This window comes from Salinifilum aidingensis, assembly GCF_054782015.1.
Window position 1 is genome coordinate 1 of sequence record NZ_BAAGTH010000018.1, and the last position, 55,792, is coordinate 55,792.

Genomic DNA, 55,792 nt, shown 5'->3' on the forward strand with positions numbered 1-55,792 from the left:
TGCATCAACCGGCTCAAACGCCACCGCGCCGTGGCCACCCGATACGACAAACTCGCCGTCCGCTACGAAGCCACCGTGACCATCGCCGCCATCAACGAATGGCTCTAACTTATGAAACAGACCCTAGACGTGGATGGACGGGCAGTTCCGGTCGATCGCCGCGCTCGACCCGGCTTCGGGGGCGATCGAGCACGCCGAGCAGCGGACCGGCGACCGGAACTACCTGCTGGTCGGCTCGGACACCCGCCTGGGCGCGAGCCCCTCGGACGGGTGAGCAGCACCGCGGACCAGCCGGGGGCGCGCTCCGACTCGATGACGATCGCGCACGTCCCCGCCGACCGCAGCCGCGCCGTGGTCATCTCGCTGCCGCGCGACCTGCGGGTCGACCTGCCCTCGTGCCGGCGCCGGGACCCGCGGGCGGGCAGCTGCACCGGCGAGCGGCTCGAGCCGCGGGAGCAGAAGGTGCAGGAGTTGTTCGACGCGCTCCGCCAGGACGTGCCGCTCGATCCGGGGACGGGGAACCGGTCGCGCCGCCCTCGGGGACCCCGCAGCACCTCGCTACGGACGGTGATCAACCACACCCGCTCGGGTAACTACCGTTCGAATCATGTGGATCCGGGACGACCGGTTTGGGACACTTCACGAGCAGGGACCGTTCACTCGCGGTTCACTGCGGTGCACCCGTCCGATTCCACGGCACAGTAAGCTGGACATATGCGTGAGGCCTACCAGGAACAACTCGACAAGCTCGCCGACGAACTCGCCACCATGTCGGGCATGGTCGGCACCGCGATGGAACGCGCCACGAGAGCGCTCCTGGAGACGGATCTCAGCCTGGCCGAGCAGGTCATCGAGGACGACGCGAAGGTCGACGAGGCCCGGGCCCGCGCCGAGGAGCACGCCTTCGGGCTGCTCGCCCTCCAGGCACCGGTGGCCAGCGACCTGCGCACCGTGATCTCCACGATCCACGTCGCGGAGGACCTGGAACGCATGGGGGATCTCGCGCTCCACGTGGCCAAGGCCGCGCGCCGCCGCCACCCGAACGAGGTGCTTCCGGAGGACGTGCGCCCGTACTTCTCCGACATGGGGCGCATCGCGGTGAAGCTCGCCGAACGCGTGAACAGCGTGCTGCAGACCCGGGACGTGGACGCCGCCCAGGGCATGGAAACCGATGACGACGAGATGGACGATCTCCACCGGCACCTGTTCACCATGATGATGGGCTCCGAGTGGTCGCACGGCGTCGCCACCGCGGTGGACGTGACGCTGCTGGGGCGCTTCTACGAGCGCTTCGCCGACCACGCCGTGTCCGTGGCGCGGCGCGTCGTGTTCATCGTCACCGGGAAGATGCCCACGGGCTGATCACCTCCGACCGGGCTCGCCGGTCAGAGCTCGCCGGGCTCCTCGGCCGCGGCGCGGCCTCCCGACCGGCGAGCCCGGCGGTGCCCACCGGGGCGGTTCGCGTTGAGCGACCGCGCGGACCGGTGACCGCCTGCACGGCCGCTCCGCGCGGTCCGCGAGGCCGGTCGAGCCGCGGGCTCGGCGATAATACTCAGTCACATCGCTCGCACCCGGGTTCGAACTGTGCGATCCTGCCGTCCCGTGAGCACCCGCCAAGCAGCCACCCGGTGCGGAGGATCGTCACGTGGGTAGCAGTCCGACCGTCCAGCGCCGCCGCCTCGGCAACGAGCTGCGACGCCTCCGGGAAGCGGCGGGCCGCACCCACCGGGAAGTCGCAGGCCAGCTGGACTGCTCGCAGGGCAAGATCAGCCAGATCGAGCTCGGCCGCGTGCCCGTGCGCACCTCCGACGTGCGCCTCATGGCCGAGTTCTACGGCGTGGCGGGCGAGCAGCTGGACGCGCTCACCGAGCTCGCCCAGGGCTCGAAGGAGCGCGGCTGGTGGCAGGACTACCCCAGCACCGCGCTGCGGCCGGGGATGCAGACCTACCTCGGCCTCGAGACGGCGGCCAGCGCGGTGAGCTGCTTCGGCAGCGCCCCGCTGCCGGAGCTGCTGCGCACCACCGAGTACAGCCGCGCGCTGCTGGCCGCCGACCGGGAACGGCTCGACGAGCAGGCCGTCGCCGAACGCCTGGAGGTCGCGGCGAAGCGGCAGCAGCGGCTCGTCGGCGAGAACCCCCTCGAGCTGTGGGCGGTGCTCGACGAGTCGGCGCTGCACCGCACCATCGGCGGCGGCTCGGTGATGCGCCAGCAGCTGGAGCACCTCGTGCTGCTCGGCTACCGCCGGAACGTGACGATCCAGGTGCTGCCGTTCCGCGCGGGAGCGCACCCGCTGCTGGCCGACCGGATCTCGGTGTTCTCCTTCCCCGACCCGGACGACGCGCAGGTGGTGCACCTCGGCGACTCGGTCAACGCACGGTTCCTGGACCAGGGAACCGGGGAGTACCTGCGCGCGTTCGAGCGGGTGTGCGCAGCGGCGCTGTCGCCGAAGGACTCCAGCTCCCACATCTCCGCACTCGCCGACCGGATGTAGGCACCGGGCCGGGCGGACCGGGCCGGTGGGGCGGCCCGGTCCGCCCGGCGGTGCTGCCGGCGCCCTGCGGGTGCGGTCAGCCGAAGCGGCCGGAGATGTAGTCCTCGGTGGCCTTCTGCGAGGGGTTCGAGAAGATCGTGCCGGTCTCGTCCATCTCCACGAGCTGGCCCGGCTCGCCCACGGCGGGCAGGTTGAAGAACGCGGTCTGGTCGCTGACGCGCGCCGCCTGCTGCATGTTGTGCGTGACGATGACGATCGTGTAGTCCTGCTTCAGCCGCGCGATCAGGTCCTCGATCGCCAGCGTGGAGATCGGGTCGAGCGCGGAGCACGGCTCGTCCATGAGCAGCACGTCGGGCTGCACGGCGATCGCCCGCGCGATGCACAGCCGCTGCTGCTGCCCGCCGGAGAGGCTCCCGCCCGGCTTGTTCAGCCTGTCCTTGACCTCCTCCCACAGGTTCGCGCCGCGCAGCGCGCGCTCGGCGATCTCGTCGAGCTTGCGCTTGTTCTTGTCGCCGACGAGCTTCAGCCCGGCGACCACGTTGTCCCGGATGGACATGGTGGGGAACGGGTTCGCCCGCTGGAACACCATGCCGATCGTGCGGCGCACCTGCACCGGGTCGATGCTCGGGCCGTAGATGTCCTCGCCGTCGAGCTCCACCTTGCCCTCGACGCGCCCGGCGGGCACCACTTCGTGCATCCGGTTGAGCGCACGCAGCACGGTCGACTTGCCGCACCCCGAGGGGCCGATGAAGGCGGTGACGCTGTGCGCCGGGACCTGGAGGGTCACGTCCTGCACCGCGTGGAACTTCCCGTAGTGCAGGTTCAGGTCTTTGATGTCGATACGTTTGGCCATGGCTGTAGAACCGTCCTATTTGGTGCGCACCGCGAGCAGCTTCGACAGCAGCGTCGCGACGAGGTTGATCAGCATGATGACCAGCACCAGGGTCAGCGCAGCACCCCACATCCGGGAGTCGCCGGCGGCGGTGGCGGTGGTGCGTTCCATGTAGATGGTCAGCGGCAGCGAGGCCATCTCCCCGCTGAACAGGTTGAAGTTGATCGCCCTGGAGTAGCCGACGAGGATGAGCAGCGGCGCGGTCTCGCCCAGCACGCGCGCCAGGCCGAGCATCACGCCGGTGAGGATCCCGGACATCGCGGTCGGCAGCACGATCCGCAGGATCGTCTTCCACTTGGGCACGCCGAGCGCGTAGGCGGCCTCGCGCAGCTCGTCGGGGACGATGCGCAGCATGCTCTCGGTGGTGCGCACGACGAGGGGGAGCATCAGCAGCATCAGCGACATCGCCACGGCGATGCCGCTGCGCTCGAAGCCCAGCGTCGTGATCCACAGCGCGTAGATGAACAGGCCGGCCACGATGGACGGCAGTCCGCTGAGCACGTCCACCATGAACGTGGTGGCCCGGGCCAGCCGCGCGTTGCCCCCGTACTCGACGAGGTAGACCGCCACCATGATCCCCAGCGGGATGGTGACGACCGCGGTCACCGCGCCCTGCAGGAGCGTGCCCATCAGGGCGTGGTAGATGCCGCCGCCGAAGTCGGTGGGCAGCAGCCCGTTGAAGGAGTGGTTCCACCAGGTGGGGCTGAGCATCGGCTGCAGCCCGCGCTCCAGCAGGGTGTACAGCACCCACAGCAGCGGGACGACGGCGACGGCGAAGGCCGCGACGAACACCGCCGTGGCCGTGTGGTTCTTCAGCTTCCGCGCCACGCTGATCCGCTGGAACGCCGGCGGCGCGGCGGGCTGTTCGACGTCCGCGGTGTCGGTCCTCATTCGTTCCCCCCTGAGTTGCCGCCCTCGATCCAGCGGGCGAGCGCGTTGACCACGAACGTGATCACGAACAGCACCAGTCCTGCCGAGATGTAGGCGCCGACCTGGAGGTCGTTGAGGAACTCGGCCGATCCGAGCGCGATCTTCGAGGCGAAGGTGGCACCGCCGTCGAAGACGCTGTAGCCCGGCGGTTCGAACGTGAAGCTGAGGATGATGGTCAGGGCGACGGTTTCACCGAGCGCGCGGCCGAGGCCGAGCATCGAACCGCCGATGAAGCCGTTCTTGCCGAACGGCCACACCGTGGTGCGCACGACTTCCCACTTGGTGGCGCCCAGCGCCAGCGCCCCCTCGATCTGCTGCGAGGGGGTGCGCTGGAACACCTCGCGGGTCACGCCGGTGATGATCGGAAGGATCATCACCGCGAGCACGATTCCGGCGGTGAACACGTTCTTGCCGCTGCCCGCGGGGATGTTGCCGTCGGCGAAGATCGGGATCCAGCCGAGGTTGTTGTTCAACCACGCGGCCGCGGGGCTGATCACCGGTGCGAGCACCATGACGCCCCACAGCCCGTAGATCACCGAGGGCACCGCGGCCAGCAGGTCCACGATGTACGCGAACGGGCGCGCCAGGCTGCGCGGGGCGTACATCGTCAGGAACAGGGCGATGCAGAAGGCCAGCGGCATCGCGATCACCAGGGCGAGCAGCGAGCTCGCCACGGTGACCCACAGCAGGTCGATGATGCCGAAGCGCAGGTTGCTCGGGTCCGAGGTGTCCCACTCCCGGCTGAACAGGAAGTTGACCTCGTTCGCCTGCAGCGACGGGATCGCCCGGATGAGCAGGAAGAGCGCGATCGCGGCGATGAGGGCCACCACGAACGCACCGGAAGTGCGTGCCAGCGCGGAGAAGATGCGGTCGCCGGGCTTGACGACCGCTCTGTCCGCGGATGCGCCAGGAGAGGGAATGGGGTCCTCCGGTCCGGAACTGCGCGCCGAGGCGCCCCCGGCGCCGGAATCCGGCGGCTGGGGGCGCCTCTCGGCTGTCGTCGAGTCGGTCACTGCTGTCGCGAGCCTCTCATCTCGTGCGTTCGACGCTGTGTCCACCCTGGACTCGGTACGTCCGCGGCGTCAGGCGTTGATCGAGTTGATCGAGTCCATGACCTTCTTCTTGAACTGCTCCGGCAGCGCGACGTAACCGGCGTCCCTGAGCTGCTGCGGGTCGGAGTTCGCCCCCACCGTCAGCGCGGCCTTGACCGCCTTGGCCGTCTGCGGGTCGTAGCCCTTCGAGCAGACGATCTCGTAGGTGGTCAGCGTCAGCGGGTACACGCCCGGATCGGAGTTGCCGTAGAGGGACTCGAGGTTGACCCGCAGGTCCTTGCCCTGGCCCTCCAGCTCGGCCTCGTCGATGGCCTTGCCGACCGTCTCCGGGGTGAGCTCGACCGGCCCGGCGCCGCTGTCGATCTTGGCGATGTCCAGTCCGAGGTTCTTCGGGTAGGACCACTCGGAGTAGGTCAGCGCGCCCTTCGTGCTCTTCACGGCCTGGGTGACCTGGTCGCTGCCGTCGCGGCCCTGGCCGACGCCCGGTCCGGGGCGGAACTGCTTGTCGGTGGCCTGCCACGCACCGCCGGTCGCCGTCTTGAGGTACTTCTGGAAGTTCTGCGAGGTGCCCGACTCGTCCGAGCGGAAGAAGGGCTTGATCTTCAGGTCCGGAAGCTGCGCGTTCGGGTTGAGCTGCTTGATCGCCGGGTCGTTCCAGTTGGTGATCTCGCCCTGGTAGATCTTGGCGATGACGTCGGCGTTGAGGGTCAGGTCCTGCACGCCGGGAACGTTGTAGGTGACCGCGACCGGCCCGAAGACCATCGGGATGTTCAGCGGCTGGTTGCCGTTGCAGCGCTGGGCGGCCTGCTGGGACTCCTCGGGGGTCAGCGGCGAGTCGGAGCCGCCGAAGTCGACCTGCCCGCCGATGAAGGCGGAGATCCCCTTGCCGGACCCGGAACTGGTGTAGTTGAGCTGCTCGCCCTCGCACTTGGCGCTGTAGTCGCGGGCGACGATGTCCATGGCGTTCTTCTGCGCCGAGGAACCCTCCGCCGAAACGGTCTGCTCACCGCACTCGACCTGGATGTTCTGCAGGGCCGGGTTCGTTCCCCCCTGCGAGGTGTTCTGGTCGGTGCCGCAGGATGAGAGGGCCAGGGCGCCGGCGGCGGCGAATGCGAACGCCGGGACGAACCGCTTGGTCTTCACGTATTTCCTCCACTCGGACACTTCGGCAGCGCGCCGCGTGCACGACTTCGACGCATCTTCCGGGTGCGGTCACCGGAAGAATAGGCAGCCGGAGTAGCGCCTTCCCGCCATCCAGGTGAACGATGAGTGAACAGGCACGCTCAGTAAGCAGCGCCACACCACCACCGGGCCACCCGAACCACCCAGTTCCGATTTTCCTGCCCAAAACGGGTCCGTCTACGCACGTACCGTAGGTGCCCGATCGGCACCGGAGCCCCACCCGACGCGGTCGCCGCCCGTCAGCGCCCGAACTGCACGTCCGTGTCCCAGCGCTCGAAGCCGAGCCGCTCGTACACCCGCACGGCAGCGGCGTTGTCCCCCTCGACGTACAGCATGACCTGCCGGCACCCGGTGTCGCGCAGGTGGCGCAACCCGGCGATGGTCAGCGCCTTGCCCAGACCGCTGCCCTGCCCCTGCGGGTCGACGCCGAGCACGTAGACCTCACCGGTGCCGTCCGGGTGCACCTTCGTCCAGTGGAATCCGAGCAACGTGCCCGCGGAGTCCTCGGCGAGCAGGAGGCCGGCCGGGTCGAACCAGGACTCCTGCTGCTTGGCGCGCAGCTCCTCGGCGTCCATCCCACCCTGCTCAGGGTGCCAGCGGAACGCGCGGTGGTTCACCCGCAGCAGCTCGGACTCGTCCGAACCGATGCGGAACCCGCGCACGGTCACCCCCGCCGGCAGCGGCACCTCGGGCAGCGCGCCGTCGTCGAGGTCCCGGCCCATCCGCCACAGCTCGCGCACGCGGCTGAAGCCGTAGTGCTCGGCGAGTCGCAGCGCACCCGGGAGCTGGCCGTGCGACCACACCCGCAGCCGACCGGAGTCGCCCTCCGACTCCTCCGGCTCGACGAGCAGCTCCGCCCGGCTCAGCAGCGCCTCGACCAGGCGCGTCCCCACCCCGGCACGCCGGTGCCGGGGATGCGTCGCGAGCTCCGCGACCAGCTCGCCCGCGTCGGACTCGTGCTCGGTGTCCAGGTGGGCGTACCCCGCGAGCACCCCGTCCTGGTGCACCAGGAAGTGCTCCGACCGCACGTCGCCCTGCACCGGTTCCACCTGGCTGGTCACGTCCCGGTGCGCCTTCAGCCGCAGCAGGACGTGCTCCCCGGCGGGGGCGACGCCGTCGTGCTCCTCGGTCTCCTCGAGCAACCGCATGACCGCGGTCGCCTCGTTGCTGTCCAGTCCATTCCGCCACGTCAGCTGCACGCCTCTGACAGTACCCAGAGCCGTCCGACCGCGGCGCGGACCCGCGGCGGCCCGTGCGCGTGTCGGGTGGCGCGGCCGGGATTCCCGTTTCGGCCGGTATTCCTGTTTCGCCAGGATTCCTGTTTCACCGGGATTCCCGTTTCGCCGGACCCCGCGCCGCTACCGGGTGCCGGCCGCCCGCGACCCGGTGCCCTCGTCGAGCACCCCGGCGGGCGCGGCCGCCTGCCGGTCCGGCAGCTCCGCGGCGGGGGCGCGCTCCGGCGACGCGGCCGCACCGGCCTCCTCGGCGCCGATGACCCCGTCCGCGCGCCTGCCGCGCTCAGTCCCCCTGCCGCGCTGCGGGGTGACGAACTTGTAGCCGACGCTGCGGACCGTGCCGATCATGCTGTCGTGCTCGGGGCCGAGCTTCGCGCGCAGGCGCCGCACGTGCACGTCGACCGTGCGGGTGCCGCCGAAGAAGTCGTAGCCCCACACCTCCTGCAGCAGCTGCGCCCGGCTGAACACCCGCCCGGGGTGCTGCGCGAAGAACTTCAGCAGCTCGAACTCCTTGTAGGTGAGCTCCAGCGCACGACCCTTCAGCCGGGCGGTGTAGGTGGCCTCCTCGATGACGAGGTCGCCGACCGCGAGCGCGTCGTCCTCGCGGGCGGCCGTCTCGCGGCGCGCGGCGAGCAGCCGCAGCCGGGCGTCGACCTCCGCCGGGCCGGCCGCCGGCAGCAGGATGTCGTCGACGCCCCACTCGCCGTTCACGGCGACGAGACCGCCCTCGGAGACGACGGCGAGCACCGGGGCGCTGCCGGCCGACAGCAGGCGGCACAGCTCGCGGGCCCCGGCCATGTCCTTGCGCGCGTCGACGACGACCACGTCGTGCGCTCCCGGCGAGAGCACGGCCTGCGGGTCCGGCGGGGACACCCGCGACCGGTGCGGGAGCAGGCCCAGGCCGGGCAGCACGTCGGCCGCGCTCGCTTCGCGGGTGAGACACAACAATTCCGGGCTCATGGGAACCTCCCTGCCGCGGGCTGGACGGCCGCCACCTGGACCAGCGGCCTCGGTCCCGGCCCCGTTGCCGGCGGGTTGCTCGAAGAATAGCGGACGCGGCCCGGGCGGACCCACGTCTCGCAGCAGGAGTCACAGTTGCGGGCTCCGCGGTGAACACCGGGATTGCGCGAGCGCACCCGCTGCGATGTGGAGCACGCCCCGGTGCGGGGGCCGCGACCAGCGGATTCTCCCCGGGTGAAGAGCCTCACCGCCCCGCCGGGGACCGGTCGGGGCCGGTGCCACCGCGGCAGGTCCTACAGTGGGACGACCCGAGCGCGGCCGCCCTGACCAGGGAGGGGACATTCCCCGCTTTCGGCTCGGAGCGGGTGCGGCTGCACCCCCGACCGCGTTCGCACAGCCCGACCCGACGGAACGGACCGATACGCGTGAAGAAGCTCGCGATCTCCCTCGTGGTACTGCTCGCGGTGCTCGTGGCCGCCGACTTCGGCGCCGCGGCCTTCGCCGAGCGCAAGGTCTCGCAGCAGCTGCGCGGCCAGCTGGAGCTGCAGCACAACCCGGAGGTGCGCATCCACGGGTTCCCGTTCCTCGCGCAGGTCGTCGCCGGGGACTACCGCAACGTCGAGGTCTCCGCGGAGGGCGTGCGGGCCGAGCCGCTGCAGCAGCTGGGCATCTCCGCCAACCTGCACCACGCGCGGGTGGACACGCGGAAGCTGGTCAACGGCAACGCCGAGCAGCTGACCGTCGACGACGTGGACGGGCGGGTGCGCCTGCTGGCCGGCGACGTCGGCCGGCTGATCGACGTCCCGGACCTGGCGATCAACCCGGTCTCCGACGACAAGCTCGCCGAAGCCAGCGGGAAGAACGGCGACCGGGGCGAGTCCGCCCAGGGCGAATCCGACCAGGACGTGACAGGTGTCCGCCTGGACGGCACGATCGACATCGCGGGCCAGAAGACGCAGGTGCACGTGATCGCCGCGCTCTCGCTGGAGAACGGCAAGATCCGCGTCGAACCCCGTGACCTGGGCCTGAAGAACGACGTCGTGCCGGACCTGCAGCTGCCGGGCGTGTTCAAGAACCTGCTGCGGCAGCAGTTCACCACCACCATCGACCCGGGACGCCAGATGCCGTTCGACGTCACCCCGACCGGGCTGCGGGTCGAGCACGGCGCCCTGGTGATGGAGGGCAAGGCCCGGGACGTGACCGTCGACATGCAGGGCAGCGCCGCGGGGTGAGCAGGTGGCCACGTGGGTCCTCGCGGTCGGCGCGCTGCTGGCCGCACTGGTGATCACGGGTGCCTGCGGGTTGACGTGGCGGCTGCGCAGCGGTCGCGTGCGGCCCGCCCGCACCCGCTCGAACGGGGAGGAGACCTTGCTGGAGGCGCTGCCCGCCGATCTGCGGCGCGTGCTGACCGAACGCTCCGACGCCGACGCCCCGGTGACGCTGCTGCAGCTGTCCACCGCGTTCTGCGCGCCGTGCCGGCACGCGCGCGTGCTGCTGGAGCGGTTCGCCGGCAGCACCCGGGGCGTGCGGCACGTGGAGGTCGACCTGACCCACCACCCGGACTGGGCGACACCGCTGCGGGTGCACACCACGCCGATGACGCTCGTGCTCGACGGCGCCGGGGCGGAGCTGTTCCGCGTTCCGGGAGTTCCCCGGCGCGCCGATCTGGCCGAGGCGCTGCGCCCGCACCTGCCGTGAGCGGCGCCGCCGTGCGCTGCTCCACCGCGGTCCGCTCCCCGACGGCGCGCCCACCGGCGGGCGCGCCGTCCCACCAGGTGAACAACCTTCCGAGCGATCGACTCGGTCGGTAGTCTGCGAACCATGCGAGTACTGCTGACCCGCCGACGCGCGGTGGACCACTGCCGCACGGCCAGCAGTCTGTGTCGCGGATCGGCGGAACGCCCGTCCGGGGCGCGCCGTCCGCGTTCGCTCCGCGCCGCGGCGCCCGCGGTCGTTCCTCGCGGTGGCGGACGCTGAACCCGGTGCAGCCGATGCGCGGCCCGACCGGGTGCCCGGTTCTCCGGCGCGGCCCCCGGTTGCCCGGTGCAGCCCGATCACCCGGTGCAGCCCGATCGCCCGGCGCAGCTCTGTTCTGACAGGCCGAACTCCGGTTGCCGCCCAGGAGGCCCCATGCCCGCTCCGTCCCAGGAGATGCTCGATCCCCGAGGTGTGCGGTTCAGCGCAGGGGTCACGAGCGCGATCCTGGCGTTCGGGCTGGTGACCACGAGCTGGCGCGTCCTCGCCGCGCAGACGGTGCTGTTCGCGATGTGCGCGGTCATCGGGCTGCGGGCGAACCCGTGGGGGCAGGTCTACCGCTCAGCGGTGCGGCCGCGCCTGGGGGACCTGGACGGCGACGAGCGGGAAGCGCCGGGGCCGGTCCGGTTCGCCCAGGGGGTCGGGTTCGCGTTCGCCCTGGCGGCCACGGCCGGGTACGCGGCGGGGTGGGTCGCCTTCGGCGTGGTCGCGAACGTGTTCGCGCTCATCGCCGCACTGCTCAACGCGGTCTTCGGCTACTGCCTCGGCTGCCACGCGTACCTGCTGTCGCGCAGGTTCCTGCCGATCAGAAACGTTCCCTGAGCAGAAACGTTCCCTGACAACACTCACCGATCCGAACGAAAGAGGAGTCACCCGATGAGCCGTGCAGAGGTCCTGGTCTCCGCGGACTGGGCCGAACAGAACCTGAACACGCCCGGTGTCGTGTTCGCCGAGGTCGACGAGGACACCACCGCCTACGACGGCGGCCACATCCCGGGCGCCGTCAAGCTGGACTGGAAGAACGAGCTCCAGGACCACGTGCGGCGCGACTTCGTCAACCGCGAGGACTTCAGCAAGCTGCTGTCGGCCAAGGGCATCGGCAACGACGACACGGTCGTCCTCTACGGCGGCAACAACAACTGGTTCGCCGCCTACGCGTACTGGTACTTCAAGCTCTACGGCCACGACGAGGTCAAGCTGCTCGACGGCGGCCGCAAGAAGTGGGAGCTGGACGGCCGCCAGCTGACCAAGGAGGAGCCGGACCGCGCGGCCACGAACTACCAGGCCGAGGACCCGGACACCTCCATCCGCGCGTTCCGCGACGAGGTCGTCGACGCGATCGGCGACAAGAACCTGGTGGACGTGCGCTCGCCCGACGAGTTCGCCGGCAAGCTCGTCGCGCCGGCCCACCTGCCGCAGGAGTCGGCCCAGCGCGCCGGCCACATCCCCTCGGCCATCAACGTGCCGTGGAGCAAGGCGGCCAACGAGGACGGCACCTTCAAGTCCGACGAGGAGCTGCAGAAGCTCTACACCGAGGCCGGCCTGGACACCTCGAAGGACACGATCGCCTACTGCCGCATCGGCGAGCGGTCCTCGCACACGTGGTTCGTGCTGCACGAGCTGCTGGGCCTGAGCAACGTGAAGAACTACGACGGTTCGTGGACCGAGTACGGCTCGCTCGTCGGCGTGCCGGTCGAGAACCCCAGCGAGCAGGGAGCCTGAACATGAGTGGATGCGGAGCACCGCAGCAGGGCGGCGCGCAGGTCGTCGACACCGACCAGGTCGTGCTGGCCGGGAAGGTCCGTTCCGGCGAGGAGGTCGTCAGCGGCGCGTTCGTCCGGCTGCTCGACTCCTCCGGCGAGTTCACCGCCGAGGTCGTCTCCTCCGCCGACGGCGACTTCCGCTTCTACGCCGCGCCGGGGCGGTGGACGGTGCGCGCGCTGCACCGCAGCGGCAGCGGTGAGGCCGAGCTCTCGGCCGAGGCCGCCGGGGAGCACCAGGTGGACATCGCGGTCGCCTGAGGCAGTCCGATCAGCGCCCGCTCGGTGCACGCGACCCGACCGCGGCCGGGCGTGATCTGACCCACCGGCCTGATCCACCGGCCTGATCGCAGTCGGCGGGGCCGCCGGGTTCGGTGAACCCGGCGGCCCCGCCGCATGTCCGAGGTGGCTGCCGCGGGGGATCATGTCTGACGCCACACCCCACGGCGGCGCTCCGGTGGTTATCCTCTGCCCGTGACCCTCTTGGACTTCCTCCACTACGGACTCGTGACGCTCGTCGGCATCGCCGCGGTGGCGACGCTGTGGTTCGCGTACTACGTGCTGTACCGGCTGCACCAGGACTGAGCGAACCGCGCGCAGCGGGCCCGCCTCGCCGGGGCGGCCCCGGTGCCCGGGGCGCGCGCCGCCCGGTACTCTCGTGCCGATGAGTGAGACGCCTGACCAGCCGGAACGCGTCGACGGGAACGAGGCCGTCCGCGCCGCAGCCGAACGCGCCGAGCAGACGCGGCAGCGCAACCTGCCGCAGTTCGACGACCTCCCCGGCGTCGGGGAGACGGCCAACCTGCGGATGGGCCCCTCGCTGAACGACGCGTGCCTGTCGCTGCTGCCGCTGGTGGGCGTGTGGCGCGGCGAAGGTGAGGCGAACCACCCTTCGCTGGAGTCGTCCTACCGCTTCTACCAGCAGATCACGATCGCCCACGACGGTCGTCCGTTCCTCACCTACGAGTCGGTCGCCTGGCGGTTGGACCGCCCGGGCGGCGAGGTCGGCGAGCCGGACCTGCGCGAGTTCGGCTTCCTCCGCCCGCAGCAGGACGAGACGATCGAGTTCATGCTGATGCAGTCCACCGGCGTGTCCGAGCTGTTCTTCGGCAAGCCGCGCAGCCAGACCTCGTGGGAGTTCGGCACGGACGCGGTGCTGCGCAGCCCCACCGGTGAGGACGCGAACGCGTCGAGCCGCCTGTACGGCATCGTCGAGGGCGCGCTGGCCTACGTCGAGGAGCGCTCGACCTCGCAGCACGAGCTGCAACCGCGCCTGTCGGCGAAGCTGGACCGCGTCGTCGGCTGAGCGACCGGCGCCGGACTCACGCCCCGGTGCGCCGGCTCCGCTCGCCGGGGCCGGTGCCCCGGGCGGATTCGTCCGCGGACTGCTCCGCCTGCTCCGTCGGTTCCGCCCGCTCGGCCGGTTCGGACGTCCCGTCCGGTCCGCCGGCGGTGCCCTCCTGCCCGCCGGGCGCGTCGCCGTCCGGCCCCGGTCCGCGGTCGGCGGCGGGGCCGCGGAGCTGATCGCTCCACAGCAGCACGGCCAGCAGCACCGCGAGGACGATGGCGATCGCACCCGCGACGAGCGGCTCGTTGCCGGGGAAATCGGGGAACCCGAACGCCTCCGGTCCTGCCGTGACGACCCACCAGCCGCCGGGGGCCTGCTCCACGGTCGCGAGCTCCGCGGCCCTGCCCCGCAGGTGGTGGAGCACGTCGCCGCCGCGCGTACCGAGCACGCGCTGCACGCCGAGCGGAGCCGCCCACAGCAGCGCCACCACGCCGCCCGTGGCCAGCAGCGGGGACCACCGGGAGCGCCGCGGCACGAGCAGCGCGGCGAGCACGCCGACCAGCGCCAGCGCGCACAGCCCGCCGACGTTCAGCGCGCGGTCCCACGGCACGCTCAGCGCGGCGGTGTCGCCGGTGATCACGCACCTGCCGGAGGCGTAGTTCCCGTGCAGGTCGGGGTTGCCGAAGGCCGCGTCGCAGCCGGTCCACACCCGGCCGACCTGGTAGAGCCAGATCGCGGTGAGCCAGCCGAGCGCGACGAGCGCGAACCCGCCGGTGATCCACTGCCGCTGCGGACGCCGCCGCGTCACCATCCCCACCTCCCGTGTCCGCGCGGCCCGCGGCCGCGTCAGCGCCACCCGAGCTCCCGGGGCGCGTGGTCGCGTCACCCGTAGTTGGATTCGTACAGCCGCGTGATCGCGGCGTGCAGGTCGGGGTCGGCCTTCACCCGCGTGCCGTCGACCGTGTGCACCTGGGTGATCCGGCGGACGCTGGAGGCCAGCCACACGCCGTCCGCGGTGCCCAGGTCCTCGACGCCGAACTGCTCCACGCGCGTGGTCCAGCCCGCGCTCTCGGCCGCGCGGAACAGCGCGCCCTGCGTCGTGCCGCGCAGGATGCCCGTGCTGGGCGGTGGTGTGCGCAGGGTGCCGCCGTGCGCGAGCACCACGTTCGACGTGGGGCCCTCCAGCACGGAACCGTCGGTGGCGGTGAAGATGACCTCGTCGGCACCGCGGGCCTCGGCCTCGCGCAGCGCGGCCATGTTCACCGCGTACGACAGCGTCTTCGCCGACAGCAGCAGCCACGGGGCGCGCTGCATGAGGTCCGGCGAGTGCCCGCGCTCCAGGGTCACCGCGGACACGCCCTCGCGGCGCTTGCGCTCGGTGTCGGCGGTCACCTCGCTCGCCATCGCGTAGGCGGTGGGGGTGCCGTCGCCGCCGTCGACGCCGCGGCCGCAGATGAGCTTCAGCGCCACCTCCGGGTGCTGCTGCCACGGCCACGCGTCCACGACCGCGTCGACGGCCCGCTGCCACGCCGCGCGGTCGGGCGAGGGCATGTCGAGCATCCGCGCGGAGCGTTCCATGCGCTCCAGGTGCGGCTGGAGCTCGCGGGCCGCGCCGTCGACCACGAGGACCGTCTCGAAGACGCCGTCGCCGCGGGTCGCGGCGAGGTCGTCCGCGCGCAGCAACGGGGTCTCCGGGTCGACGAGGCTGCCGTCCAGCAGGGCAACGAGGCGCATGCGTGCAGCCTAGTACCGCTGCTGGCGCAGCAGCGGCACTCCCCGCAGGTGCTTCCGCGTGTCGGGGCCCGCGACGTGTCGGAGGGAATCGGCGGAAACGTCCCCTGCCGCCGGGATCACCCGTTAGAGTCGATCTCCGCGGAACCGGGAAAGGGGGTCGGCATGACCGGAGGCGGCGGCTTCGAGGGTTCGAAGCAAGCCCTCGGGGAGGTCAGCAAGCAAACCACGTGGATCAACGAGCAGGTGGGCGCGGACAAGCTGCGGTTGGATCCGGAGGCTGCCGAGAAGGCAGCCAAGCGGTGCCGGGACGAGGCGGACGCGCTGCGGGATCTCGCGGCCGACGCGCAGATCATCGAGCGCGTCGAGGGGCTCGGCAACTACCCCGACGGGAAGGCCCTGGCAGAGAGGTTCCGGCAGAAGGCCAACGATCCGGAGGCGGGGGCCTTCGCCCTCATCGAGCAGATGCGTGAAGAGCTGGAAAAGATGGCGCAGGCCTTCGAGGGCGCGGCGAAGGACTACCGTACGACCGACGAGCAGGCCGCCGAGGACTTTGAGCGAGGGTTGCGACAGTGACGAAGTTTGCCCGTTCCGTGCTGGCCGTATCCGCGAGCGCCCTGCTACTGGGCGTATCGGCGTGTGCCACCCCCGCCGGTGGCGGCGGTTCGGAGGCCCCGGAGACGTCAGAGACCCAGCAGAGCAAGGCGCTGGAGAACTTCGACCCCTGCACCTTCTTCAAACCCGATGAGCTCACCTCTTGGAGCCTTCCCGCTCAAGGAGAAGACTCAACCCAAGTCTCCTGGGAACCGACATGTCGCTGGAGCGGAGACAGCAAGACACTCGACCTCAGCAAGAACGTCGAGGAGACGGTCGACTCCTACGAGCAGAACAGCTCGTGGGCCACGTACGAGAAGCAGCCCATCGGCGGCCGCTCCGGCGCGGTCGCTGTTACGAGCGGCGCTTCCGGCGGAGGCGGCTGCAACGTCCTCGTCGACGCCGGCGGCGGCGTCGTGATCTACCAGATCACCTCGGACGTCGACGACGCGTGCTCGGAGCTGAAACCCATCGCCGAAGCCACCGCCGGCCGCCTGCCGCAGTGACCGGGACCTGGTCCGGTGCGCGCTGCCCCCGTGACGTACCGGGCCATTCGCACCAGTTCGCCCGCGCCAGCCCCCATCCCCTGCGGGCTGGCGCGACATCACCGCGCGAGGGACTCCAGGAACGCGCGCCACTGGGACCTGTTGAGCACCAGCGTTCCGCCGCGCGGGTCCTTGCTGTCGCGCACCCCCACCGCATCCGGGCGCATCGCCACCTCGACGCAGGCATTCGCTGCGGTGCTGCGGCTCGAGGTGAACCACGAAGTTGGAGTGAACCGGTCCGCGTGTTCTGACACGCCCTCATGTTAAGCGCCGCAGGGCGCCCTCGATGAGGGAGCGACTCTCGTCCGCACCGAGCGCGAAGGTCAGCACTTCGTCGAAGGTGGCGCTGTACTGGTGCACGCGCGGCTGGTCATCGACCAGGTCGAGTCCGACGCCGTGCTCATGCCACGCCAGCCGCGGAAGGTCGGGGTTCGGGAACGCGAGGATGTGGAACGTCGAGTGCGACAGCGCCCCGTGGCTGTCGGCTGTGAACGGGACGATCCGCACCTGCACGGTGTCCTGGAACAGTTCGGTGATCTTCAGCAGGTGCTGCAACTGCTCGGCGAGAACGGCCTTTCCGCCCACCTGTTGGTGCAGCGTTGCCTCGGACATGACGATCGTCGCGCTCAGTGGTTCGGGGCCGCTGAGCAGCTCTTGGCGCTTCTTCCGCACTTCCAGACGCTGCTCGACTTCAGCCCGACGGACGTTCGCAGGATCCCCGTGGAAGATGGCGCGAGCATAGGCCTCGGTCTGCAGCAGGCCCGAGATGAGCCCGCCTCCGTAGGTGTTCACGTGCGAAGCGCTCTGCTCGTAGCCGAGGAAGCGCACGAAATCGGCTGAGAGGATCCCGTTGTAGCGCTGCCACCATCCACGTTGGTCGAACGCTGCACGGAGCTCGATCAGCCCGTCGCGCTCGCCGGCGTCCATCTCGTACGCCCAGGCCAGCAAGCGGATCTTGTCCTCCGAGATCCGGCGACGTCCGTGCTCGAAGTTGCTGACGTAGTTCTGGCTGATGCCGATGGCCAGCGCGGCTTCGGTGGTCGTGAGGCTCGCGGCTTCACGTGCCTTGCGCAGTCGTACGCCGATCTGCCAGGCGGCCAGCTCCGGCGAAACGGTCGGCATCGCAAGCCCTTCTGCACGTTGATGCGTCGTGTCGCCAGGTGTAGCACACCACCCGATCAAGCGATATTTACAGAAACATTTCTATAGTAGATTCTGATCTTGATGGCGGCGAGGGCGGCCCCGCTCCCCGATTCCGCACCGCGGCCTCGCCGTCATCCCCGGTCAGAACCACGATCCGCGGTGGGTGGGTGCCGCCGCGCTGGAGGTGAGCCGATGCGCGTCCCGCGACTGGACCGGCAGGGCCCGGTCGTCTACTGGCGTCCCTGGCAGGGCCTGCGGCACGCCCTCGACCCGTCCGAACCGCCGCAACCCGGCCAGCAGCGCACCGGCCTGTGCGGCGCCCCGGTGGAGGTGCGCGACGCCGGTGCCACCGAATGGCTCGCCCCGACCTGCCCCGCCTGCTGGGACCGCGCCCGGCAGCGCCGGGACGCCCGTGCGGCCGGTGGCGGGGCGCAGCGCTCCGCCCGCGCGGGGGCCTCCGGGCAGCGGGGAGGCGCGCGATGAGCCCCCTCTGCCCGGATCTCGCGCTGCTGCTGCTCACGGCGGGCGTGAGCGCGGTGTTCTTCCTCGTCGTCGTGCTCGTGCCGATGCGCTGCGAACCCGACGTCGCCGAGCGCCCGGCGCGGCCGCGCCCGCCGGTGTTCGACCCGGCCGAGATGGAACGACGGCTCCGCGCGGAGCAGGCCCACCGGCAAACCGTCTGCGCGCGCTACCTCGCCCAGCGGCGCGACCGCATCCTCGCCGCCGAACCCCGTCCGTACGTCGGCAAGCACCGCCGCGCCGAGGACGAGCGCCCGGCACCGGTGGACATCACGCCGCACCGGCCGCCCGTCGACGTGCGCTTCGCGCACCGGGGATTCATCCACGGGGACTCCGCGCACCGGACTCCCGCGCTGCGGTGAGGCCGGTCGCCGCCCGCCCCGTCCCGTCCTGCCCCGTCCCGGGCGCAAGTCCCCCGCGCCCGGGCCCGACGCGCCCGGGCGCGTCGGGTCACCACCACCGGCACGCCCGCGACCACCGAGAACGCCTGCCACCCCCACCCGCGACGCGCTCGCGCCTCCCCCGCCCCAGGTAGGATCGAGGCAGGTGAAGCCGGCGAGCGCAGGAGCAGCAGGAGCAGGCAGTGCGGGATTCACAACCGGCCGCGGAGCACCCGGCGGGCGATCAGGGCGCGCTCCGGAACACGCTGCACGAACGCGGCATGCGCATGACCCCGCAGCGGCAGCTCGTGCTGGACGCGGTGCGGGACCTCGGCCACGCCACCCCGGAGCAGGTCTGCCGGCGCGTGCAGGGCAAGGCCGCCACGATCAACATCACCACGGTCTACCGCGCCCTGGACCTGCTCGAGGAGATCGGTCTGGTGCGGCACACGCACCTCGGCCACGGCGCCCCGACCTACTCCGCCGAGGACCACGAGCACGTCCACCTGGTCTGCCACCGCTGCGGTGAGGTCGACGAGGTGCCGTCCGAGATCATGGACGCCCTGGCCAGGACGCTGGACGACGACCGCGGATTCGCCTTGGACGCCACGCACGTGGCGCTGTCCGGGACCTGCCGGCACTGCCGCGCGCACGGCCGACCCGAGAACGGAAACGACCCCGGCGAGGAGCACGCATGAACTCTCCGCTGCTGCAGCAACCGGGTGCGATCCCGGCACCCGACGACTCCTCGGACGCGGGGGTGCCCTGGCACTTCGGCGACCCGTTCGCCGAGCAGCGCACCGCCACGCGCGGCGCCGTCGTCATCGACCGCTCCCACCGCGAGGTGCTGGCCGTGCCCGGGGAGGAACGGCTCAGCTGGCTGCACCTCGTGCTGTCCCAGCACCTCACCGACCTGCCGGAGGGCCAGGGCACCGAGGCGCTCGTCCTCGACACGCAGGGGCGGATCGACTGCCACGCGATGGTCGCCCACCACGACGGCGCCGTGTACCTGGACACCGAGCGCGACGCCCGCGCCACCAGCGCGCTGCCCTCCGTCGACGGCGCGACCACCCAGCCGCTGCTGGACTACCTGGAAGCGATGCGGTTCTGGTCGCAGGTCGAACCGCGCGACGCCACCGAGGAGTTCGCCGTGCTCACGCTCATGGGGCCGGACGTGCCCGAGCGGCTCGGCGCGTTCGCCACCGTGCCCGCCGGCAACTACGAGGTCGCCGGCCTGCCCGGCGGCGGCTTCGCCCGGCGCGTGCCCTTCCGCGGGCTGTGCGTGGTGGACCTCCTCGTTCCGCGCGACCAGCACGAGTCCTGGTTCACCGCGCTCACCGACGCCGGGGTGCGGCCGTCCGGGACGATGGCGTACGAGGCCCTGCGGGTCGAAGCGCTGCGCCCGCGGGTCGGCTTCGACACCGACGAGCGGTCCATCCCGCACGAGCTCAACTGGATCCACGTCGCCGCGCACGTCGCCAAGGGCTGCTACCGCGGACAGGAGACCGTGGCCAAGGTGCACAACGTCGGCAAGCCACCGCGCCAGACGGTGCTGCTGCACCTCGACGGTTCGGTGGAGATCCGACCGGCCACCGGCGACCCCGTCCACCAGGGGGACCGTCGCGTGGGCCGCGTCGGCAGCGTGGTGCAGCACCACGAGCTCGGCCCGATCGCCCTGGCGCTGATCAAGCGCAGCGTCACCGCCGACGCGGAGCTCACCGCGGGCGACGCCGAGGAGGAGCGGGCCGTGGCCGCCGCCGTCGACCCGGACTCGGTGCCGCCGGACACGGGTGAGCCGCCGGGTCGGATCGCCGCGCAGAGCGTCAAAGGGCGGTGAGCGCGCGGGGCTCGCGGGGTTCCGTCCACTGCTCGGGTGACAACGTCCGCGCGGGCGAACCGCACTCGGGATCGCGTCGTTGTGCCACCATGCTCAGCAGCACTCCAACCGCCACGAGCCACCGGAGGATGACCAGGTGATCGAAGTCCGGCCGGGTGGACGACGCCGCATCGACCGGGTTCTCTCCCCGGACTACACCAACGGGGTGGAGCAGCGCGACCTCGCCGCCGTGCGCGAACTCCGCGACGAGGCGGCGCAGGAGGAGACGGACCTGTCCTACCTGCGGCGCATGCTGCACGCGCGCATCGACATCGTGCTCGCCGAGCAGCGGCGGCGCGCCGAAGGCGGCAGCACCTCGGTGGTCGAGCAGCTCACCGCGATCCTGTCCGACAACGCCGTGGGGCCCGCCTCCGGATCCGGGCGCTACCAGTCGGTCGAGCCCTCGCGCGTCGAGGCGCACCGGCGGCACGTCGAAGCACTGCTGTCCGATGTGGACCTCTCCGACGTGACCTCGTTACCGGACGCGACGCTGGGCGACGCCCTGCGCGCGTACCGGTCCGAGGAGAACTCGGTCTCGCAGCGCCGCCGCGAGGTGCAGGACGTGGTGGACCGGATCAACGAGGAGATCGCCCGGCGCTACCGGGAGGGCGCCGCGTCGGTGGACGCGCTGCTCTCCGAGCACGAGAACTGACCCCGCCTCCCGGGGTCCTCCTCTCCCGACCGGTCCCCTACCGGGATCCCCCTCTCCCGACCGTCCCCCTCTCCCGGGCGGCCCGCCCCGGCTGGTCCTCCCCTGGCTGGTCCTGTCCCGGTCGACCCGGACTCGGGCGCGCAAGCGTGCTCCGCGCCCCGTTTTCTGGAACTCTTCCAGTGAGCGCAATTTTCATGAAAATTGGAAACTGTCCCCACACGAACGGAGCACGAATGATCACCACGCCATCGAGTGAGGTGTGGTTGATCGGAGGTTCCGGAGCGGCGGCCGCGGAGTGATCAGCTGGTGATCAGTTGCGGCGCTCGCGCGCGGCGTACTCGGCCCAGAAGTCCCGCAGCTGCTCGTAGCGCTCGCTGACCTCGTCGCTGTCGCCGGCTTCCATCGCGTCGAGGATGGCGTGCACGTCCTCGGCCGAGGAGTCCGCCTCGACGACCTCGTCGGGCATCATCCGCACCAGACCGCCGTAGTCCAGCTCCACCGCCGAGTGCGGGTGGAAGTGCTCCAGCCACTTGCCCGTCTCCTTGAGCACCCGGGTGGGCCCCTCCTCGCCGAGGGACTGCTCGCACACCGAGTGCGCCCGCGCGACACGCCGCCGCGCGTCGGCCATGGCCGTGTGCCAGTAGACCCGCCTGCGCCCCTCGCGGGGAGCGACGCGCCGCTCGTCCGGGTCGACGAGCGCGAACCAGGGCAGCGGGATGCTCCACGTGGACGACAGGATGTGCACCACCGAGTCGGACAGCTCGTTGACCACGGCGCTCGCGCGCGCCTTGGCCTGCTCCGGCGAGACGGGCAGCGCCGCCGCGCGCAGCGGCTGCTCCGCCGAACCGAGGAAACCCACCAGCGCAGCGGCCGCGCGGCCGCGCAGGTCGAGCGGGCACACCAGCGGTCCCGGCCCCACGGTGGCGCTCGGCCCGCTGGGCACCTCCGCCGCGTCCAGCGCGAGCACGGGTTCACGGGCGCCGGCGCCGGGCAGCAGCTGCGGCGGCATCGTCAGCTGAGTGCGCAGCCACAGGCGCTGCTCGACCGTGCCCGCGTCGGCGGGATCCACAGCGCCTCGCTCGAGGGCGGTCACCGCCCGTTCCCGCTGTGACTCGTCGAGAGCGGACACGGGTTCGTACACCCTCAGGTAGGCGACGAACGGCTCTGGCACAGCGAGCATGGTGTCACGATCCGCCGCGGCCGCGCCGACCGGCCTCCGCGCCCGTGCGAGGCGGTTCGCGCCCCGCCCTCGGTCGCCCGTGCCTCTCGCGCGAGCACGTGCGCGGTTGCTCGGTCACCCTCGCCAGCAGCCGACGCGCGGGGCTCGCGCGAGCGCGCGTGCGGCTCCGCCCGCGAGACCGGTTCGCGCCCCGCGCGGGTGCGCGTGCGCGACCTCGCGCGGGTGCGCGTGTGAGGCGACGCGCCGGTGGTGGCCCGCCGACACGCCGAGCTCTTATGGTCGTTGTGGAACATCGGCCGAGTTCACGGTTGCGCGACCGGTCGGAGTGAGGTGTCACTCACGACACGGCCGCTCGCTGGCGGACACCACGTCGCGTAGAACCGGCTCGGCACGGTACGGTAGTTACAGGAAAAGTTGTCGAGATCAAGCGGGGCCGACGTTCCCCTGTCCGCCCCGCACACCCTGCGCGAGGGGGTCGAGCCATGGGGCGCGGCCGGGCTAAGGCCAAGCAGACGAAAGTGGCCCGCGAGCTTAAGTACAACTCCCCCGCCGTCGACATGGATGCGCTGCAGCGGGAGCTGTCCGCACAACGGTCTGGCGAGTGGTCCGACGAGGACCGCGACGACCCGTACGACGACGGGTACGACGACTACGACCGGCGCTGACGCACCCCCGACCACGCCGAACGCGCGGCGCCGGTGCGTCGTGCGACGGGTGGGGCGTGTGTCAACCGGGCGTGCACCCGGCCCGGCGTGAACGCGGCGGGCCGGCACAGCTCGTGGGTCTCCAGCACGTTCGGTGTGAGTGACGTTGCCGTCCCCGCGGCGACGTCACTCACATCTGTGCGTCACGCGGTCGCCGCGCAGCGGCCGTTCGCCATGCCTGCGGGGAAGCGCGCGTACCACCGCGCTGTGACGCGCGCACCGCCATCCGCACCCTCAACCGCTACCCCTCGGGGGTACCATCGTCCCCGGCGCTGGAAACGCTCGGAGGTGCGGGGATGCGGCGGGTCGCACTGCGCGCGGTGATGGTGCTGCTCCTCCCGCTCGGCGTGGTGCTCATGCACCAGGTGCCGCTTCCCGCGCTGCTCGGCTCCCCCGCGGCACCGGCGTCGCAGCACGCCGGTGCCGCCACCTCCGCGGTTCCACACCCCACCGGAGGACCGCGCGCCGAAGCGGTCGGGGGGAGTGCGCACCACCGGACGGGTGCGCTCCCAGCAGCGCACCCAGCGGGTGCGCACCAGGACGCGGGGCACCGGGACACCGCGGGCCAGAAGACCGGTCATCCAGCGGCAGCGGACCGGACCACCGCGCCCCCGGCAGCCGAGCACCGGGCCACCGATCCGGCCGGGACCACCGCGCACCGGCAGGCGGGGTGCGGATGGTTGCTGCACCTGTGCCTTGCGGTGCTCACCGCGGTGCTCGGAGCGTTCGCGCTGCGCAGGTTCGGCGTGCGCGTGGTGCCGCCCCGCGGACCGCCCGCGGCGCGGTCCCCGCGCGTGCCGCGCAGACCGCGACCGCCACCGCACCCGTACGTGCTGTGCGTGCTCCGACTGTGATGCCTTCGCTGATCACCCCCTTCTGAACAGCGAAAACTTCACGATCGAGGAGCACGATGCATTCCAGGACCCGATTGCCGCTCATCGCCGCGCTCGCCGCGGCAGCCCTGCTCGGAGCCTCCTGCACGAACGCGGATGCCCCGCCCGCCCCCGAGCGCAGCTCGGCGCAGCAGTCCGCGGCCTCCCCCGCCGACGTGACCTTCGCGCGGGGCATGGTGCCGCACCACGAGCAGGCCGTGGAGATGGCCGATCTCGTCCCGGCCCGCTCGGACGACCCGGCCATGACCGACCTGGCCGAACGGATCCGGCAGGCCCAGCAGCCGGAGATCGACCAGCTCGAGAGCTGGCTGGCCGCGTGGGGCGGGTCGGAGAGCACAGCGGACCCCTCCGGGCAGGAGCACCAGCGCGGCTCGGACGGCAGCGCCGGAGCCCACGACGAGGGGCACGGCGCGGGCATGATGAGCGAGGCCGACATGGCCGAGCTGGAACGCGCCTCCGGCACCGCGTTCGACCGGATGTGGCTGGAAATGATGATCGAGCACCACCGCGGGGCGGTGGACATGGCCGAGGCCGAGCTGGCCGGTGGCACCCACCCGGGCGCCAGGAAGATGGCGCGGAGCATCATCGACGGCCAGCGCGCCGAGATCGACGAGATGCGGGGCATGCTCGACGCCGGCTGAGGTGCACCGGCTCCGCCGCGCGGGCACGCGCAGCGGGCCGGGTGCGGGGACGTGCGCCCCGCACCCGGCCCGGCGCCGGAGGGCACGACTGGTCGGGGTGCCGCGGGCCCTGAACGCGGTCCGGCTAGAACCGCGGGTGGTCACCCCGCAGGACCACGCGGTCGTCCGCACCGGCCTCCTCGGCGGACGACTCCTTGGTCACCTCGCCGAGCACGTAGGCCGGGGTGTGCCGCGCGGTGAGCACCGCCAGCGCGCGGTCCACGTCCTCGGCCGTGACGACCGCGACCATGCCGATGCCCATGTTGAACGTCGCCTCCATCTCGGCGCGTTCGATCCGGCCGCGCTGGGAGATGAGCCCGAACACCGGCTCGGGCGTCCAGGCACCGCGGTCGAGGACGGCGGTGAGGCCGGCCGGCACGACCCGCCCGAGGTTCGCGGCGAGCCCGCCGCCGGTGACGTGCGCGAAGGTCCGCACGTTGGCCTCCGCGGCCAGCGCGAGGCAGTCCTTGGTGTAGATGCGGGTGGGTTCGAGCAGCTCCTCGCCGAGGGTGCGGCCGAACTCCTCGACGTGCCCCTCCAGCGGCATCCGCGCGGTGTCCAGCAGCACGTGGCGGGCCAGCGAGTAGCCGTTGGAGTGCAGCCCGGAGGCCCCCATGCCGATGACCACGTCGCCGGGGCGCACCCGCTCGGGGCCGAGCAGCTCCTCGGCCTCGACCACGCCCACACCGGTGGCGGAGAGGTCGTACTCGCCCTGCCCCATCATCCCCGGGTGCTCGGCGGTCTCCCCGCCGAGCAGGGCGCACCCGGACTGCACGCAGCCCTCCGAGATGCCCTTGACCAGGTCCGCGACGCGCTGCGGGTCGACCTGCCCGGTGGCGATGTAGTCCTGCAGGAACAGCGGCTCGGCCCCGCAGACGACGAGGTCGTCGACCACCATGGCGACCAGGTCGATGCCCACCGTGTCGTGCACGTCCATGGCCTGGGCCACGGCGAGCTTCGTTCCCACGCCGTCGGTGGACGAGGCGAGGACGGGCTCGGTCCACCGGTCGAGTTTGAGCTGGAAGAGCCCGGCGAACCCGCCGAGCGAGCCGCGCACCTCCGGGCGCGTGGCGCGTTCGGCCCAGGGGCGCATCTGGGAGACGGCTTCATCACCGGCCTCGATGTTCACCCCCGCCGCCGCGTACGTGGCGTTCGAGTCTTCGGATCGGGCAGACCCAGCGAGCAGGTCTTCGGACACGACTAGCTCCACATCCTGGTGCGTGTTGTGCAGTTCACCGGACGGGTAGCACGGGTGGCGCCGCGGGAACACCCGCGCTGCGCCGCGCACGGCCGCCCGGTCGGGGTCAGGGCCGGCGAACGGCCTCGTGCGCTCCGTACCCGCTCGACCGCGTCGGCTCGGCCTCGCCGGAGACGCCGCGCTCGGCGCCGTCCATCGACTCCAGCAGGTGCTTGCCGAGCTGCGCCTCCTCCGGCAGCGGGATCGGGTACTGCCCGTCGAAGCAGGCCATGCACAGCCGGTTCGCCGGCTGCTCGGTGGCGGCGACCAGCCCGTCGGTGGAGATGTGGCCGAGGCTGTCCGCCCCGAGCGAGCGGCGCACCCCTTCCATGTCCGTCCCGTTGGCGATGAGCTCCGCGCGGGAGGCGAAGTCGATCCCGTAGAAGCAGGGCCACTTCACCGGCGGTGAGGCGATCCGCACGTGCACTTCCAGCGCCCCGGCTTCGCGCAGCATGCGCACCAGCGAGCGCTGGGTGTTGCCCCGCACGATCGAGTCGTCGACGACGACGAGGCGCTTGCCGCGGATCACGTCCCGCAGCGGGTTGAGCTTCAGGCGGATGCCCAGCTGGCGGATCGTCTGCGAGGGCTCGATGAACGTCCGGCCGACGTAGGAGTTCTTCACCAGCCCGTTGCCGAACGGCAGGCCGGATCCGCGGGCGTAGCCGACGGCGGCCGGGGTCCCCGACTCGGGCACGGGGATGACCAGGTCGGCCTCGGCCGGGTGCTCCTCGGCGAGACGGCGCCCGATCTCCTCGCGGGTCGCGTGCACCGAACGGCCGGCGATGCTCGTGTCCGGGCGGGCGAGGTAGACGTACTCGAACACGCAGCCCTTGGGCCGGGGGTTGGCGAAGCGCTGCGAGCGCAGTCCGGCCGAGTCGATGGCCAGCAGCTCGCCCGGCTCGACCTCGCGGACGAAGGACGCGCCGACGATGTCCAGCGCGGCGGTTTCGCTGGCGACGACCCAGCCGCGCTCCAGCCGGCCGAGCACCAGCGGGCGCACCCCGTGCGCGTCCCGCGCGGCGTAGAGGGTGGACTCGTCGCAGAACACCATGGAGAAGGCGCCGCGCAGGGTGGGGAACAGCTCCACGGCGGCCTGTTCCAGACCCCGGTCCGCGGCGTTGCGCGCGAGCAGCGCGCACACGAGGTCGGTGTCGCTGGTGGCGCGGTTGCCGCTGGTCTGCGGCGCCGAGGCGTTGCCGACTTCGGTGTCGGTGCCGCGCACGCGGTCGAGCAGCTCGCTCGTGTTGACCAGGTTGCCGTTGTGCCCCAGCGCCAGGCCGGTGCCCGCTGCGGTGGTGCGGAAGGTGGGCTGGGCGTTCTCCCAGCTGGCGCTCCCGGTGGTGGAGTAGCGCGCGTGACCCACGCCGACGTGCCCGTTGAGCGAGGACAGCGTCTGCTCGTTGAACACCTGGCTGACCAGGCCGAGGTCCTTGTACACGAGCACCTGGGAGTCGTCGCCCACGGCGATGCCCGCGGCTTCCTGGCCGCGGTGCTGCAGGGCGTAGAGACCGTAGAAAGAGAGCTTCGCTACTTCTTCGCCGGGTGCCCACACGCCGAACACGCCGCACTCCTCGCGGGGAACGTCGGGCTGCTCGTGTCGGCTCTGGGGGTTCGGCTCGGGCGATGCTGACGTAGCAGACTGGTCGGTGACCACCGAAAAACTCCTTGCGGACGGAGCCCGAGTTACATCCGAAGTGTAATCAGCCCCTGCAGGGCCCGTGCGCCCCGGCGAGACGTGGTGGGGGTCTCATCTCGTGCCGGCGGCACCGGTGCGGGTTCGGACGTGCTCGGTTGTGCCGTTGTGCGCCCCGGTTCGCCGGGCGCCTCGGTTCAGCGTTCGCGCGGGTGCGCCCGGTCGGCCTCCACCCGCACCAGCGGGAGGAACCCGGACACGTCGGCTCGCGTCCCGGACGCGGTGAGCACCCCCTCGCTGCGAGCTTCGTCCCAGCTCAACAGGCCTGTGGCGAGCCGCAGCCAGGTGCGGGGGTCGGTCTCCACGACGTTCGGCGGGGTCCCGCGCGTGTGCCGGGGTCCTGCCATGCACTGTACGGCGGAGTACGGGGGTACGCGTACCTCGACGGTGTTGCCGGGGGCGATCTGCGCGAGCGCGCGCAGGCTCAGGCGCACGGCCGATGCCGCGGTCGAGCGCGGCACCTCGGCCTCCGGGTCCACCAGCCACGGCGCGACCGACTCGGCGGCGGCGCGGAGTTCCTCGGGGTCGACGCGGCGTGCGGGCACGGCCCGAGCGTATCGAGGTGGCGCCGCGGGCGCGTCCGAGCCCTGCCCTCCTGCACCAGGGGTGTGTGCATGTCTCGAGACATGGACACGCCCCGGTGCCCTCACAGCCAGCCGAGCTTGACCGCCTGCACGCCCGCCTGGAACCGGGTCTCCACGCCGAGCCGGGCGATCAGGTCCCGCACCCGCCGGTGCGCCGTGCGCGGGCTGTAGCCCATGAGCCTGCCGATCGTCTCGTCCGTGGCCCCCGAGGCCAGCAGTGACAGGATCCACCGCTCCTCGTCGGTGGGATCCATCTCACCGCCCAGGTCCTGCTCACCGGTGAACGGCGCGGCGAACCGCCACAGGTCGTCGAAGATCCGGCCGAGCGCGGCGAGCATCGCCGAGCCCCGGACGACGATGGAGCTCTCCACGGTGGATTCGCTGAGCATCAGCGGCATCAGCGCGACCTCGTCGTCGATGACGAGGAGCTTCGTCGGCGCCATGTGCAGCACTCGCGCCTCCTCGCCCTGGGAGACGAGCTTCGTGGTGATGTCCAGCTGCGGCGGCCGGGCCAGCGCCGCGCGGTCGTAGAGGACCTGGTACCGCACTCCCTCGGCGAGCTTGCGCGATTCGAGGGTGTCGAGCGTGCCCGTCGCCGAGTACGGCGGTTTGGCCACACCCCGCACCCGGTGGGCGGCGTGCAGCTGCAGCTCGTAGGCCACGCACCCGATGCGCTTCGCCCCCTGCACCACCTGGATCACACCGTTCCCGGGCGCCTTGCGCACCGGCTCCCGCGAGGCGGGCGGGTCGCCGCTCTCCTCGGCGAGCCCCGCACCGGGACCGGGATCGGCCCGCAGCGCCGCAGCCCCGGCGCGCCCGCCGGCGGTGACCGCCGGCGCCTCCGCCCGGGCCGGAGGCGCCGCGCCGCCGGCTCGGGGCGGCCCCTCGACGGGAGAGAGTCCTTCAGTTCCGGACATCCCGCATACCCCCTCGTCGACGCGGTGACCGCGTCGAGCGCGGTTGCACGATCACCCCGCGGCCACGCCACCCCCCAGCGGCGGACACCGCGGGAACAACGTAATCCGCACGTCCGCCCACCGGAACCGGGTTCCTCCGGAAGAAACCCGGCTGTTCGGTGAAAGCCACCCGACGGATCAATCGCTTCGGCTGAACGAGCGATGGCGGAATACGGGCAAGAAAATGCGGACCCCTTCCGGAAAAGGGGTCCGCATTCTATTCCGGTGCTCTCACAGATCGCCGATCTGCAGCAGGTCGGCGACCGTGCCCTGCGGCGCGCCCTGGATGACGCCGCTGGCCGCCTGGCCCTCCAGGCCGGAGATCACGTCCGCGGGCGCGGCACCCGGGTTCGCCTGCAGGTACAGCGCGCCCACGCCGGCGACGTGCGGGCTGGCCATGGACGTGCCGCTCAGCGTGTCGGTGCCGCCGCCGGGGACGGTGGAGACGATGTCCACACCCGGGGCGTACCCGTTCACCGGGGAGCCGAAGTTGCTGAACTGGGCGTGGTTGTCCTGGTCGTCGGAGGCCGCCGTGGTGTACACGCCCTCGGCGCGGGCCGGGGAGACGTTGTTGGCGTCCTGGCTCTCGTTGCCGGCCGCGACGGACAGGAACACGCCGGAGTCCACCAGCGAGGTCGCCGCCTCGTCGAGGGCCGGGTCCGCGGGACCGCCGAGCGACATGTTCGCCACGGACGGGCCGCTGGCGTTCTGCGCCACCCAGTCCATGCCCTCGACGATGTCCTCGGTGGTGCCCTGGCCCTGGTCGTTGAGCACCTTCACGCCGACGAGCTCGGTGCCCTGGGCCACGCCGTAGGTGCCGCTGCCGATCGTGCCGGCCACGTGCGTGCCGTGGCCCTGGCGGTCCACGCCGTCGCCGCCGGTCGCGTCGTAGCCGATCTGCGCGCGCCCGCCGAAGTCGGGGTGCTCGGGGTCGATGCCGGTGTCGATGATGTAGGAGGTCACGCCCTGCCCGTCACCGTTGGGGGCGTAGGTGCCGTCCAGCGGCAGCTCCGGCTGGTCGATCCGGTCCAGCCCCCAGGAGCCGACCTGCTGGCCCGTGGGCGCTTCCACCTCGATCTGGTAGCTCTGCGAGACGTCCTGCACCTTGTCGCTGTGGCGCACCCGGTTGAGCTCCGCGGAGCTCAGCTGCGCGGAGAAGCCGTTGACCGCCTCGTCGTAGGTGTGCCGCGCGTCGACCCCGAGCTCCTCGGCCACGCCCTGCGGGGAGACGCCGTCGTTGAGGTTGACGATGAACACGTTGGAGGCGCCGGACTGGCTCTGCGCCTGCGGGTGCAACTTGAGCGGGGCGGGGTCCCCGTCAGGAGCTGCGTTGGCCGGAGCGCCGGCGAGCGCGAGCGCAGCGGTGGCCACGCCGGCCCCGGCTCCCGTGAGCAGCCTTCTCATGTCCCCTCCTTGAGCACCACCCCTGGCGAGGCGGTTCTCGACTGCGTTGGCAGGCGGAACGTAACCAGGGGAATCGCGGTCACGGGCGGGATTGGCGTGTTTGTGCCACTCGTTCCGGTGATCGTCAGCACCCTTTCCGGCGAGTGGAGGCATCCCCGTTCAGAAAAAAGCAGCCAAATCGGATGAAACCGCCGAATGCACGCACCGCGCCGGATTTCCCCTCCGCCGTTCGTCGGTTCCCACCGCGCGTTCCCGCCCCCGCCGGCGTTCCGCGGCACCGGGCTGGTCCGCGGCACCGGGGGTCGGGGCACCGGCGTGTCCGCGTACGGACGGCCTCACCCGGCGGCGCGGGCCGAGCCGGCCCTCCCGGGCGCGCGACCACCGGTGCGCAGCGGTGATCAGGTCACATCGGACAGCCGGCGTAACCGCGCCCGCACCTGCGCGACGTGCTCCCGCGCGGAATCGCTGTCGACGTGCGCGTCCAGCCTCGGCTCGGTGTCGCGCTGCCGCGGCACCAGCCCGTGCGCCCGGCCGTAGTACAAGTACAGCGCCCGTTCCTGGGCGAGGGTGAGATCACCCGCGGACAGGTCCATCCGCGGCGCGCGCCGCACCGCCGCCTTGCTCACCGCGACGGTGAGCGTGTCCCCGTCGAAGGCCGCCCCGTCCAGCGGGACGAAGCTCTCGTTCGTCCCGAACAGGCCTGTTTGGACAGTGATCCAGGTCGGCTGCTCGGTCCTGTCGTCCAGGAACAGCTGACCGACGATGCCGACCCGGTGACCCGCAGGGTCGAACACCTCGCAGCCGTACAGCCGCAGCGACTCGCTCTGCCCGATCATGCTGCCTCCCCCTCGCCCCGCGCTGCCCCCAGTCTGCCCGCCGCACCGCACCGCGGCATGCCGCAGATGGTGTGTTCCGCTCGTCGCGCGATGTCCCCGCACCGTCCACTCACCACAGTTGGTGAACCGGACCGGCACGCGGGCACACTCGAACGACCGAGTCACCGCTCGGGCGACTCACGAACCGTTACCCACCGGAGCGAGCATGCCGCACATCCCACCGATCACCGACGCCATGCGCACCTACGCGCGCGAGCACCCCGACAGCTGGCTGTACCTGGTCGACCCGGCCCACCAGGACGATCCCGACCCGCCGGCGCACGCCGTGATCGGCGCCTACCGCATCCGCCCCGACGGCGCGCTCGACGAGCGGTTCCACGCCAACGACGCCTACCGCCCCTCGGAGCTGGCCTCGGCGCGGCTGGAGCCGAGCACCGAACTGGAGCGCGTCCTGCTGAGCATCTCCGACGGCCAGGCCGCCGAGGACGCGCTGCCCGCCGCCGTGCTGCGCGACCGGGTGCTGCTGTACGCGGCCTCGCCCGCCGACACCACCGTCTACACCGCGGAGATGTCCGACGGCACGCACCTGGTGCCCGCGTGCACCTCACCCGCCCGCGTGCCGGCGTCCTGGCCCGCCTCCCGCACCGTGCCCGGGCGCGCCCTGCCGGACCTGCTCGACGGCCGCGACCTCGGGCTCAACCTCGACGACCCGATCCAAGCGGTGATCCCGCACCGCCTGCTGCGCGAGGCGGCCGGGCCCGGCAGGTGACGCGGGTGCCGCGCGGGCGACGAGCGCGCCGCGGGTTGCCGGGTGCGCCTACTCTCGTGGGGATGGCATCCGATCAGCCCAGCGACCCGGCCACGATCGATCCGGCCCCCATCGAGCACTACGCCCTGCTCGGCGACCTGCGGACAGCGGCGCTGGTCAGCCGCGACGGGTCGATCGACTGGCTGTGCCTGCCGCGGTTCGACTCCCCGTCGTGCTTCAGCCGCCTGCTCGGCACGCCGGACGACGGGCACTGGCGGATCGCCCCGACCGCCGAGGTCACCGCCGTCGAGCGCGCCTACCGGGCGGACACGCTCGTGCTCGACACCGACATGCGCACCGCCGGCGGCACGGTCAGGATCACCGACTGCATGCCGCCGCGGCAGGGGCGCGAGGACGGGCCGCCCTGCGTGATCCGCACGGTCACCGGGCTGCGCGGCACCGTCGAGATCAGCATGGACTGGGTGCTGCGGTTCGCCTACGCCGACGCGACGCCGTGGGTGCGCCGCGTGCACGCGACCGAGCCCGTGCCGGACGAGTACGTCCTCGCCGTCGCCGGTCCGCACTCGGTCGTGCTCCGCGGCGACGTGCTGCCCCGCGCCCGCCCGGGGCAGCGCGCGCACGAGCTCGCGCTCACCGTGCGCGAGGGCGAGCAGTACACGTGGACCATGCAGTGGTCCGAGGACCCGGACCAGCTGCCCGCCCCGCCCGCGCCGCGCGCCGCCGTCGGCGACACCGTGCGCTTCTGGCGCGACTGGAGCGAGCGCATCGTCTACACCGGTCCGCACCGGCAGGCCGTCCGCCGCTCCCTGCTCACCCTCAAGGCGCTCACCTACGCCCCCACCGGCGGCATCGTCGCCGCCCCCACCACCTCGCTGCCCGAGTCCTTCGAGGGCGACCGCAACTGGGACTACCGCTACTGCTGGCTGCGCGACGCCACGTTCGTGCTGCTCGCGCTGGAGAACTTCGGCTGCCAGCAGGAGGCGCGGCAGTGGCGGCAGTGGCTGCTGCGCAGCGTCGCCGGCGACCCCGCCGACCTGCAGGTCGCCTACGGGGTGGGCGGCGAGCGGCACCTGCTCGAGTGGCAGGTCGACTGGCTGCGCGGCTACCAGGGGCGCGGGCCGGTGCGCGTCGGCAACGACGCCTACCGGCAGCGCCAGCTCGACGTCTACGGCGAGATCCTCGACGCGCTGCACTTCGCGCGGGAGCGCGGCCTCGAGGAGAGCGAACCCGCCTGGGCGCTGCAGCGCGGCATCCTGCGGCACGTCGAGCAGGTCTGGCGCGAGCCCGACCGCGGCCTGTGGGAGGTGCGCGGCCCCGCCCGCCACTTCACGCACTCGCGGGTGCTGCTGTGGGTCGCCTTCGACCGGGCCGTGCGCGCCGTCGAGGAGGACGGGCTGAGCGGTCCGGTGCAGCGCTGGCGCGAGCTGCGCGACCAGCTGCACGCCGAGGTGCTCGAACACGGCTGGAACCCGGACGTCGGCGCGTTCACCCAGTACTACGGCGGAACCGAGCTCGACGCGGCGACCCTGCTCCTGCCCGCGGTGGGATTCCTGCCCGGCGCGGACGAGCGGGTGCGCAGCACCGTCCGCGCCGTGCAGCGGCGGCTGCAGCGGTCCAACGGGCTCGTCGACCGCTACGACACGAGCGGTCCCCGCTCGCACGAGGTCGACGGGCTCGCCGCCGAGGAGGGGTCGTTCCTCGCCTGCTCGTTCTGGCTCGTCGACGCCCTGGCCGCCATCGGTGAGCGCGCGGAGGCGACCGAGCTGTTCGACCGGCTCGTCGGCCTGTCCAACGACCTCGGCCTGTACGCCGAGGAGTACGACGAGCAGGCCGGCCGGTTCACCGGCAACTACCCGCAGGCGTTCACGCACCTGGCGCTGGTGAACTCGGCGGCGGTGCTCTACGGGGGCATCGCCCGCGGCCAGTCCGACCGCCGCACGCGCGCAGCGGAGGCCGCCGGCCGGACCTAGTGCCGGGTGCCGGGCTTGCGGTGCTCGGCGATGAACTCGCGCAGGTCCTGCGCACCGCACGGGCGGGCGAAGAAGTAGCCCTGCCCCGTCTCGCAGCCGATGCTGGTCACGCGGCGCGCCTGCGCGTGCGTCTCCACCCCCTCGGCGGTGACGGTCAGCCCGAGCGTGTGCGCGAGGTCCACGAGGGTGCCCACCAGCCGCGCGTCCACCGGGTCGGCGCGCTCCGCATCGCGCAGGCCCTCCATGAACGAGCCGGCGATCTTGAGCTCGTGCACCGGCAGGTGCCGCAGGTAGGCCAGGTTCGAGTAGCCGGTGCCGAAGTCGTCGATCGCGATGCGCACCCCCATCTCGGACAGGGCCCGCAGCGCCTCCAGCGGCTTGTCCGCGGTGCTCATGACCGCGCTCTCGGTCACCTCCAGCTGCAGCCGGGCGGGGGCGAGCCCGGTCTCCTCGAGGATGCTGATCACGTCGTCGAGCAGCCCGGGGTCGCGCGTCTGCCGCACGGCGAGGTTGACGCTCACGAACGGCGCGGAGGCGCCGAAGGCGCGGTACCACTGCTGCGCTTCCAGGCACGCCTGCCGCAGCACCCAGCGCCCGAGGGAGACGATCAGCCCGGTCTCCTCGGCCAGCCCGATGAACTCGCCCGGCCCGAGCCGGCCCAGTTCGGGGTGCTGCCAGCGCACGAGCGCCTCGGCCCCGACCACGTCGGTCTCCCGCAGGCCCATCAGCGGTTGGTACTCCACCCGGAACTCGCCGTTCTCCAGGGCCGCGGGCATCGTCGCGGACAGGTGGAACTGCGCCACCTCGGTGGCGTTGCGCTCCGGGTCGAACAGGGCCCAGCGGCGCTTGCCGTCGTTCTTCGCCCAGTACAGCGTCACGTCGGCGTCCCGCATGAGCTCGGAGGCCGACTGGCCGCCGAGCGGGCGCTCCACGATGCCGATGCTCGCGGAGATCGACAGCTCGTGCCCGCCGATGCGGATGGGGTCCTCCAGGGCCTCCAGCACCGCGTCGGCGTACTCGACGGCCTGCTCGGTGCCGGCGGAGCGCTGCACGAGCAGCACGAACTCGTCGCCGCCCATCCGCGCCACCAAGCAGCCGTCCGCAGCACCGCCCTCCCCGGGAGCGCTCCCCTCGACGCCGGCCCCCTCCCGGTCGGCCTCCCCTGGGCTGTTGCCGTGCACCGCCGCGCGGATGCGTTCGCCGACGGTGATGAGCAGCTCGTCGCCGACGTGGTGGCCGAGGCTGTCGTTGATGACCTTGAACCCGTCGAGGTCCATGTAGCACAGCGCGATCCGCTCACCGGGGTCGTGATCGGTGAGCACCGCGTTGATCCGGTCGAGGAACAGCGCCCGGTTCGGCAGCGCGGTCAGCGGGTCGTGCATCGCCTGGTGCCGCAGGCGCTCCTGCAGTTCCCGCTGCTCGGTGATGTCCTCGATCATGACCACCTGGTACAGCGGGTAGCCCTGCTCGCTGCGCACGAGCGAGACGATCATCTCGGTCCACACGGTCCCGCCGTCGGGCCGGTTGAACTGCTTCTCCACCCGGTACTGGTCGCGCTCGCCCCGGACGAGCTCCTCGTACCAGTGCCACAGGTCCGGCGTGTCCGCCGGGTGGACCAGGTCGGACACGGACATCGCGCGCAGCTGGTCGTCGGAGCGGTCGAGGATGCGTCGCAGCGAAGCGTTGACCTCGAGCAGCTGGCCGCGCATGTCGGCGATGCCGATGCCGAGCGCGGCCTCGCTGAAGATGGCCCGGAAGCGGGCCTCGCTGGTGCGCAGCGCCTGCTCCACGGCATCGCGCGCGTCGAGCACGGCCTGCCGGATGGCTTCCTGCTCGTCGAGGGTGCGTTTGCGGGAGGCCTGCAGGAATCCCGAGCAGACGGCGCCCTGCAGTTCGGCGATGCGCTCGGCCACCGCCCGCCGCGGCCCGGCGGCCGCGTCGTCCGCCCCGCTCCGGCCCGCCGCGGCACCGATCAGCGCGGGGAACTCGGTGGCCAGCAGCTGCACGGTGCAGACCAGCGAGTGGGAGTTGGTGAAGTGCGCGCCGACGAGATCGGAACCCACCTCCTGCGCGGCGCGCGTGTCGACCGGGTCGGCGAGCACCGCGTCCACGAGGCGGTCGGTGAAGGCCTGCAGCCGCTCGGTGACCTCGGACCCGGTCATGGGCACGTAGCTGGTGCTGAGCACCTCCTGAGCCCACTTCGTGGCGAACCGCTCGCGCTCGGCCCGGCTCACGTGCGTCGCCACCTCCCAAGCGTGGACCGCGGGCGCCGTTCTCCGGGTCATGCGTGGCGCGCCCCTCCACTCGTCGTCACCAGGGCCGTCTTCGTGTGGAGCATACGACCGTTCAGCCCAAGCGTCGAGCACGGACAGCACTCGCTGTAATCGACGCAACCCCGGACACCACAGCTGTCGCCCGACCATCGCAGCTGTTCATCACGCTGCGCGTCAACTCGCCCGACCGGGGAACACCGCCCGCTCCGCGCGCTCGCCGCGCGTTGCGCTGCACGGGGACGATCTCCGGCGCACCCCCGCCCCGCGCGCTCCGCGGACGGCCAATCCTCCGAAACGCCGCTCCGATTAGACCAATGTGGTCAAAAGTTAGCACGCGCACTGCCCAATGCCCGCTTCTTTGCCCACACTTTTGAGGCAGATTCACGATCGTTCACTGACTTCGAGGACCGCATGCACACCATTCGCCGCCCGCGTTCCACCGTGTCCACTCTCGGCACCGTCCTCAGCGCGCTCGCCCTGACCCTCTCCCCCGCCGCCTCGGCCTCGCCCCAGGGGAACTCCTCCTCCGGGGCGGACCCCGCCGCCGGCGCACCGCGGCAACCGGAACCGGACGGGCGCGGCCACGCCCTCGGTTCGCAGATCCGCCGGCACGAGGGCGGTCCCCCGTCCGGAGGCAGCACCCCGCGCCTGGCGCGGACCACAGTGGAGGGAATGGACGTCAGCGGGCACCAGGAATCCGTGTCCTGGCAGTCCTGGTGGGACAAGGGGAAGCGGTTCGCCTACGTCAAGGCCACCGAAGGAACCGGATTCCGCAGCGACTACTTCGCCCAGCAGTACACCGGCGCGGCCGACGTCGGCATGATCCGCGGCGCCTACCACTTCGCCCTGCCGAACGTGTCCACCGGCGCCCGGCAGGCGGAGTTCTTCGTGGACAACGGGGGAGGCTGGTCCGCCGACGGGCGCACGCTGCCCGGCGTGATCGACCTGGAGTACAACCCCTACGGCGAGACCTGCTACGGCATGACACCGGAGCAGCTCGGCGCCTGGGTGGCCGACTTCAACCGCGTCTACCACGCGCGCACCGGCAGGCACCCGGTCATCTACACCAGCACCAGCTGGTGGAACCGCTGCGTGTCCGGCGACTTCTCGGACACCAACCCGCTGTGGGTGGCGCGCTACAACGACCAGCCGGGGGAACTGCCGGGGACGTGGTCGTACTGGACGTTCTGGCAGTACACCTCCAGCCCGCTGGACCAGAACAAGTTCAACGGGCCCCACGACCAACTGGTCCGGCTGGCCGACGGAGGGTGAACCCCACCCGCGCGGCACCGGGAGAACCCAGCACCGGGGACCCCGCCCGCGCAGACGCGTGCGGGATCCCCGGCCGGCGGGCGGTCGACCGGGACCCGCACGGGAAGTCCCCGGGATCAGCGACCGCCCACCGCAGCGGGAGCGGGAGGTCGCGGGCACCGGGAGGGGCGTCAGGGACGCGCTGTCCAGCACCTCCCTGGGAAGGACCAATGGAGCACGAACCCCTGGTGGGCGCGGTGCTCAGCCGAACAGCGCCGGCAGCGTGCCCTCCCACGCGGTGCGCAGCTCCTCCAGCGGGATCTCGGCCACGTCCTGGATGGCCAGGCTGGACGAGCCGGCATCGGCGACGCCGATCCGCTGCCACGGCATCCCGCGCGCGGTGCACATGTCGGTGAACCGGGGCTCCTCGCTGCGCGGCACGGACACCAGCACCCGACCGGCCGACTCGGAGAACAGCCACACGAACGGATCGGCGTCCTCCGGGAGCAGCACCCGAGCTCCGCACTCGCCGATGAGCGCCGTCTCCACCAGCGCCTGCGCCAGGCCGCCCTCGGACAGGTCGTGCGCGGCGGCGATCATGCCGTCGCGCGAGCCGGCCGCGAGCACCTCCGCCAGCTCCCGCTCCCGCGCCAGGTCCACCGCGGGCGGCGTGCCGCCGAGGTGGCCGTGCACCACGCGGGCCCACTCGGAACCGCCGAACTCCTCCGCGGTCTCGCCGAGCAGGATCAGCGTCTCGCCGCCCTCGCCACCGATGCCGGTGGGGATGCGCCGCGTGACGTCGTCGATCGTGCCGAGCACGCCGACCACCGGGGTCGGCAGGATCGGCGTCGACCCGGTCTGGTTGTAGAAGCTGACGTTGCCGCCCGTCACCGGGATGCCCAGCTCCTGGCAGCCGTCCGCCAGACCGCGCACGGCCTGCTGGAACTGCCACATCACCGCCGGGTCCTCCGCGGAGCCGAAGTTCAGGCAGTTCGTCACCGCCACCGGCGTGGCCCCCGTGACGGCCACGTTGCGGTGCGCCTCCGCCAGCGCCAGCCGGGCGCCCTCGTACGGGTCGAGCCGCGTGTAGCGGGCGTTGCAGTCGGTGGCCGCGGTGATGCCGCGGGCGGTCTCCTCGTCCACGCGCAGCATCCCGCCGTCCGCGGGCTGGGCCAGCACCGTGTTGCCGCGCACGTAGCGGTCGTACTGCGAGGTGACCCACTCCCGCGAGCACAGGTTCTCCGAAGCGGCCATCCGCAGGATCGTCTCCCGCAGCTCCTCGCCCGTGGACGGGCGCGGCAGCGTGTTCGGGTTGTCCGCGGTGATCAGGTCCTGCTCAGCCGGGCGGCTCAGCGGCCGCTCGTACACCGGGCCCTGGTGGGCCACCGTGCTCGGCAGCACGTCGACGACGCGCTCGCCCCCGGAGTGGATCTCGAGGTTCTCCCCGTCGGTGACCTCGCCGATGATCGTCGCCGGCACGTCCCACTTGCGGCAGACCTCGAGGAGCTCCTCCACCCGGGAGGGCTCCACGATCGCGCACATGCGCTCCTGCGACTCGCTGGAGAGGATCTCGGCGGCGTTCATGCCCGCGGCGCGCAGCGGAACCGCGTCGAGGTCGACGCGCATCCCGCCGTCCCCGGCCGAGGCGAGCTCGGAGGTCGCGCAGGCCAGGCCACCACCGCCGAGGTCCTGGATGCCCACGACGAGCCCCGAGTGGTACAGCTCGCGGCAGCACTCGATGAGCACCTTCTCGGTGAACGGGTCGCCGACCTGCACGCTCGGCAGCTTCTTGCGCCCCCCGGAGGTCTCGTCGCCCTCGAAGGACTCCGAGGCCAGCACCGACACGCCGCCGATGCCGTCCAGGCCGGTGCGCGCGCCGAACAGGACGACCTTGTTGCCCGCCCCCGTGGCCTGCGCCAGGTGCAGGTCCTCGGCCTGCATCACGCCGATGCACATGGCGTTGACCAGCGGGTTGCGCGCGTAGGACTCGTCGAAGACGACCTCGCCGCCGATGTTCGGCAGCCCGAGGCAGTTGCCGTAGCCGCCGACGCCTTCCACCACCCCGGGCAGCACCCGCTTGGTGTCCTCGGCCTCGGCCGGGCCGAACCGCAGCGGGTCGGCCACGGCCACGGGACGCGCGCCCATCGCCATGATGTCGCGGACGATGCCGCCGACACCGGTCGCCGCGCCCTGGTACGGCTCCACGTAGGACGGGTGGTTGTGGCTCTCCAGCTTGAACGTGACCGCCCAGCCGTCGCCGATGTCGAGCACGCCGGCGTTCTCGCCGATGCCCGCCAGCATGCGGCTGCGCATCTGCTCGGTCGTGGTCTCGCCGAAGTACTTCAGGTGCACCTTCGAGGACTTGTAGGAGCAGTGCTCGCTCCACATCACCGAGTACATGGCCAGTTCGGCCTCGGTGGGCCGGCGCCCCAGGATCTCCCGGATCCGCTGGTACTCGTCGTCCTGGAGCCCCAGCTCGCGGTACGGCTGGGACACATCCGGAGTGGACTCCGCGTGCCGCACGCTGTCCACGGTCGTCACGCTGTTGCTCACGCTGCCACCAGTGCGTCGAGAACGGACAGGAACAGACCGAGGCCGTCATCGGTCGGCCCGGTCAGCGGGTCGATCGCGTGCTCCGGGTGCGGCATCATCCCGGCGACGCGGCCCCGCGCGTCGCAGATGCCCGCGATGTCCCGGCGCGATCCGTTCGGGTTGTCCCCGACGTAGCGGAACAGCACCCGACCATCGCCCTCGAGCTCGTCGAGGGTGGCGTCGTCGGCCACGTAGTTGCCCTCGCCGTGCTTGATCGGCACGAGCAGCTCGGCCCCCGCCTCGAAGCGGGTCGTGAAGGTGCTGGTGTTGTTGTCCACGCGCAGCCACTGGTCCCGGCAGACGTAGTGCAACCCCTCGTTGCGGGTGAGCACGCCGGGCAGCAGCCCCGCCTCGCAGAGCACCTGGAAGCCGTTGCAGACGCCGAGCACCGGCATCCCCTTGCGCGCGGCCTCGGCGACCTCGCCCATCACCGGGGCGAACTTGGCGATCGCGCCGCAGCGCAGGTAGTCGCCGTAGGAGAAACCGCCGGGAACGACCACGGCGTCCACGCCGCGCAGATCGGCGTCGGCGTGCCACAGCGGCACCGGGTCGGCGCCCGCCCGGCGCACGGCGCGCCGGGCGTCCCCGTCGTCGAGGGTGCCGGGGAAGGTGATGACGCCGATGCTGCTCATGATTCCACCCGGCGCACGGCCCAGTCCTCGATCACCGGGTTGGCCAGCAGGGTCTCCGCGATCTTCTCGAGAGCGGCGTCGTCGACGGAATCGTCGACCTCCAACTCGAAACGCTTGCCCTGCCGGACTTCGGACACGCCCTCGTACCCCAGCCGCGGCAGCGCGTTGGCCACCGCCTGGCCCTGCGGGTCGAGGATCTCCTGCTTCGGCATGACGTCGACAACGACTCGGGCCACGGGCGCAGCTCCGGTATCTGTGCGATCCGCCGTCAGCGGATGGTCAGCATTACCCGCAAAGAGTAACCGAGCGGAGGGGTCGGCAGGACCCGCGGGGGCGCGAGTGCGGTCTGCATCACCCCTTTTGAACAGGTCTAACCGGTGCGCCCACCGCACGCGCCGTCCGCGCTCCGCCCGCGCTGTCACGCTCCGTGCTGACGCGGTTCGACCGAGCACCGCGCCCACCAGGGGTTCGTGCTCCATTGCTCCTTTCCGGGGAGGTGCTGGACGGGGAGGCGTTGGACGGGGGTGCTGGACAGCGCCCCTGAGGTCCCTCCCGGATGCCCGCGACCTCCCGCTCCGCCTGCGGCTGGGCGGGAGGGGCGGTACGCAGCGGAGTGGTGCGTGCCCGCGGCGAGTGCTGTCCCGCCGCGGGTGGCCGTGCGAAGCTGGCGCGGGAAGCACCGCCGGCCGCGGCGAAGGCGGACGAGGAGCCGCGCCCGGCGGCTCCACCCGCGGCGACGGTCGCCCCGCGGCCGCCGCCCGCACCCGATTCCCGAGCGCAGAGGAGGCGCAGTGCGCATCACCCACTTCGGTCACTCGTGCGTCCTGGTGGAGACCGACGCCGCGCGCGTCCTGGTCGACCCGGGCACGTTCTCCCGCGGGTTCGAGCGGCTGGACGAGCTCGACGCGGTGCTGATCACGCACCAGCACCCCGACCACGTGGACCGCGACCGCCTGCCCGCGCTGCTCGAGGCCAACCGCGGCGCCCGCTTCGTCACCGACGTGCAGACGGCCGAACAGCTCGCCGCCGAAGGAGCCCTGCCCGAAGGCGGTCCGGAACCGGAGCCCACCAGCCCCGGCGCCTCCCTCGACATCGCGGGCGCGGCGGTGCGCGTCGTGGGCGGTGACCACGCGGTGATCCACCCGGACATCCCGCGGATCGCCAACATCGGCTACCTCTTCGACGACGGCGCCTTCTACCACCCGGGCGACGCGTTCCACGTGCCCGACCAGCCCGTCGACGTGCTCGGCCTGCCCACCGGCGCCCCGTGGCTGAAGCTGTCCGAAGCGGTCGACTTCCTCCGCGCGGTGCACCCGCGCACCGCCGTGCCCATCCACGAGGCCGTGCTGTCCGTGCCGCGGATGCACTACTCCATGTTCGAGCGCCTCGCCCCCGAGGACACCCGCGTCGCACCGCTGGAGAGCGGGATGCCCAGCGAGGTCTGATCACGCCGGCGCGGTCTGGCTCACGCCGGCTCGAGCCAGTCGGCGAAGCTCCGCCCGGTGATCCGCTCGTAGGCCTCGACGTAGCGCTGCCGCGTCGCCGCCACCACGTCCTCCGGCAGCGGCGGCGGGGCCGCGCCCGAGTGGCGGTCCCACCCGGAGGCCGGCGAGGTCAGCCAGTCGCGCACGTACTGCTTGTCGAACGACGGCTGCGTGCGGCCCGGTTCGTAGTCCGCGGCGGGCCAGTACCGCGAGGAGTCCGGGGTGCACACCTCGTCGCCGAGCACGAGCCGGCCCGCCGCGTCCAGGCCGAACTCCAGCTTCGTGTCGGCCAGCAGCACGCCCCGGCTGGCCGCGTGCTCCGCAGCCCGCCGGTACACGTCCAGCGTGGTGGCGCGCAACCGCTCGGCCACGTCCTCGCCGAGGAGGGCCGCGACCTGCTCCATGCCCATGTGCTCGTCGTGCCCGCCCAGCTCGGCCTTCGTCGTGGGCGTGAAGATCGGCTCCGGCAGCTCCTCCGACTCCCGCAGCCCGTCCGGCAGGACGATCCCGCACACCTGCCCGCTGCTGCGGTACTCGGCCATGCCGGAACCGGTGATGTAGCCGCGCGCGATGCACTCCACCGGCAGCATGTCCAACCGCCGCACCAGCAGCGCCCGCCCGCGCACCTCGTCCGGGATCCGTTCGTCGTCGGCCGCGGCGAAGTGCGTCGGCACCAGGTCCGCGAGCAGGTTGAACCAGAACACGCTCATCGCCGTGAGCACGCGCCCCTTGTCCGGGATCGGCGTGTCCAGCACGTGGTCGTAGGCGGAAATCCGGTCGGAGGCCACCAGCAGCAGGTGGTCGTCGTCCACGGCGTGCAGCTGGCGGACCTTGCCGGCCGCGATCTGGGGGTAATCGGCGAGTGCAACCACACCGCGGATTTTCCCCCACCCCCGAGCGGGCGAGTGCGGTGGGCGGCGCCGCTGCCGTGGCAGTGTGGGAAGACCCCGGCGGGGAGCACCCGGGCGGCACACGAGAGCAGGCGGCGCACGAGAGCAGGGAGGCACGCGTGACGGAGTCCCTCAGCACCTGGATGGCCGAGCGCAGCGAACCCGACTGGAGCGCGGTGACCCACCACCCGTTCACCGAGGCCCTCTTCGCCGGGGAGGTCCCGCCCGCGGCGATGCGGAGCTACCTCGTGCAGGACTACCAGTTCGTCGACGACTTCGTCGCCCTGCTCGGCGCGGCGCTGGCCAGGGCCGACGGCTACTCCTCGCGGCTGGTGATCGCCCGCGCCATCGCCACCGTGACCAGCACGGAGAACACCTACTTCGAACGGGCCTTCGACGCGCTCGACGTCCCCGCCGGCGACCGCACCCGCCCGGAGCTCGACGCGGCGACCACCGCGTTCCGCGAGCTCATGGCCGACACGAACGAGCGCGGCGGCTACGCCGAGGTGCTGACCGTGCTCACCGTGGCCGAGTGGAGCTACCTGGAGTGGGCCCGGCGCGCCCCGGAGGAGCTGCCGGAGGACTTCGTCTCCGCCGAGTGGATCGCGCTGCACAACAACCCGGAGTTCCGCCAGTGGGTCGAGTGGCTGCGCGCCGAGCTCGACCGGGTCGCAGCGGAGCTGGACGAACGGGACCGGGCCCACTGCCTGCGGTTGTTCCAGCGGGCGACCCGGTGCGAGAAGGACTTCTTCGACGCCCACTGGGAATGAACCGTGGTGCGACCCCCGGATGAGCTGGTGGTCCGGCCGCGGGTTCTCAGCGCTTTCCGAGCGAGGACGATCCCCGAAGGTGCTGCCCCGCCCTCTGCGGCCGCGCAACCCACCGACCAGCAGCTCCGTTCACAGGATCTCGGCGGGGTTGTAGGCGGCCGCCTCGGGGTACCGCGCGGTGACCTGCTCGATCTCGCCGACGACGGTGCGCACCTGCTCCACCGCCGCCCCGGTGAACTCGAGCGGGTTCGACAGCAGCTCGTCGAGCTGCTCCTTGCCCAGCGGGAGCCGCTCGTCGGCGGCGAGCCGGTCGAGCAGGTCGTTGCGCTCGATGCCCTGCTCCCGCATGTCCAGCGCCACCTGGACCGCGTTCTCCTTGATCGCCTCGTGCGCGGTCTCGCGGCCCACGCCGGCCCGCACGGCGGCCATGAGCACCTTCGTCGTCGCCAGGAACGGCAGGTAGCGGTCGAGCTCGCGGTTGACCACGGCCGGGAACACGCCGAACTCGTCGAGCACCGTCAGGAACGTCTCCAGCAGCCCGTCGAGCGCGAAGAACGCGTCCGGCAGGGCGACGCGGCGGACCACCGAGCAGGACACGTCGCCCTCGTTCCACTGGTCGCCGGCCAGCTCGCCGGACATGGACAGGTACCCGCGCAGCACCACGGCCAGGCCGTTGACGCGTTCGCAGGAGCGCGTGTTCATCTTGTGCGGCATGGCGCTGGAGCCGACCTGACCGGGCTGGAAGCCCTCGGTGACCAGCTCGTTGCCCGCCATCAGCCGGATCGTGGTGGCCACGTTCGACGGGGCGGCGGCCAGCTGCACCAGCGCGCTGAGCACCTCGAAGTCCAGCGAGCGCGGGTAGACCTGGCCGACGCTGGTCAGCGTGCGCCCGAACCCGAGGTGCCCGGCCACGCGCCGTTCCAGCTCGGTGAGGCTGCCGGTGTCGCCGCCCAGCAGGTCCAGCTCGTCCTGGCCCGTGCCGACCGGCCCCTTGATGCCCCGCAGCGGGTAGTGCGCGAGCAGGTCCTCCAACCGCCGGAACGACACCAGCAGCTCGTCGGCCGCGGTGGCGAAGCGCTTGCCCAGGGTGGTGGCCTGCGCGGCGACGTTGTGCGAGCGGCCGGCCATGACGAGCTCGCCGTGCTCGGCGGCCAGGCGGCCGAGGCGGGCGAGCACGGCCACCACCCGGTCGCGGATGATCTCGAGGCCGCGGCGCACCTGCAGCTGCTCGACGTTCTCGGTGAGATCCCGCGAGGTCATGCCCTTGTGGATCTGCTCGTGCCCGGCGAGCGCGTTGAACTCCTCGATGCGGGCCTTGACGTCGTGGCGCGTGCGCCGCTCGCGCTCGGCGATCGACTCCTCGTCGACGTCGTCGATCACCCGCTCGTAGTCGGCCAGGGCGTTCTCCGGCACGTCCACGCCGAGGTCGGCCTGGGCGCGGAGCACGGCGAGCCACAGCTTGCGCTCCAGCACGATCTTGGTGCGCGGGGACCACAGCTCCGCCTGCTCCGGCGAGGCGTACCGGTGGGCGAGGACGTTCGGGATGTTCGGCTTGACCGTCACGTTCCGGCAGGATACTGCCCCCGCCGCCGTGCGCGGGCGCGCCCCGGCAGGCGCGGGTGCCGGGGCGCGCCCGCGCACGGTACCCGCCCCCGGCGGGACCGCGGCCCGGTCGGGCGCACCCGACGGATCCGGTGGGGCGCACCCGACGGGCCTCGCCGCGGGGCTCGCGCACGCCGCGGGCGCCCCGCGGCGCCTCTCCCCGAGGCGGCAGCGACCCCGGCGCGGCAGCGCTCCCGCGGGACCCAGCGCGGCAGCGCTCCCGCTCGGACCCGAGCACCCCGCCGGGCGCGGAGGCCACCGCGAGCGGCCCCGGCCCAGCGCACGTGCACCCGGCACGTGCACCTGCTGCGTGCATCCGCACATCCGGCGCCGAAGATCGCTGGAAGGGATCAATTCCCCCGCCGTTTTCATCCCGAGCATGGACGAACGGGATCACGGGAAATAGTGTTTTCGCAGGTCCGGGCAACGACGTCGCCGCGTCGAGCGGCGCTGCTGGAAACCGAGGGGCGGATGATCACCGACGTGTTCGCCGAGCAGGAGGACGTCTTCTGGATCGTCGGGGCGGGGGCGGACCGCCGCCACGCCGTGACGACGCGCCCGGGAGCCGTGTACGCGGGTCAGACGGTCACCGCGATGTGCGGAACGGCGGTGAAGATCCCCCAGCCGACGCCGAGCGGGCGCGTGCCGCGCAGCGCGCACGTCACCGAGTGGTGCACCGACTGCACCGAGCGGGCCGACGGCGCGGCGCACCGCCACGTCACCTGGGACTTCTGAAGCTGCGGCTGTGCCCCCGCGTGGCTGCTCGATGTTCGCTGTCCGGGGCGGGCGGTCGGGGCAGCTGGGAGTGCAAGGAGGTCCCGCCGAGCGGCCACCTCGGCACACCGCTGTGAAAGCAGTCCCTACCCGAGGCGGGCGCGCAGCACGCGGGCCGCGGCCGCCCGCGGGTCGGGATCGCTGTCGATGAACGCGTTGACGACCGTGCCGTCGACGAGGGCGATGAGCTCCGAGCGCTCCGCGGCGGGCACGGCGCAGCCGCTGCGCGCGAGGACCTCGCCGAGCAGCTCGTGCGTTTCGGCGTTGAGCCTGCGCATCAGCGGTGCGAGGTGCGGGCGCCGCGGTGTTCCGACGAACCGCTCGTAGCGCAGCAGCACGGGCTGCGCACCGCCCTCGCGCGAGCGGGCCCCGAGCAGCAGGTCGAGGACCAGCTCGACCACCTCGTCGGTGCCGAGCCGCCCGCGGGCGAGTTCGTCGAGCCGCGCGCGCCCGGCGTCGAGCTCCCCCCGCATCTCGTGCTCCACGGCCGCCGCGACGAGGTCGTCCAGCGAGGAGAAGTAGTAGGTGGTGGAGGCCAGCGGCAGTCCGGAGCGCTCCGCGACCGCGCGGTGCCGCACGGCCTCGAACCCGCCCTCGGCGAGCAGTTCCGCGGCCGCGGCGACGAGCTGCTGCCGCCGCCGCTGGCCCTTCGACGTGTTCGGCATCGGTACTCCTCAGTGCGCTCCCGTCAGGTTCAGCCCGATCACCCCGGCGACGATCAGCACGATCGACACGGTCTTCAGCACGGAGAAGCCGTCACCCAGGAACAGCATGCCGACCAGCGCCGTGAGCGCGGCACCGATCCCCGTCCACACCGCGTAGGCCGGTCCGGCGGGGAGGTACCGCATGGCGTAGGCGAGCCCGGCGAAGCTGATCGCGGCGAGCACGAGGAACGAGGCGGTGGGCAGCAGGCGGCTGAACCCGTGGGACAGCTTCAGCGACACCGCCCAGCCGGCTTCGAAGACCCCGGAGACCATCAACACGATCCACGCGAGCATTCCGTCCTCCCTCGGTCGTTCCCGCGCAGCGCACCGGCGGTGCACCGCGTCCACACCGTGGACGCTAGCGCATTCTGGTACGGACGTACCATTCTTGGTGGCGCGTTCCACCACCGACGACGTGAGGGAGGACCTCCGCGAGGTCGAAACGGGCTCTCAGTACTCCCCGGCCAGCTCCCCGGCGATCCCGGGCACCCGCGCCGCGTACGGCGCGGGCCCACCGCTGTCCGCGGTGCTCGTCACGACCACGACGCGCCCCTCGCCGGCCTGCCGCACGGACTGGAACCCCCCGCCGGGAAGACGGGAGTCCCCGGGTTCCGACTGCTCCCCCGGCAGCGCGTCCGCTGCGGCCACGACGACCGCGACCGTGCCCGCCTGCTCGCCCCGGTGCACCGGCAGAGCCGCCGTCACCGCCCCGTCCGGGCAGGACTGCCGGGGCACCGGACGCGCCTCGCCCGCCTGCGGCAGCCGCGCCCGCACAGCGGCGGCCAGACCCGCGTCCGGAGCACCGCACTCCGCGCCACCGGTCCGCGGTTCGGCCAGCACCCCCGGTTCGGACGGCTCCTGCGGCGGAGGCGGAGCGTCCCGCTCGGCCGGTGGTCGGGAGTCCTCGGCGATCGTCGGCCCGGACGGCTGCGGGGCGAACCAGGCCGCGCCGGCACCGCCGAGCACCGCCACCGCCACCGCCACCGCGGCCCCGCCGGCGGCGACGCGGCGACGCGCGGTGATGCGGCGGGAACCGCGCAGCACGTCGTCCCGGTCGAACGACGCCTCCGGGGCGGGCGGCACCGCGCTCCGGAACAGCTCCTCGAGTCTGCGCTCATCCACTGGGACGCACTCCTCACACCGACCGCAGGTCCGGTAGTTGATCCCCGAGCACGTCGCGGAGCGTGCGCAACCCGCGGGCGCACTGGCTCTTCACCGTGCCCTCGCTGCACCCGAGCGCCGCCGCGACCTCGGCGACGTCCAGGCCCTCCAGGAAGCGCAGCACCAGCACGGCCCGCTGACGCGGCGGCACCTCCTGCAACCCGCGCAGCAGCAGCTGCCGGTCCGCCACCGACTCGGCCACGTTCGACGCGCCGCTCTCCCGGTCCGGCAGCGACTCCGCGGAGCGCTCCCGCCGCCACGGGCGGCGCTTCTCGTCGATGAGCGCGCGGGTGAGCGTGCGCCGCACGTACGCGTCCAGCGCGCCCCTGTCCCGGACCTTGCGCCAGTGCCGGTGCAACGCGATGAACGCCGTCTGGGCGAGATCGTCCGCGCGGTGCCAGTCACCGCACATCATGTACGCCATCCGACGCACCGCCTCCAGCCGAGCCGCGAAGTACTCCGCGAACTCCTGCTCATCGCGCTGGTTCACGCGGGCCTCTCCGCTCGTGAGTACCTGCCGTCCACCGGACGGAACGTGCGGGCTCCACGGTTGCACGGACGCCGCGAGCCGATCCAACCCGACTCGCGGCGGCCGCGGCGACATCCGCGTGAACCCGGGGGGAAACTCCGCCCCTCCCGTTGCCCCGCCCCACCCGTGATGTGATGTGATCACTTCGTGACCAAGCCGATACCGATCGACCTGCGCTCCGACGCGGTCACGCGCCCCGACGAACGGTTGTCCGCGGCGATGGCGCGCGCCGAAGTCGGCGACGACGTGCTTGATCACGACCCGACGATGCGCGTGCTCGAAGAACGCGTCGCGCAGCTGCTCGGCACCGCCGCGGCGCTGTGGGTGCCCAGCGGCACCATGGGCAACCTGATCGCGCTGTCGCTGCAGCTCAGCCGCGGCGACCGGTTCCTCGCGCCGCGCGCGGCGCACGTGCTCAGCCACGAGCGCGGCACCGCCGCCTGGCTCGCCGGCGGCATGCCCGAACCCCTCGACTGGGACGCGGGACCCGGCCGCCCGAGCGCGCAGGCGGTGCGCTCCCACCTCACCGCAACCGCGGACGACACGCTGCGCACCCGGCTGCTGTGCCTGGAGGACACGCACGCCGGGGCGGGCGGTGCTCTCGTGCCCCCGCACGAGCACGCGCGCCTCACCGCCACCGCGCGGAACAGCGGTCTGCGGGTGCACCTGGACGGGTCGCGCCTGTGGCACGCCGCCGTGGCGCTCGGCCTGCCGCCGGCCGCGCTCGCCGTCGGGGTGGACACGGTGCAGGTGGGGCTGAACAAGGGGCTCGGCGCCCCGGCCGGAGCGGTCCTCGCGGGCAGCGCGGAGTTCACCGCCGAGGCCCGCAGGATGCGCACGATGCTCGGCGGCGGCCTGCGGCAGAGCGGGGTGCTCGCCGCGGCCGGGCTGGTCGCGCTCGAGCGCCGCGGCGATCTGGCCACCGACCACGACAACGCCGACCGCCTCGCCGCCGGCCTGCGCGAACTCGGGTGGGAGGTGACCCCGCCGCAGACGAACATCGTGCTCGCCGCCGTGCCCGATCCGCCGCGCACGCTGCAGCGCCTCACCCGGGCCGGGGTGCTCGCGGCGCCGGCGGGGCGCGACCTCTGCTTCATCACCCACCGCGACGTCAGCACCGCCGACATCGACGAGGCGCTGCTGCGCATCAAGCGCGAGCAGGGTTGAGCACCCGGGGAGGAGACGCACGTGCCGCCGAGCTGGATCGTGTTCGACTACGGGAAGGTGCTCAGCACCCCCACCCGCGCGTTGCCCGCGCTGGCGGAGCACCTCGGGGTGACCGAGGAGGCGCTGAAAGCCCCCTACATGGCCGAGCGACCAGTCTGGGACCGCACCGACGACGCCCTGGCGTACTGGCAGGCGGTGGGCGAGCGGCTGGGCGTACCGGTCGACGCGGACCTGTCCGAACGACTCACCCGCATCGACGTCGACGGCTGGTCGCACACCGACCCCGCCGCGCTGCACCTGGTCGACGAGCTGCACGCGGCGGGGCGGCGGCTGGCGGTGCTGTCCAACGCGCCCTCGCGGATGGGACGCCTGCTGGCCGCGCGCCCCTGGGCCGCGCGGTTCGAGCACCTGCTGTTCTCCGGCGACCTCGCCCTGGCCAAACCGGACCCGCGGATCTATCGCGAGCTGCTCGCGCACCTGGGCACCGCGCCGGAGCGGTGCCTGTTCCTCGACGACCGGCAGGACAACGTCGACGCCGCGCGGGAGCTCGGCATCCAGGCAGAGGTGTGGCGCGACGCGGCCACCGGCCGCGCCGCGCTGCGCGAGCGCGGCCTGCTGCGCTGAGCGGGTCGGTGGATGTCCGCCCGCTCGCACCGGTGGCCGAGCGGCGAAGCTGCCGGCTCACGCAAAGGGCCTTGTCAACTTGCTGTCGGCCCTCGCTCCCAGGGTGGCTGCGAGCTCTCCCGCCTGCGGCACGTCAGCTCCCGACTGCACCCGGCATCCCCGCATCGCAACAGCCCCTACCGCGGGTTCTCCGGCGCCGCCTCGCGAGGACAGCCCCGACGATGCTGCTCCCGTCCGGGGAGGGTGGTCGGGGGCAGCTGGGAGGTCGGGGGCAGCTGGGAGGTCGGGGGCAGATGGGAGTAGGTCGCTACTCGATGTCGGGGATCCCGGAGCGAGGTGCCGCCGGAGGTTCCTCCCAGCTACCCCATCCACCCGCCCTCAACAGCCGATCCGCGGACTCCCTAAGACCTGATCTTCTTCTTGTCGTCCTTGGCCCAGCCGACCGCGGCGGTGACGACGAACGCGATCCCGCCGATCACGGCCAACCAGAACAGGCCCTTGAGCAGCACCCCGGCGACCGACACGACCAGCCAGAGCAGCAGCAGGCCTCCGATGACCTTCCACAGCACGGGTTCCCTCCGATCCCTCGGCGTCACCCCCAGCCTGCCAGAGGTCGCGCCCGGAAGATCCCGCTCCGCGGGGAAAATCCGGGAGAAATCCGGGTCCCCCGGAACTCGGGGCGCCGGCCCGCGGACTCCCCGGGAAGTCAGGAGCGGCCGGGCACGGCCACCTCGCCCTGCGCGGCGCGCAGGGCGATGTCGGTGCGGTAGTGCGCCCCGGGCAGGTGCACGGCGTCCACGCGCCGGTAGGCGTCGTCGCGCGCCGCGGCCAGGTCGGTGCCCGTGCCCACGACCGACAGCACGCGCCCCCCGGCGGAGAGCACCGAACCGTCCTCACCCCGCCGCGTGCCGGAGTGCAGCACGCCCGGGGCTGTGCTGCCGTGGATGACGTCGTCGAGCCGGGGCCGTCCCGGGTAGCCCTCGGCGGCGAGCACCACGGTCACCGCGAAGCCCTCGTGCCACTCCAGCGGCGGGTGCTCGGCCAGCGTCCCCGAGGCCGCCGCGTGCATCAGCGAAGCCAGCGGCGTGCGCAGCAGCGACAGCACCGACTGCGTCTCCGGGTCGCCGAACCGGCAGTTGAACTCGACCACCTTCGGGCCCTCGGAGGTCAGCGCCAGCCCCGTGTACAGCAGCCCGGAGAACGGGGTGCCGCGCCGCGCCAGCTCGTCCACCGTCGGCTGCACGATCCGGGAGACCACCGTGCCCGCCAGGTCCTCCGCGGCCCACGGCAGCGGCGAGTACGCACCCATGCCGCCCGTGTTCGGCCCCGCGTCCCCGTCACCGGCGCGCTTGAAGTCCTGCGCGAACCGCAGCGGCACCACGGTGGAGCCGTCGACGAAGCAGAACAGCGAGGCCTCCGGACCGTCCAGGAAGCTCTCGAGCACCACCGGGTGGCCGTCGTCGAGCAGCGTCATCGCGTGCGCGCGCGCCGCGTCGAAGTCGGGCGTGACCAGCACGCCCTTGCCGCCGGCGAGCCCGTCGTCCTTGACCACCCACGTGGGGCCGAACCGGGCGAGCGCGGCGTCCAGGTGCGCCGGGTTGTCCACCAGCTCCGACCGCGCGGTGGGCACGTCGGCGGCCTGCATGAGCTCCTTCGCGAAGGCCTTCGACCCCTCGATCCGCGCCGCGTCCTTCGACGGCCCGAAGCACGGGATGCCGGCCGCGCGCACCGCGTCCGCCGCACCGACGACCAGCGGCGCCTCCGGGCCGATCACGACGAGATCGGCCCCCCAGTCGGCGGCGAGCGCAGCGACCCCGCGCGGGTCCTGCACGTCGACGTCGTGGTTCTCGGCGAGCGTGGCGGTTCCGACGTTGCCGGGGGCGCAGGCGAGCGCGGTCACCGCGGGGTCGCGCGACAGGGCCGCGGCGATCGCGTGTTCCCGGCCACCGGCACCGAGCACAAGAATTCGCACGAATCGCAGCGTAAGCGGTCCCCGTGCGCGGGAACCGAGCACCCCCGGCGATGCGGGGAGAACCCCACCTCGCGCGGGCGCGGGCGAGCCGGAGGCCCGGCCGGCGGCACGGGTCGTCCGGTGATCCCCGCTTGTCCGGCGACCACCGCGGCCCGGGGCTAACCTGTCGGGCCGACGGAGGTGAGCCGGTGGCCCAACTGCTGTTCGTCCTCGTCGGCGCGCTGCTCGTCACGGCGTTCGCGCGGAGCAGGGACATCGCCGCGCCGCTGCTGCTGGTGCTCGTGGGACTCGCGGTGTCCTACCTCCCCGGTGGCGGGGACTTCCACGTGGACCCCGAGCTGCTGCTCACCGTCGTCCTGCCGCCGCTGCTGTACAGCGCCGCGCTGGAGAGCTCCTACCTCGACTTCCGCAGCCGCATCGCACCGATCGTGCACCACGGCCTGCTGCAGGTCGTGGCCACGGCGTTCGTCCTCGGCTACGCCGCCTACCTGCTCGTCCCCGAGCTGCCGCTGAGCTCGGCGGTGGTGCTCGGCGCGGTGCTCGCCCCGCCGGACGCGGTCACCGCCGCGGCCATCGGACGGCGGCTCAAGCTGCCCCGCCCGGTCCTCACCGTGCTCGGCGGCGAGAGCCTCATCAACGACGCCGCGGCCCTGACGACCTACCGGATGGCCATCGCCGCGGTCGCCGGCAACACTCCCACGCTGGTGCAGGGGCTGGGCGCGTTCGCGCTCGCCGCCGGCGTCGGCGTCGGCGTGGGCCTGCTGCTCGGTGCGCTGACCCACCTCGCCCGCACCCGCGTGCCCGACGTGCACGTGGCCACCCTGCTCGGGGTGCTCGTGCCGTTCGTGGCCTACCTGCTGGCCGAGGAGCTCGGCGGTTCCGGCGTGCTCGCCGTCGTCTCCGCCGGGCTGTACGTGGGGCACTACCGCCCGCGGGCGCGCGCCGCCGGGCGGCTGCAGGAGAGCGCGGTGTGGTCCTCGATCAACCTGCTGCTGGAGAGCTTCGTGTTCGCCTACATCGGGTTGCAGCTCGACTCGGTCGTCACCGAGGTGCTCACCTCCGGGCGCGACCCGGGCCGCGTGCTCGCCGTCGCGTTCGCGCTGCTCGCCGCCACCGTCGCCGTCCGCGTCGCGTGGATGTTCACGTCCAGCTACCTGCCCGGGCTGTCCCGGCTCACCCGCGCTCCCGGCAGCTCCGGGACGTGGCGGCGCACGGTCGTGCTGTCCTGGACCGGCATGCGCGGCGTGGTCACGCTCGCCGCCGCGGGGGCGATCCCGTACGAGACCGCGGCCGGCGAACCGTTCCCCGACCGGGAGCTGATCCAGCTGATCGCGTTCGTCGTCACCGTCGGCACGATCCTCGCGCAGGGCACGACGCTGCCGTGGCTGATCCGGCGGCTGCGGGTCAGCGACCCGGACGAGGAGCAGCGCGACGACGAGGCGGAGATCCGGGCCCGGCGCCACGCCGCCGACGCCGCGCTGCACCGCCTCGAGACGTACACGCCGGAGCACCTCGGGGTCTCGCCGGAGGAGCACCGCGGGATCGTCGACCGGGTCAAGGCGCTCGTCGAGTACCGGGACCTGGCCGCGAGCGAGCAGATCGGCCGCACCGCGCAGGAACGGGACGCATCGCACCAGCGCACGATGGCCACGCTGCGCCGCGCGCTCATCGAGGTGGAGCGCTCCGCGCTCGCCGACGAGCGCGACGCCGGGCAGCTCGACGACGAGGTGCTGCGCCGCGTGCTGCACGAGCTGGACATGGAGGAAGCCGCCCTCGACGCCTCGTGGCGCACGAGATGACCGGCTCGCTGGGGCGGAGCCGGGACGATCAGCCGAGCTCGTGCCGGACGATGGTCTCCGCGCGGCCGGCGCCGACGCCGATCGCGGACACGCGGCAGCGGGACAGCTCCTCGATGCGCCGCACGTAGGCCTGCGCGTTCGCCGGCAGGTCCTCGAACGTGCGCGCGGCGCTGATGTCCTCGTGCCAGCCCGGCATCTCCTCGTACACCGGCACCGCGTGGTGCACGCCGGTCTGGGTCATCGGCATCTCCTCGACCCGCTCGCCGTCGATGTCGTAGGCCACGCACATCGGGATCGTGTCCAGGCCGGTGAGCACGTCGAGCTTGGTGAGGAAGTAGTCGGTGATCCCGTTCATCCGGGTCGCGTAGCGGGCCAGCACCGCGTCGAACCAGCCGGTCCGCCGCGAGCGCCCGGTGGTGACGCCGAACTCGCCGCCCTGCCGCCGCAGGGTCTCGCCCGACTCGTCGGACAGCTCCGTCGGGAACGGCCCGGCGCCGACGCGCGTGGTGTAGGCCTTGAGGATGCCGATCACGGAGTCGATGCGGGTGGGGCCGATGCCCGCGCCCGCGCACGCGCCGCCGGCCGTCGGGTTCGACGAGGTCACGAACGGGTAGGTGCCGTGGTCGACGTCCAGCAGGGTGCCCTGCGAGCCCTCCAGCAGCACCGTCTCGTCCCGCTCGAGGGCCTGGTTGACCAGGAGTTTCGTGTCGGCGATGCGGCCCGCGAACTTCTCGGCCTGGCCGAGCACGGTGTCGACGACCTCCTCCGGGTCGAGCGCGCGCCGGTTGTAGACCTTGACCAGCACCTGGTTCTTGAACTCGAGCGCGGCCTCGACCTTCTGGCGCAGGATCTTCTCGTCGAGCAGGTCCTGCACGCGCACCCCGACGCGGGCGACCTTGTCCTGGTAGCAGGGGCCGATGCCGCGGCCGGTGGTACCGATCTGCTTCTTGCCGAGGTAGCGCTCGGTGACCCGGTCGATCGCCACGTGGTACGGCATGATCAGGTGCGCGTCGGCGGAGACCAGCAGGTTCGAGGTGTCCACCCCGCGCTGCTCCAGCCCGGACAGCTCCTCCAGCAGCACCCCCGGGTCGACCACGACACCGTTGCCGATCACGTTGGTCACTCCGGGCGTGAGGATCCCGGAGGGGATGAGGTGCAGGGCGAAGTCCTGCCCGTCCGGCAGCACGACGGTGTGCCCCGCGTTGTTGCCGCCCTGGTAGCGGACGACCCAGCGGGCCTTCTCACCGAGCAGGTCCGTCGCCTTACCCTTGCCTTCGTCGCCCCACTGGGCTCCGATCAGCACGATCGCCGGCATGTGACACTCCAACCTGGATTCCGGTGGCCGCCAACGTGACCGCGCGCCCGCGTCCACCACGGGTGATGCCGACCGGTCAGGGTAAACCAGGAGCGAATCGTGACCACCACCGCACTGTCCTGCGGAAACTTCAACTCCACTATGCGCCCGAGCAGTGACGCCGTGCAGTGGCACGACCTGCCCGCCACCCCGGGGCGCGCGGAGGTCGACCCGCTGCTCGCGCGGGCGGGCGATCGCATCGTCGTCCGCGGCACCGATGCGGACCTCGCCGCGGTGGTGGTGCGGGTGCTGCGCAAGGGCCTGCTCCGGGAGCTCGCGGTCGGCTACGTGCCCGTGGCCGACTCGCCCGCCGCGCGGCTGTG

59 protein-coding genes and 1 pseudogene (1 of these 60 cut by a window edge) are annotated in these 55,792 nt (G+C 72.5%); 30 read left to right on the forward strand and 30 right to left on the reverse strand.

Going from position 1 to position 55,792, the window contains the following annotated elements:
- The 4 genes and pseudogenes from ACYVJE_RS20405 to ACYVJE_RS20420 all read left to right on the forward strand — a co-directional run.
- Positions 1–108: pseudogene (locus tag ACYVJE_RS20405) on the forward strand (IS5 family transposase); the annotation flags it as partial.
- Between the two features lie 25 nt (positions 109–133).
- Entirely contained in the window at positions 134–274 is a 141-nt protein-coding gene (locus ACYVJE_RS20410; RefSeq protein ID WP_461145721.1) for a hypothetical protein, read from the forward strand.
- 440 nt (positions 275–714) lie between these two features.
- Positions 715–1,362 (forward strand): phosphate signaling complex protein PhoU, encoded by a 648-nt coding sequence (gene phoU / locus ACYVJE_RS20415; RefSeq protein WP_461145722.1) that lies wholly within the window; start codon positions 715–717, stop codon positions 1,360–1,362.
- Positions 1,363–1,645: 283 nt separating this feature from the next.
- Complete coding sequence (locus tag ACYVJE_RS20420; RefSeq protein ID WP_459157591.1) at positions 1,646–2,491, forward strand: helix-turn-helix domain-containing protein; 846 nt, start codon at positions 1,646–1,648, stop codon at positions 2,489–2,491.
- A 76-nt stretch (positions 2,492–2,567) separates the two neighbouring features.
- Here ACYVJE_RS20420 and pstB read toward each other — a convergent pair whose 3' ends face one another.
- The 6 genes from pstB to ACYVJE_RS20450 form a co-directional block, all read right to left on the reverse strand.
- Complete coding sequence (gene pstB / locus ACYVJE_RS20425; RefSeq protein ID WP_459157592.1) at positions 2,568–3,344, reverse strand: phosphate ABC transporter ATP-binding protein PstB; 777 nt, start codon at positions 3,342–3,344, stop codon at positions 2,568–2,570.
- Positions 3,345–3,359: 15 nt separating this feature from the next.
- Complete coding sequence (pstA, locus tag ACYVJE_RS20430; RefSeq protein WP_459157593.1) at positions 3,360–4,274, reverse strand: phosphate ABC transporter permease PstA; 915 nt, start codon at positions 4,272–4,274, stop codon at positions 3,360–3,362.
- Complete coding sequence (gene pstC, locus ACYVJE_RS20435; protein ID WP_459160103.1) at positions 4,271–5,233, reverse strand: phosphate ABC transporter permease subunit PstC; 963 nt, start codon at positions 5,231–5,233, stop codon at positions 4,271–4,273. Before pstC ends, pstA begins: the two co-directional genes overlap by 4 nt.
- Positions 5,234–5,395: 162 nt before the next feature.
- Positions 5,396–6,508, reverse strand: coding sequence for a phosphate ABC transporter substrate-binding protein PstS (gene pstS, locus ACYVJE_RS20440; protein ID WP_461145723.1), 1,113 nt, complete (start codon positions 6,506–6,508; stop codon positions 5,396–5,398).
- A 278-nt stretch (positions 6,509–6,786) separates the two neighbouring features.
- Complete coding sequence (gene mshD / locus ACYVJE_RS20445; protein WP_461145724.1) at positions 6,787–7,746, reverse strand: mycothiol synthase; 960 nt, start codon at positions 7,744–7,746, stop codon at positions 6,787–6,789.
- Between the two features lie 159 nt (positions 7,747–7,905).
- Positions 7,906–8,742 carry a winged helix-turn-helix transcriptional regulator gene (locus tag ACYVJE_RS20450; protein ID WP_461145725.1) on the reverse strand — a complete coding sequence of 279 codons (837 nt, stop codon included), beginning with the start codon at positions 8,740–8,742 and terminating at the stop codon, positions 7,906–7,908.
- A 425-nt stretch (positions 8,743–9,167) separates the two neighbouring features.
- On the opposite strand from ACYVJE_RS20450, the gene ACYVJE_RS20455 reads away from it, so the two are divergent.
- The 6 genes from ACYVJE_RS20455 to ACYVJE_RS20480 all read left to right on the forward strand — a co-directional run bounded on the left by ACYVJE_RS20455 (position 9,168) and on the right by ACYVJE_RS20480 (position 13,563).
- Positions 9,168–9,974 carry an LmeA family phospholipid-binding protein gene (locus ACYVJE_RS20455; protein ID WP_461145726.1) on the forward strand — a complete coding sequence of 269 codons (807 nt, stop codon included), beginning with the start codon at positions 9,168–9,170 and terminating at the stop codon, positions 9,972–9,974.
- Between the two features lie 4 nt (positions 9,975–9,978).
- Positions 9,979–10,440 carry a TlpA family protein disulfide reductase gene (locus ACYVJE_RS20460; RefSeq protein ID WP_461145727.1) on the forward strand — a complete coding sequence of 154 codons (462 nt, stop codon included), beginning with the start codon at positions 9,979–9,981 and terminating at the stop codon, positions 10,438–10,440.
- 432 nt (positions 10,441–10,872) lie between these two features.
- Complete coding sequence (locus ACYVJE_RS20465) at positions 10,873–11,319, forward strand: DUF4395 domain-containing protein (RefSeq protein ID WP_461145728.1); 447 nt, start codon at positions 10,873–10,875, stop codon at positions 11,317–11,319.
- A 54-nt stretch (positions 11,320–11,373) separates the two neighbouring features.
- Entirely contained in the window at positions 11,374–12,219 is an 846-nt protein-coding gene (locus tag ACYVJE_RS20470; protein ID WP_461145729.1) for a sulfurtransferase, read from the forward strand.
- Positions 12,220–12,221: 2 nt separating this feature from the next.
- The gene (locus ACYVJE_RS20475; RefSeq protein ID WP_461145730.1) at positions 12,222–12,518 is read left to right on the forward strand and encodes a DUF1416 domain-containing protein; all 297 of its coding nucleotides are present in this window, start codon (positions 12,222–12,224) and stop codon (positions 12,516–12,518) included.
- Positions 12,519–12,921: 403 nt separating this feature from the next.
- Positions 12,922–13,563 carry a heme-binding beta-barrel domain-containing protein gene (locus ACYVJE_RS20480; protein ID WP_459157602.1) on the forward strand — a complete coding sequence of 214 codons (642 nt, stop codon included), beginning with the start codon at positions 12,922–12,924 and terminating at the stop codon, positions 13,561–13,563.
- A 16-nt stretch (positions 13,564–13,579) separates the two neighbouring features.
- Here the strand turns inward: ACYVJE_RS20480 and ACYVJE_RS20485 are convergent, their stop codons facing one another.
- Both ACYVJE_RS20485 and ACYVJE_RS20490 read right to left on the reverse strand, forming a co-directional pair.
- On the reverse strand, positions 13,580–14,353 hold the full coding sequence (locus ACYVJE_RS20485) for a hypothetical protein (protein WP_461145731.1): 774 nt from the start codon (positions 14,351–14,353) through the stop codon (positions 13,580–13,582).
- A 74-nt stretch (positions 14,354–14,427) separates the two neighbouring features.
- A complete protein-coding gene (locus ACYVJE_RS20490) occupies positions 14,428–15,279 on the reverse strand; it encodes an aminodeoxychorismate lyase (protein WP_461145732.1) in 852 nt (283 codons plus the stop codon).
- Positions 15,280–15,441: 162 nt separating this feature from the next.
- On the opposite strand from ACYVJE_RS20490, the gene ACYVJE_RS20495 reads away from it, so the two are divergent.
- The gene (locus ACYVJE_RS20495) at positions 15,442–15,852 is read left to right on the forward strand and encodes a hypothetical protein (protein ID WP_461145733.1); all 411 of its coding nucleotides are present in this window, start codon (positions 15,442–15,444) and stop codon (positions 15,850–15,852) included.
- Positions 15,849–16,376 (forward strand): DUF3558 family protein, encoded by a 528-nt coding sequence (locus ACYVJE_RS20500; RefSeq protein ID WP_461145734.1) that lies wholly within the window; start codon positions 15,849–15,851, stop codon positions 16,374–16,376. The genes ACYVJE_RS20495 and ACYVJE_RS20500 overlap by 4 nt, the downstream gene beginning before the upstream one ends.
- Before the next feature lie 98 nt (positions 16,377–16,474).
- On the opposite strand, the gene ACYVJE_RS20505 is transcribed toward ACYVJE_RS20500, so the two are convergent.
- Both ACYVJE_RS20505 and ACYVJE_RS20510 read right to left on the reverse strand, forming a co-directional pair.
- A complete protein-coding gene (locus ACYVJE_RS20505; protein ID WP_461145735.1) occupies positions 16,475–16,669 on the reverse strand; it encodes a DUF397 domain-containing protein in 195 nt (64 codons plus the stop codon).
- Positions 16,670–16,673: 4 nt separating this feature from the next.
- Positions 16,674–17,537 carry a helix-turn-helix domain-containing protein gene (locus ACYVJE_RS20510; protein ID WP_461145736.1) on the reverse strand — a complete coding sequence of 288 codons (864 nt, stop codon included), beginning with the start codon at positions 17,535–17,537 and terminating at the stop codon, positions 16,674–16,676.
- A 213-nt stretch (positions 17,538–17,750) separates the two neighbouring features.
- Between ACYVJE_RS20510 and ACYVJE_RS20515 the strand changes: the two genes are divergently transcribed.
- The 5 genes from ACYVJE_RS20515 (at position 17,751) to ACYVJE_RS20535 (ending at position 20,985) form a co-directional block, all read left to right on the forward strand.
- Entirely contained in the window at positions 17,751–18,041 is a 291-nt protein-coding gene (locus ACYVJE_RS20515) for a zinc finger protein (protein WP_461145737.1), read from the forward strand.
- Entirely contained in the window at positions 18,038–18,439 is a 402-nt protein-coding gene (locus tag ACYVJE_RS20520) for a hypothetical protein (protein WP_461145738.1), read from the forward strand. The genes ACYVJE_RS20515 and ACYVJE_RS20520 overlap by 4 nt, the downstream gene beginning before the upstream one ends.
- Positions 18,440–18,738: 299 nt before the next feature.
- Entirely contained in the window at positions 18,739–19,155 is a 417-nt protein-coding gene (locus ACYVJE_RS20525) for a Fur family transcriptional regulator (protein WP_459160104.1), read from the forward strand.
- Entirely contained in the window at positions 19,152–20,294 is a 1,143-nt protein-coding gene (gene ygfZ / locus ACYVJE_RS20530; RefSeq protein ID WP_461145739.1) for a CAF17-like 4Fe-4S cluster assembly/insertion protein YgfZ, read from the forward strand. Before ACYVJE_RS20525 ends, ygfZ begins: the two co-directional genes overlap by 4 nt.
- A gap of 136 nt (positions 20,295–20,430) precedes the next feature.
- Complete coding sequence (locus ACYVJE_RS20535) at positions 20,431–20,985, forward strand: RsiG family protein (protein ID WP_461145740.1); 555 nt, start codon at positions 20,431–20,433, stop codon at positions 20,983–20,985.
- Between the two features lie 310 nt (positions 20,986–21,295).
- Here the strand turns inward: ACYVJE_RS20535 and ACYVJE_RS20540 are convergent, their stop codons facing one another.
- The gene (locus ACYVJE_RS20540; RefSeq protein WP_461145741.1) at positions 21,296–22,156 is read right to left on the reverse strand and encodes a hypothetical protein; all 861 of its coding nucleotides are present in this window, start codon (positions 22,154–22,156) and stop codon (positions 21,296–21,298) included.
- A gap of 491 nt (positions 22,157–22,647) precedes the next feature.
- Between ACYVJE_RS20540 and ACYVJE_RS20545 the strand changes: the two genes are divergently transcribed.
- From ACYVJE_RS20545 to ACYVJE_RS20555, 3 genes are all read left to right on the forward strand, one after another.
- On the forward strand, positions 22,648–22,830 hold the full coding sequence (locus tag ACYVJE_RS20545; protein WP_459157614.1) for a DUF3073 domain-containing protein: 183 nt from the start codon (positions 22,648–22,650) through the stop codon (positions 22,828–22,830).
- A 335-nt stretch (positions 22,831–23,165) separates the two neighbouring features.
- Positions 23,166–23,723 carry a hypothetical protein gene (locus ACYVJE_RS20550; RefSeq protein ID WP_461145742.1) on the forward strand — a complete coding sequence of 186 codons (558 nt, stop codon included), beginning with the start codon at positions 23,166–23,168 and terminating at the stop codon, positions 23,721–23,723.
- A 56-nt stretch (positions 23,724–23,779) separates the two neighbouring features.
- Positions 23,780–24,403: a DUF305 domain-containing protein gene (locus ACYVJE_RS20555; RefSeq protein ID WP_461145743.1), complete on the forward strand. Its 624-nt coding sequence runs from the start codon at positions 23,780–23,782 to the stop codon at positions 24,401–24,403.
- Positions 24,404–24,527: 124 nt separating this feature from the next.
- On the opposite strand, the gene purM is transcribed toward ACYVJE_RS20555, so the two are convergent.
- From purM to ACYVJE_RS20585, 6 genes are all read right to left on the reverse strand, one after another.
- Positions 24,528–25,640: a phosphoribosylformylglycinamidine cyclo-ligase gene (gene purM / locus ACYVJE_RS20560; RefSeq protein ID WP_461145744.1), complete on the reverse strand. Its 1,113-nt coding sequence runs from the start codon at positions 25,638–25,640 to the stop codon at positions 24,528–24,530.
- A 106-nt stretch (positions 25,641–25,746) separates the two neighbouring features.
- Positions 25,747–27,333: an amidophosphoribosyltransferase gene (purF, locus tag ACYVJE_RS20565; RefSeq protein ID WP_461145745.1), complete on the reverse strand. Its 1,587-nt coding sequence runs from the start codon at positions 27,331–27,333 to the stop codon at positions 25,747–25,749.
- A 176-nt stretch (positions 27,334–27,509) separates the two neighbouring features.
- On the reverse strand, positions 27,510–27,917 hold the full coding sequence (locus ACYVJE_RS20570) for a sterol carrier family protein (protein WP_461145746.1): 408 nt from the start codon (positions 27,915–27,917) through the stop codon (positions 27,510–27,512).
- Positions 27,918–28,018: 101 nt separating this feature from the next.
- Positions 28,019–28,873, reverse strand: coding sequence for a DNA-binding response regulator (locus ACYVJE_RS20575; RefSeq protein ID WP_461145747.1), 855 nt, complete (start codon positions 28,871–28,873; stop codon positions 28,019–28,021).
- A gap of 270 nt (positions 28,874–29,143) precedes the next feature.
- Positions 29,144–30,316, reverse strand: coding sequence for a S8 family peptidase (locus tag ACYVJE_RS20580; RefSeq protein WP_461145748.1), 1,173 nt, complete (start codon positions 30,314–30,316; stop codon positions 29,144–29,146).
- A gap of 398 nt (positions 30,317–30,714) precedes the next feature.
- Positions 30,715–31,152, reverse strand: a complete 438-nt coding sequence (locus ACYVJE_RS20585; RefSeq protein WP_461145749.1) for a PRC-barrel domain-containing protein — start codon at positions 31,150–31,152, stop codon at positions 30,715–30,717.
- A 205-nt stretch (positions 31,153–31,357) separates the two neighbouring features.
- Here ACYVJE_RS20585 and ACYVJE_RS20590 point away from each other — a divergent pair, with 205 nt between their 5' ends.
- Both ACYVJE_RS20590 and ACYVJE_RS20595 read left to right on the forward strand, forming a co-directional pair.
- On the forward strand, positions 31,358–31,921 hold the full coding sequence (locus tag ACYVJE_RS20590) for a type VII secretion system-associated protein (protein ID WP_459157623.1): 564 nt from the start codon (positions 31,358–31,360) through the stop codon (positions 31,919–31,921).
- A gap of 62 nt (positions 31,922–31,983) precedes the next feature.
- The gene (locus ACYVJE_RS20595; protein WP_461145750.1) at positions 31,984–33,891 is read left to right on the forward strand and encodes a glycoside hydrolase family 15 protein; all 1,908 of its coding nucleotides are present in this window, start codon (positions 31,984–31,986) and stop codon (positions 33,889–33,891) included.
- Here ACYVJE_RS20595 and ACYVJE_RS20600 read toward each other — a convergent pair.
- Positions 33,888–36,137, reverse strand: coding sequence for a putative bifunctional diguanylate cyclase/phosphodiesterase (locus ACYVJE_RS20600; RefSeq protein ID WP_461145751.1), 2,250 nt, complete (start codon positions 36,135–36,137; stop codon positions 33,888–33,890). The genes ACYVJE_RS20595 and ACYVJE_RS20600 overlap by 4 nt on opposite strands.
- 438 nt (positions 36,138–36,575) lie before the next feature.
- Here ACYVJE_RS20600 and ACYVJE_RS20605 point away from each other — a divergent pair, with 438 nt between their 5' ends.
- The gene (locus tag ACYVJE_RS20605; protein WP_461145752.1) at positions 36,576–37,436 is read left to right on the forward strand and encodes a lysozyme; all 861 of its coding nucleotides are present in this window, start codon (positions 36,576–36,578) and stop codon (positions 37,434–37,436) included.
- Positions 37,437–37,676: 240 nt separating this feature from the next.
- Here the strand turns inward: ACYVJE_RS20605 and purL are convergent, their stop codons facing one another.
- Genes purL through purS form a run of 3 tightly spaced genes read right to left on the reverse strand, consistent with a single transcriptional unit; the run spans position 37,677 to position 40,875 of the window.
- Positions 37,677–39,968 carry a phosphoribosylformylglycinamidine synthase subunit PurL gene (gene purL, locus ACYVJE_RS20610; RefSeq protein WP_461145753.1) on the reverse strand — a complete coding sequence of 764 codons (2,292 nt, stop codon included), beginning with the start codon at positions 39,966–39,968 and terminating at the stop codon, positions 37,677–37,679.
- Positions 39,965–40,642: a phosphoribosylformylglycinamidine synthase subunit PurQ gene (gene purQ / locus ACYVJE_RS20615; RefSeq protein WP_459160105.1), complete on the reverse strand. Its 678-nt coding sequence runs from the start codon at positions 40,640–40,642 to the stop codon at positions 39,965–39,967. The genes purL and purQ overlap by 4 nt, the downstream gene beginning before the upstream one ends.
- Positions 40,636–40,875: a phosphoribosylformylglycinamidine synthase subunit PurS gene (purS, locus tag ACYVJE_RS20620; RefSeq protein ID WP_459157628.1), complete on the reverse strand. Its 240-nt coding sequence runs from the start codon at positions 40,873–40,875 to the stop codon at positions 40,636–40,638. Before purS ends, purQ begins: the two co-directional genes overlap by 7 nt.
- Positions 40,876–41,430: 555 nt before the next feature.
- Between purS and ACYVJE_RS20625 the strand changes: the two genes are divergently transcribed.
- Complete coding sequence (locus ACYVJE_RS20625; protein WP_461145754.1) at positions 41,431–42,084, forward strand: MBL fold metallo-hydrolase; 654 nt, start codon at positions 41,431–41,433, stop codon at positions 42,082–42,084.
- 20 nt (positions 42,085–42,104) lie between these two features.
- On the opposite strand, the gene ACYVJE_RS20630 is transcribed toward ACYVJE_RS20625, so the two are convergent.
- Positions 42,105–42,995 carry a phosphoribosylaminoimidazolesuccinocarboxamide synthase gene (locus ACYVJE_RS20630; protein ID WP_461145755.1) on the reverse strand — a complete coding sequence of 297 codons (891 nt, stop codon included), beginning with the start codon at positions 42,993–42,995 and terminating at the stop codon, positions 42,105–42,107.
- Positions 42,996–43,132: 137 nt separating this feature from the next.
- Between ACYVJE_RS20630 and ACYVJE_RS20635 the strand changes: the two genes are divergently transcribed.
- The gene (locus ACYVJE_RS20635; protein ID WP_461145756.1) at positions 43,133–43,783 is read left to right on the forward strand and encodes a TenA family protein; all 651 of its coding nucleotides are present in this window, start codon (positions 43,133–43,135) and stop codon (positions 43,781–43,783) included.
- 129 nt (positions 43,784–43,912) lie between these two features.
- Here the strand turns inward: ACYVJE_RS20635 and purB are convergent, their stop codons facing one another.
- On the reverse strand, positions 43,913–45,346 hold the full coding sequence (gene purB / locus ACYVJE_RS20640) for an adenylosuccinate lyase (RefSeq protein ID WP_461145757.1): 1,434 nt from the start codon (positions 45,344–45,346) through the stop codon (positions 43,913–43,915).
- Positions 45,347–45,856: 510 nt separating this feature from the next.
- Between purB and ACYVJE_RS20645 the strand changes: the two genes are divergently transcribed.
- Positions 45,857–46,120, forward strand: coding sequence for a hypothetical protein (locus tag ACYVJE_RS20645; RefSeq protein ID WP_461145758.1), 264 nt, complete (start codon positions 45,857–45,859; stop codon positions 46,118–46,120).
- Positions 46,121–46,245: 125 nt separating this feature from the next.
- Here the strand turns inward: ACYVJE_RS20645 and ACYVJE_RS20650 are convergent, their stop codons facing one another.
- From ACYVJE_RS20650 to ACYVJE_RS20665, 4 genes are all read right to left on the reverse strand, one after another.
- Positions 46,246–46,824 (reverse strand): TetR/AcrR family transcriptional regulator, encoded by a 579-nt coding sequence (locus ACYVJE_RS20650; RefSeq protein ID WP_461145759.1) that lies wholly within the window; start codon positions 46,822–46,824, stop codon positions 46,246–46,248.
- A 9-nt stretch (positions 46,825–46,833) separates the two neighbouring features.
- Positions 46,834–47,157, reverse strand: coding sequence for a DMT family transporter (locus ACYVJE_RS20655; RefSeq protein WP_461145760.1), 324 nt, complete (start codon positions 47,155–47,157; stop codon positions 46,834–46,836).
- Positions 47,158–47,313: 156 nt separating this feature from the next.
- Complete coding sequence (locus ACYVJE_RS20660) at positions 47,314–47,985, reverse strand: hypothetical protein (protein ID WP_461145761.1); 672 nt, start codon at positions 47,983–47,985, stop codon at positions 47,314–47,316.
- A gap of 13 nt (positions 47,986–47,998) precedes the next feature.
- Positions 47,999–48,514, reverse strand: coding sequence for a SigE family RNA polymerase sigma factor (locus ACYVJE_RS20665; RefSeq protein ID WP_459157637.1), 516 nt, complete (start codon positions 48,512–48,514; stop codon positions 47,999–48,001).
- A gap of 186 nt (positions 48,515–48,700) precedes the next feature.
- On the opposite strand from ACYVJE_RS20665, the gene ACYVJE_RS20670 reads away from it, so the two are divergent.
- Positions 48,701–49,720, forward strand: coding sequence for a threonine aldolase family protein (locus ACYVJE_RS20670; protein ID WP_459157638.1), 1,020 nt, complete (start codon positions 48,701–48,703; stop codon positions 49,718–49,720).
- Between the two features lie 21 nt (positions 49,721–49,741).
- Entirely contained in the window at positions 49,742–50,344 is a 603-nt protein-coding gene (locus tag ACYVJE_RS20675) for an HAD family hydrolase (protein ID WP_461145762.1), read from the forward strand.
- A gap of 401 nt (positions 50,345–50,745) precedes the next feature.
- Here the strand turns inward: ACYVJE_RS20675 and ACYVJE_RS20680 are convergent, their stop codons facing one another.
- Entirely contained in the window at positions 50,746–50,940 is a 195-nt protein-coding gene (locus ACYVJE_RS20680; protein ID WP_461145799.1) for a hypothetical protein, read from the reverse strand.
- 110 nt (positions 50,941–51,050) lie between these two features.
- Entirely contained in the window at positions 51,051–52,316 is a 1,266-nt protein-coding gene (gene purD, locus ACYVJE_RS20685; protein ID WP_459157641.1) for a phosphoribosylamine--glycine ligase, read from the reverse strand.
- 188 nt (positions 52,317–52,504) lie between these two features.
- On the opposite strand from purD, the gene ACYVJE_RS20690 reads away from it, so the two are divergent.
- The gene (locus ACYVJE_RS20690; protein WP_461145763.1) at positions 52,505–54,115 is read left to right on the forward strand and encodes a Na+/H+ antiporter; all 1,611 of its coding nucleotides are present in this window, start codon (positions 52,505–52,507) and stop codon (positions 54,113–54,115) included.
- A gap of 28 nt (positions 54,116–54,143) precedes the next feature.
- On the opposite strand, the gene ACYVJE_RS20695 is transcribed toward ACYVJE_RS20690, so the two are convergent.
- On the reverse strand, positions 54,144–55,430 hold the full coding sequence (locus ACYVJE_RS20695) for an adenylosuccinate synthase (protein WP_459157643.1): 1,287 nt from the start codon (positions 55,428–55,430) through the stop codon (positions 54,144–54,146).
- Positions 55,431–55,529: 99 nt separating this feature from the next.
- On the opposite strand from ACYVJE_RS20695, the gene ACYVJE_RS20700 reads away from it, so the two are divergent.
- On the forward strand, positions 55,530–55,792 hold the beginning of the coding sequence (locus ACYVJE_RS20700) for a hypothetical protein (protein ID WP_461145764.1). 439 nt of this gene lie beyond the right edge of the window; the window shows 263 of its 702 coding nt (coding positions 1–263); its start codon is at positions 55,530–55,532; its stop codon lies beyond the right edge, outside the window.

Coding starts and splice junctions, on each gene's coding strand:
- ACYVJE_RS20410 (WP_461145721.1), top strand. CDS start 134: ATGGACGGGCAGTTCCGGTCGATCGCCGCGCTCGACCCGGCTTCGGGG.
- phoU (WP_461145722.1), top strand. CDS start 715: ATGCGTGAGGCCTACCAGGAACAACTCGACAAGCTCGCCGACGAACTC.
- pstB (WP_459157592.1), bottom strand. CDS start 3,344: ATGGCCAAACGTATCGACATCAAAGACCTGAACCTGCACTACGGGAAG.
- pstA (WP_459157593.1), bottom strand. CDS start 4,274: ATGAGGACCGACACCGCGGACGTCGAACAGCCCGCCGCGCCGCCGGCG.
- ACYVJE_RS20450 (WP_461145725.1), bottom strand. CDS start 8,742: ATGAGCCCGGAATTGTTGTGTCTCACCCGCGAAGCGAGCGCGGCCGAC.
- ACYVJE_RS20465 (WP_461145728.1), top strand. CDS start 10,873: ATGCCCGCTCCGTCCCAGGAGATGCTCGATCCCCGAGGTGTGCGGTTC.
- ACYVJE_RS20470 (WP_461145729.1), top strand. CDS start 11,374: ATGAGCCGTGCAGAGGTCCTGGTCTCCGCGGACTGGGCCGAACAGAAC.
- ACYVJE_RS20475 (WP_461145730.1), top strand. CDS start 12,222: ATGAGTGGATGCGGAGCACCGCAGCAGGGCGGCGCGCAGGTCGTCGAC.
- ACYVJE_RS20480 (WP_459157602.1), top strand. CDS start 12,922: ATGAGTGAGACGCCTGACCAGCCGGAACGCGTCGACGGGAACGAGGCC.
- ACYVJE_RS20490 (WP_461145732.1), bottom strand. CDS start 15,279: ATGCGCCTCGTTGCCCTGCTGGACGGCAGCCTCGTCGACCCGGAGACC.
- ACYVJE_RS20495 (WP_461145733.1), top strand. CDS start 15,442: ATGACCGGAGGCGGCGGCTTCGAGGGTTCGAAGCAAGCCCTCGGGGAG.
- ACYVJE_RS20510 (WP_461145736.1), bottom strand. CDS start 17,537: ATGCCGACCGTTTCGCCGGAGCTGGCCGCCTGGCAGATCGGCGTACGA.
- ACYVJE_RS20515 (WP_461145737.1), top strand. CDS start 17,751: ATGCGCGTCCCGCGACTGGACCGGCAGGGCCCGGTCGTCTACTGGCGT.
- ACYVJE_RS20520 (WP_461145738.1), top strand. CDS start 18,038: ATGAGCCCCCTCTGCCCGGATCTCGCGCTGCTGCTGCTCACGGCGGGC.
- ACYVJE_RS20525 (WP_459160104.1), top strand. CDS start 18,739: ATGCGCATGACCCCGCAGCGGCAGCTCGTGCTGGACGCGGTGCGGGAC.
- ygfZ (WP_461145739.1), top strand. CDS start 19,152: ATGAACTCTCCGCTGCTGCAGCAACCGGGTGCGATCCCGGCACCCGAC.
- ACYVJE_RS20545 (WP_459157614.1), top strand. CDS start 22,648: ATGGGGCGCGGCCGGGCTAAGGCCAAGCAGACGAAAGTGGCCCGCGAG.
- ACYVJE_RS20550 (WP_461145742.1), top strand. CDS start 23,166: ATGCGGCGGGTCGCACTGCGCGCGGTGATGGTGCTGCTCCTCCCGCTC.
- ACYVJE_RS20555 (WP_461145743.1), top strand. CDS start 23,780: ATGCATTCCAGGACCCGATTGCCGCTCATCGCCGCGCTCGCCGCGGCA.
- ACYVJE_RS20575 (WP_461145747.1), bottom strand. CDS start 28,873: ATGTCCGGAACTGAAGGACTCTCTCCCGTCGAGGGGCCGCCCCGAGCC.
- ACYVJE_RS20580 (WP_461145748.1), bottom strand. CDS start 30,316: ATGAGAAGGCTGCTCACGGGAGCCGGGGCCGGCGTGGCCACCGCTGCG.
- ACYVJE_RS20585 (WP_461145749.1), bottom strand. CDS start 31,152: ATGATCGGGCAGAGCGAGTCGCTGCGGCTGTACGGCTGCGAGGTGTTC.
- ACYVJE_RS20590 (WP_459157623.1), top strand. CDS start 31,358: ATGCCGCACATCCCACCGATCACCGACGCCATGCGCACCTACGCGCGC.
- ACYVJE_RS20595 (WP_461145750.1), top strand. CDS start 31,984: ATGGCATCCGATCAGCCCAGCGACCCGGCCACGATCGATCCGGCCCCC.
- ACYVJE_RS20605 (WP_461145752.1), top strand. CDS start 36,576: ATGCACACCATTCGCCGCCCGCGTTCCACCGTGTCCACTCTCGGCACC.
- ACYVJE_RS20645 (WP_461145758.1), top strand. CDS start 45,857: ATGATCACCGACGTGTTCGCCGAGCAGGAGGACGTCTTCTGGATCGTC.
- ACYVJE_RS20650 (WP_461145759.1), bottom strand. CDS start 46,824: ATGCCGAACACGTCGAAGGGCCAGCGGCGGCGGCAGCAGCTCGTCGCC.
- ACYVJE_RS20655 (WP_461145760.1), bottom strand. CDS start 47,157: ATGCTCGCGTGGATCGTGTTGATGGTCTCCGGGGTCTTCGAAGCCGGC.
- ACYVJE_RS20695 (WP_459157643.1), bottom strand. CDS start 55,430: ATGCCGGCGATCGTGCTGATCGGAGCCCAGTGGGGCGACGAAGGCAAG.